This is a genomic window from Streptomyces sp. NPDC057486 (assembly GCF_042802415.1).
Lineage (GTDB): Bacteria > Actinomycetota > Actinomycetes > Streptomycetales > Streptomycetaceae > Streptomyces > Streptomyces yanii.
On the sequence record NZ_JBHVEE010000029.1, the window covers coordinates 1 to 56474 of the forward strand.

The following is a 56474-nucleotide window of genomic DNA, read 5'->3' on the forward strand; positions in this document are numbered from 1 at the left end:
ACCGAGGCGTTCCTGGGGTAGGCGACCGCGGCGCCGTACCTCGGCGGTTCCGGCCGGCTCGGGCGTCGGTGACGGCTCGGCGGATCCTCGGGGAGAGGGTCCGTCGACTGCTCGGGAGTGAGGCTGCTCAGCGGCAGGGCAGGAGGGACCATGTCCTTGACCTCGCCCCTCCCTGCCCTGCTCGGGACTGGAGCTGCGGATGTTCGGCTGAACATGCGTAGCTCCCGAGCCCGGGCCGGCCGGATCATGGTCCGGGCCGGCGTCCCGTCGGCCGCGGACAGGCCGTAAAGCCGGTTCAGGCGGCGCCGGTTCGCACCACGGAGACCGCCACCGTCGCGTAACGCATCGTGAAGCTGCCGCCCATCGAGTCGATGGCCGCCCCGACACCCTCCAGCACCTCCGCCAGCCTGTCCGATGGGAGCCGGGTGAAGGCACCCTGGGTAGGCATCTGATCCAGCCATGTGTCCCGGGTGTAGGACCACTCCCAGTCGAATCGCCACTGCTCCGGTTCGCTGAACCCGCACACCTCGCGGATCCCGTCTGCGGCCTTGGTGAACAGCACCTGGTACCCGTCCAGGGCCGGCCTCGTCATCTCCTGGAAGTTGAACGGCGAGTCGGGCATCACCCGGCGGCAGACCGCGGCAACGGCTCCCGCCACGACGGGCGGAAGCTGAAAGACGTTCCACAATGCCGCCAGCCGTCCGCCGGGGCGCAGCACCTGCGCGGCCTTGGCCGCCCCGGCGAGGGGGTCGATCCAGTGCCAGGCCTGGCCGGCGACGACCGCATCGAATGACCGGCCGACCGGGTCCCAGGCTTCGAACGTCGCCACGTCAACCTCGACCCCGAGACGCCGCGCCAGGTCGGCCATCCGCGCGTCGGGCTCGACCCCGAGCACCCTGCAGCCGGCTGCCTGGAACTGCCGGGCGGCGATTCCGGTACCACAGCCGACGTCGAGGACGTCGGGGCCTGGGCTGCCGGCGACGATCCGGTCCACCATGGCGTCGGGATAGCGGGGCCGGGCCCGGTCGTACCGTTCGGCGTCCGTGCCGAACGACTCCGCTGCCTGCCGGTACTGATGAGGCTCGCTCCCGGAAGGGCACGCTCGAGCCGGCGGTATAGTGGGCATGCGCCCATTACTAGTGGGCACATGCCCACCCGTCAACCGGGCAGGCCCAGCGAGCGAAAGCAGAGACGCACGGTGCCGACAGGGGTAGCCATCCGCAACGCGCGCGAGCAACTGTTCGACGCCGCCGAGCGTGTCCTGCTCCGGGACGGGCCGAACGCGCTGACCAGCCGGGCGGTCACCACGGAGGCAGGCTGCGCCAAGGGGGTCCTGCACCGGCACTTCGCCGACTTCGACGCCTTCCTCGCCGAGCTTGTGCTGGACCGGATCGCCCGGATCGACAACCAGGCCTCTGCCTTGCGCAACTCCGCCGGGGCCGACACCGTGGCCGGCAACCTCACCGGCGCGCTGACAACCCTGTTCGAGTCGGTCGCCGTGGCGATCGTCGGCCTCATCATCTCGCGGGACGACCTGCGAGCCCGGCTGCGCCAGGCCACTCCGACCGGCGTGCCGATGCTGGCGGAAGCTACGGCCATGATCGCCTCCTACCTCACCATCGAGCGTGAACGGGGACGCATCGCCCCCGACGCCGACGTCCACACACTCGCCCCCACGCTGATCGGCGCCGGGCACCTGCTCTTCGCCGACCGCGAAGGCACCCCGCCGGAGGCCGGAGCCGTCCACAAGGTCGTGAGCACGGTCATCGCCGGCGTCGTGCGAGAACCGCTGCCGCCAACGGCCCAGCAGCAAGGGGTCGACCACGACGTGGCCGTCGTCGCCGATGCCGACGAGGTCCCATAGGTCCAGCCAGGAGGCCGTCACGGGCGAGGGTGAGCCGTCTTTCACCTGTTCGTGAACACGCCAAAACCTTTGACCCGTGATCCCCGTCGGCGAACGCGGCCCGCAGGAGCCTCCGCCGGGGCTCCCGCACGAGTGAAAGCCCGACACGTCCGGCGGAGGGCACTCGACCCGCCTTCCTGCCCGACGCCGCGGAGCGGGCGCGGCACGGCGGCATCGGCTCGCGCGCTGATCAGCGCGATACCGGCCGTCGATCGCCTGTCGGCAATCACTACGGATGGTCACCGTCGTTCGACTCCCTGGGTTCCCCGGAGTCCGATTCTCCGCGCCCGGCGCGTGCGGCCCCGTTTGACGCGATCTGACGGCAGGACCGAGAGATCCTTGAATCAGCAGTGGACTCGAAGGCGGGACGGACAGCCATGGATACATCGGCGAGCATGCCTCGTGACTCCCTCACCTCCGCCTCGGCTCTTGCCATGGCGGCTCCGGATGGGACGCTGACCAGCTGGAGCGCCGGTGCGGAACAGTTGCTCGGATACTCCGCCGATGAGGCCGTCGGCCGACGAGCGGCAGCGCTGCTTGCATCGCCCCTCCCCACCGGCGTTCGTGAGCGTTGGAATCGGCAGGAGGACTGGACCGGGCAGGTGGTACTCCGCCACCGGGACGGCAGCGCGGTCGAGTGCCGGTTGCGGGCGCGTCCGCTGCCCACGGGTGACGGGCGAGCCAGTTGGCTGCTGGAGGGCGTCCCGGTGGCGGAGGAGGTGGACCGCGCCACGGACTCTCTGCTCTGCTGGTCGTTCTACCAGTCCCCGTTCGCCCTGGCGATCTACGACACCGAGGGCCGACTCCTGCGGGCCAACAAACCCATGACCAAGCAGCTCGCCGCCTCGGAGCAGGATCTTCGCGGGCTCCGGATCACCGAGCACATGTCCGATCCTGGCTTCCGGGCCCCGGAACGGGCCCTCGATCGCGTGTTGCGGACCGGTGAGTCCGAGCACATCGAGAACTACGTGAAGGTGCCAGGAGAGGCACAAGCTCACCCCTGGATCATCCACTTCACCCCGCTCAAGGACTCCCTCGGGCTGGTGCACGGCGTGCAGTTGGCCGCCCTCGACTTCTCCGAACAGTTCGCGGCCCGCGAGCGTCTGGCGCTGCTCGATGACGCCAGCAGGCGTATCGGCAGCAGCCTGGACGTGGCCCGCACCGCCCAGGAACTGGCCGACGTGGCCGTGCCCGCCCTCTCGGACTTCGTCTCGGTCGATCTCCTCGACGCCGTGCTGCACGGCGAGGAGCCTCCGGCGGTCCCTCTCCACGGTCCCTTGCTGCTGCGGCGCGCAGCTGTCCGCCCCGATGTGAAGGCCGTCGTCACGGTCGGCGCGTCGTCCCGCTACCCGGAGTTCTCTCCGGTTGCTCGCTGCCTGACCACCGGTCGCGGCACCGTGCACCAGATCGGCGAGCCCGAGATCACCCGCTGGCTGGCCCACGACCCGGACCGAACCGCCTGGGTGAGTCAGCACGGCGCGCACTCGCTGATGACGGTGCCGCTGCGCGGCCGCGGCACCAACCTCGGCGTTGTGCTCTTCGTCCGTCTGGATCCGTCCGCCGGGCCGTACGGGCAGGAGGACCTGCAGATCGCCGAGGAGCTTGTGGCGCGCGCCGCAGTCTGCCTCGACAACGCCCGCCGCTACACGCGCGAACACACCACGACTCTGGCCCTCCAGCACAGCCTTCTGCCGCAGGAGATTCCCGAGCAGTCCGCTGTCGACGTGGCCAGCCGCTACTTGCCCGCAGACTCGAAGGTCGGTGTCGGCGGTGACTGGTTCGACGTGATCCCGCTCTCCGGCGCCCGCGTCGCCCTCGTTGTCGGCGATGTGGTCGGTCACGGGATCCACGCCTCCGCCGCCATGGGGCGCCTTCGCACCGCCGTACGCGCCCTCGCCGACGTCGATCTGGCCCCGGACGAGCTGCTTGCGCATCTGGACGACCTCGTCGTCCGGCTCGGATCCGGGCCCGAGTCCGGAGCCGGGGCGCCCTTCGGAGAACTCGGAGCCACCTGCCTGTACGCGGTCTACGACCCCACCTCCCGCAAGTGCTCACTCGCCAGCGCCGGCCACCTCTGGCCCGCTCTGGTGACCCCTGACGGCAAGGTGGAGATCCTCGAACTGCCCACCGGCCCGCCGCTCGGCCTGGGCGGGCTGCCCTTCGAATCCGTTGAACGCGAACTGCCCGAAGGCAGTCTCCTGTCCCTCTATACCGACGGCCTTGTCCTGGCACGCCATCGCGATGTCGACGCCGGCCTACACGCTCTGCGCACGGCCCTCGCGGACACGGCTCCGTCCTTGGAGACCACCTGCGACCACGTGCTCGATGCTCTGCTCGCCGAACGGCCCGCCGATGATGTCGCGCTGCTCGTCGCCCGTACCCGTGCCCTGGACAGCGGGCACATCGCCGTCTGGGACCTTCCCGCCGATCCGGCCTTTGTGGCCGAAGCCCGCTCTCGGACGACCGCCCAACTGCACGCCTGGGGGCTGGACGACCTGTCCTACGTCACCGAACTCGTGGTCAGCGAGCTTGTGACCAACGCGATCCGCTACGCTGCCGCGCCCATTCAGCTGCGGCTGATCAAGGAACGGACACTGATCTGCGAGGTCTCCGACGCCAGCAGCACCGCACCGCACCTGCGCCGTGCCCGCATCTTTGACGAGGGCGGACGAGGCCTCATGCTGGTCGCCCAGCTGACCGAGCGCTGGGGAATGCGGCATACCGGCACGGGCAAGACCATCTGGGCCGAGCAACCCCTTCCCGTGTAGGTGCGCGGTACCGGTGAGGGGGCGCGTCGGTCGCCCCGGAGGCGCGGGCCTCGCACAGCGACCGGCCGCGGGGAGAACGGTCTCCCCCGCCCGTCGGAGGTCGTTGGAAGTTTGCCCGGATATGCTGCGTTTTGTGATCACGCTCCAACGGCTGCGACGCCGTCCTCCTCGCTACGGCGGCCCGTGGGAATCTGCGCTGCTGTCACCAGTGATCCTGACTGCCTTCATCGCCGGCCTGGCGTTCGCCACACCGAGAGAGGTCGCCTTCAGCCGCCTCCTGCCCGCCGCCCCCGCTCTCGCCGCCTCCTTCTGGCCCGTGCTCCCCACTGCCCTGTTGGGGGCACTCTGCCTCGTGATCATGATCGGTCTCGGCCTCATCTACGCCGACCTGGGGACGGCGTACACAGGGGCTGCGATCGTCGCGGTCACGGCAGCGGCCGCATACTCAAGCCACATCAGAATCCAGCGGGAGGAGGCGCTCTTCCACATCCGCATCGTCGCCGACACAGCGCAGAAGGTGTTGCTGCGCCCCCTGCCACGCAGCATCGGAGGAGTCGAGATCGAGTCGCTCTATCTGGCGGCCCAGGCGCAGGCAAGGATCGGCGGCGACTTCTACGAGGCGGCCGACACACTGTACGGGGTCCGGCTTCTCATCGGCGACGTACGCGGCAAGGGCCTGTCCGCGGTAGGGGCAGCCTCGGCGGTGGTCAACTGCTTCAGGGAAGCCGCATACGACGAGCCCGACCTGAGAGGCATCATCCACCGCCTGGAGACCAGCACTGCCCGCCACAGCGCCGCGCACCCCTCCCAGGACCTGCCGGAGCGCTTCGCCACCGCCCTGCTCGCCGAGATCCCGCACGGCGCCGACCACGTCAGGCTCCTCAACTGCGGGCACCCCCCGCCGTTGCTCATGCACCACGGGGAGATCCACGTCCTGGACCCCTCCACCCCCTCGCCGCCCCTCAACCTCGCGGCGCTTCTCGGAGACGACTACAGCATCGAAACCGTCGACTTCGCCCCGGGCGACCAACTGCTGCTCTACACCGACGGTGTCACGGAGACCCGGGACCGTACCGGCGAGTTCTTCCCGCTGCCTGACTGGATGCGGCGGCAAAGCCCTGACACGCCCCGCGAGTTGATCGACCGGCTTCACGGGGATCTCCTCCGGCACAGCAACGGAAACCTCAACGACGACATCTCGGCCCTCGCCGTACGCCGCCCGAAAACCCCCGCCACCGAAGACATCGGTCACCCCGCTTAGAGCGGCACCTGCCGCAGTGGCGGCCCCGTGGGTGGGGACGGCCCCGGGGTCATGGGCGGACCTGGGCGGGGGTGGAGCGGACGCGACGGAGCTCGGCCCACACTCGTGCTGCGGTCCGGTCGGCACACGAAGCTGCCGACAGATAGGGGTGGTCTCGGTCGAGAACCCGTCCACCGGGAGCTTCGTCATGTTGTGCAGAGATTCCATTCGCCTGCACAGAACCTCGGCCGGCAGAGGCTCAGTGATCGAATTCCGTCCAACCAGGAGATGCCTGATCCGGTTGCCGTCTGTCGTCAGGACAGCGCCTCACGACCTCGGGCGCGGCCGTCACGTCCAGGCGTTCGATGGCGACCATGGCCGCATCGTCGCTCAGGTGACCGCCTGCATGACGCTGAAGATCGACCTTCAGGTGCGCCAGCAGGGATTCCGGATTCCTGGAGAGGCAGGCGGAGACCGCTTGCGGCAAGGAGTAGAAGACTCCTGAAGGGTCACGGGCTTCGATGACACCATCGGTGTACAGGAGCAGGACGTCACCGACATCGAACGTGAACGTGTCGGTCGTGGAGCTCGCAGCCAGCAGATTTCCGAGTCCCAGAGGCGGCGAAGGCTCTCGTGCCTCCAGCGGGATCACCAGGTCGCCACGGAGCAGAAGAGGCGGCGGATGTCCGCAACTGATCAGGTGGATCTCGCGAGATGCGTCAGGGACTTCGATCACCACTGCGGTGACAAACGTCTCCGACCCGTCAGCGGTCTCTGCTCGCTCCTGGTGTGTGTCAGCCGTATTGGCTGCGACACCCGTGTCCAGGAGAGCCGCCAGTTCGGACAACTCGGTGTCCTTGTGGGCCAGTGCACGAAAAGCACCGAGCACATCGGCAGCCTCGCCGATGGCATCGAGGCCCCTGCCTCGCACATCTCCGACGATCATCCGGGTTCCGTCGCCGGCGCGTGCCTGCGCATACAGGTCGCCGCCCAGCTGCGCCTCGTCCTCTGCAGCCAGATAGACCGAGGCAATGTGCAAGGGACCGCTCCGTACGGGCAGGGGGCGCATCACCACGTGCTGGGCCGCCTCGGCGACCGAGCGCAGCTGATTGAGCCGCTGATCGCTTCGCTCCCTCAGACCGGCGAGGAAGGCGGCGAACGCAGAGATCAGGAAGAGCGCGATGATCTGGTACGTGTGATTGAGGTCGGTGAAGTCGGTGCGCATGACAGCTACCAGCGCCTGTGCAAGTACGGCAACCGCACCGACGAAAGCAGTCATGCGGAGACCGGCGAAGGAGGCCGTCACGGCCGGCGCCGCGACGAGGGACGGACCGACGTGGACCTCAGGCGGTACCAGGACGTCGACGGCGGTCACCAGGCCAACCAGACCGAACGGCACGGCCAGCAGTGCCTTCGAATACGGTCCGTGCTGGTGCAGTGACAAGCGACCGCTCCAGGAATCCACACTCCAGGCATACCGCATCCCTTCGCGGTCCGCCCGCGACGAACGCAGCACCCACGACGCCCATGTGAAGGACCGCAGATCAGCTCGTCCGACGGAAATGGCAGCGAAGGCTCCGGCCCCACTCCGAGGGCGCGGCACGCTCTTCTGACGCACTGACTCCCTGCGCGTTCGCGCTCACCCAGGGTGCCGCCCAAACTCTGCACCGCGCGGGTCGTACAACTGCCTGCGCAGCGCCACCACGACGGCGGCGCAGACGGCGCCGATCGCGATACCGCCGCCACAGGCCGGCGGACAACACATGGCGGTGCGGTACTCGCCGCGCGCGGCATCAGCCGGCTCTTCGTCGCCGGCGCGCAGACCGACGAGTGCATCCGCTCGACGCTCCACGGCGCGATCACCCGCGGCTACGACGCGACGCTGGTCGGCGACGCCCACACCACGGAGGACTTGTCCCAGTACGGAGCGCCGACACCCGACAAGGTCATCGCCCACACGAACCTGTACTGGAAATACCACACGGCTCCCGGCCGGACCGCGGGCACGGTCAACACCGCAGACGTCGATTTCGCTGTGAAGGCCGGCGCCTGAGACGAGGCGCCTGCCTTCACCGCTACCGGCCTCAAGGCCCGAGTGCCACTGGTGCACGCGGGGCCGAACCTGGCGATCATCGACTTCGTCCGCGGGATCGAACCGCAGGCCCTGGAGACTCTGGAGAACGTGTCGGACCGGGAGCCACAGGGCATCGTCGCGGTCTGCGACGACTTGGACCCGAGTCGCGGCCGCTTACATGCGCGACTGCCGGGCCGGTCGCCCGAGTTCGCACGGGAAGGGCCAAGACACCGCCCGACCCGGAATGCCCGTTCCCGCAACGATGTTGTCGTACCCGTGGGTGATTCGCGCCTGCCGTGGACGATGGAGGGACCCTGTGCCGCCGATCTCCGAGCCCCTGCGGAAGTTGGGGTTCCTGACCATCGGGTTGTTCGACGCCGCTGAGCCCCGCCGCGGGCACGAGTCGACGCTGGAGATCATCGAGCTGGGTGAGCGGCTGGGCTTCGACAGTGCGTGGGTGCGGCACCGGCATCTGCAGTACGGCATCTCCTCCCCCGTCGCCCTGTTGGCAGCGGCCTCCCAGCGCACCAGTCGTATCCAGCTGGGCACCGCGGTCATTCCGCTGGGCTGGGAGAACCCCCTGCGTCTTGCCGAGGATCTTGCGACGGTCGACATCCTGTCCGGGGGCCGCCTCAATCCGGGGGTCAGCGTGGGCCCGCCGATGCACTTCGCCAAGGTGCGGGAGGCGCTCTACCCCGGCACCGCCGATGCCGAGGACTTCAGCTACGAGCGGGTCCGTCGGCTGCTGGACTTCGTGCGCGGCGCACCCGCGACCGACTTCAGCGGCGTCGAGGGCTTCGAGGTGTTCTCCGACCGCGTCCAGCCTCAGTCCGCCGGCCTGGGCAGCCGTATGTGGTACGGCGGCGCCAGCCTGCGATCGGCCGAGTGGGCGGGTGCGCATGGCATGAACTTCCTCACCAGCAGCGTCGTGAAGGCGGAGAAGTCCGAGGACTTCGGCGAGATCCAGCTCTCGCACATCCGGACGTTCCGCGCCCATCACCCCGACGGCGACCGCGCCCGGGTCTCGCAGGGGCTCGTCGTCGTTCCGACCGATTCCGCCTCGCCGGAGCAGCGCGCGAAGTACGAGGAGTACGCCCGCACGCGACTGCCGCGTACCGCTCAGCCGCAGGGACCGGCGCGCATGATGTTCGCGCCCGATCTCGTCGGGCCCTCCGCCGAGATCGCCGAAAGGCTCTACGCGGACGCCGCCTTCCGGGAGGTCGACGAGGTCGCGTTCGCTCTGCCGTTCACCTTCGACCACGACGACTACGTCCAGATCCTCACCGACATCTCCACCGTTCTCGGGCCGACCCTGGGCTGGCGGCCCGACTCCTGAGGCCCGGCACATACGGACCGACGGGTGTGCCGGGGCGTCCTGTCCATGCTGCACACGGACATTGCCGGCAAGCACCTGCCGCGGGACTCGGCTTGCCGAGGCTCGGTCACGACACAGAACGCGGTGGCCGCCCTGTGCCGAGCAGTGGCGCTGTCTCCCTGTAACGGCTCACGCCCCCATGACGGCGTACGTCCCCGGAGCACACGGTGCTCCGGGGACGTATGTGCCTGTGGCGCGCCGCCACTCGTCAGTGGTCTTGCGGCGCGGGGTAGGCCTTGGGCAGGCGCATGCCGCGTTCGGCCATGATCTCCCGCACGTGGTTGGGGTAGTTGGTGATGATGCCGTCGACGCCCATGTCCATCAGCGTCTCGACCGTGGCCTTGTCGTCACAGGTCCACGGGATGATCTTCAGGCCGCGGGCATGCGCCTCGGAGATCATCTTCTCGTCGGGGTAGAAGCGGAAGTTCGGGTCCGCGACGGTGCCGTTCTGCGGGAAGCCGTAATTGGGGGAGAGCGCGGTGACACCCGGGACAGCAGAGGCGGCCTTGACGAAGTCGCCGTCGTAGTCGTCGACGTCGATGCCTCCCAGCCACGGGGAGGCGCCGGGCTTGCCGACCTGAAGGAAGTCGTAGTTGGTCAGCGCCACCAGCGGGTAGGACGGCGCGAGCTTGTGCATCTCCTTCAGCGCGCCCCAGTCGAAGGACTGGATGGTGACCTGCCGCTCGATCCCCGAGCGGTGGATCTCCTCGTGGACGCGGCGGACGAACAGCTCGCGCGGCGCCGTCTGCTCCGGCGCGCCCGCCTCGACCTTGGTCTCGATGTTGAGCTTGACCTGCTTGGCGTTGTAACTCTTCACGAGATCGAGGACGTCCTTGAGCTCCACCATCCGGAAGCCCTTGACCTGCTCCTGCTCGGGAAAGCCGGGCAACTGCTGGTAGCCGCAGTCCATGGTCCTGATCTGGGCCAGCGTCAGGTCCTTGATGTACTTCCCGACGTACGGGTACATCGGGTCGCCCGGCGTCACCGGCCCGGTGTCCTTGCACTTCTGGGCGCTGATCTGCCGGTCGTGGTTGACGACGACCTTCTGGTCCTTGGTGATCTGGGTGTCCAGCTCCAAGGTGGTCACTCCGAGGCGCAGGGCCTTGGCGAAGCCCTCCAGGGACTCCTCGGTGGTCATGCCGATGCCGCCGCGGTGGGCCTGGAGGTCGAAGTGGGTCTGCTGGGGCGGGACGTGGCCGTTGTGAGTCGTGGCCGCGTGGGCCGTCGTGGGGAGCACGAGCGCGGGTACGACGGCCAGCGCGGCAACTGCATGCCGGAGGGACATGTGAACCTCATGTGCATCGGACGAACGGGACCCTGTGACGCTAAGCCGCAGTTCCAGCCCGTACGAAGCCCAGACGTGAGGGCACCGTGAATGCCCGGGGAACTGTTGTTCAGCGGGCACCGCAGCGAACCGTCCCGCCGCACGGGAGTCCGCCCACGCCGTCGAGGTCACCGTCCGAGCGGCGGCTGACCCGCGTCCCCTTCGACAAGGCATCGCTTTCCCACCAGCCGCCAAGCCTGATCGGGCCTTGGGAACTTCCTGGCCGGGCGCTGGGTCATGAGCGTGATCGTGCCTCAGGTGAGGTGGGCCTTGCCGTGCTGGGCCGGCCTCATCGCGGGGTCATGAGTCAGCGGGGCCCCAGGGTGAACAGCGCGACTATCAGCAGGACCAGCAAGGCCCAGCCGAGCACCCCGATTCTCCGGCGCTGCGGGTTGCGCCCCTGGCGCCATGCGTTGACCTCGTGCGGAGCGTCTCCCATGGTCAAACATCCTACGACCCGACGTCCACAGCGGGGTCGGCTCGTGTCCACCGTCCATGGGCGGGGTCCTCGTGGCCCCCTTGGGGACCAGGAGCCCCTCTCGGCGGTCGGGCAGTGTTCGCCTTCCGGGTGCGGTTCCTCATGGGCGGCAACGGGAACGGTCGGGACCCGCCGGTGATCGCAGAGCGACAACGCCGGTGGCGGCCCCCTGCGCGAAGCGGCCCTTCCCGCCCAGGCGGCGGCAGCGGCTCAACCCGACAGCAGCCGACGGGGAAGGGCCGCAACGCGCCCTGAGTGGCCTCATACGCGCAGATGGGTGATTTCGACTACCCTCGAAAGGTGTGCAGAGAGCCGCCTGAGCTCGAACTCTGGACAGCGAGGTCAGGACATGACCAAGATGCCGAAGCCATCCCAGCCCCCACACGACGAGGGGCCGAGCCGGCACAAGGGGGCGGCGGAGCGCGATCTGCGCGCCCACGGGCAACGGCACGACGACCTCGATCCGAAGTCGCCGGCCTCGACTGCCCGTCAGCAGTACACGCAGGACCGGAGCAGCGTGCAGGAGCACGTCGGGGACCGTCCGGAAGAGGCGGTGGACGAGGCACGCCTGCTGGTGTGTCGACACCTCGATGGTTGAGGAAGCGGCCACGGGCCCGGCCCGGCCGGGCGCTGCCGGATCCGGCCGTTGGGGACCTGCCCGAAGCCCTGTCCGTCGGCTGACCGTCCGGCAGCATCACCGCACACAGGGAAGGTGTTCCACCATGGAGCGAGGAAGCAACCAGGTCAGTCCGCACAAGGACGATGCGAGGAAGCACGAACTGCAGGGCTATCTCAGGTCCGGCCACTCCACCCATGCCGAGGAGACCTACGATCCCGAGCCGGCAGCCGACGACGACGTGCGAGTGGACGCGGGTGGCCCCGTGCCCCCGCCCGGCGAGGCAAGGGACCGGATGCGTGCCGAGAAGGCGGCTGAGGCCCTGAGGTCCGATCTGGCGCGCCACCTCAATCGCACGGCCTTCCCGGGCAACCGTGCGTCACTCGTGCAGACCTTGTCGAAGGAGCATGCTCCGGACACTCTGGTCGATGCGGTGCGCGAACTGCCCAGGGACGAGCGCTACAAAAACGCGGGGCAGATCGTCCGGGCGCTGGGCCACCGGCCCCACGCCTGACGACGCGGAATCGTCGCATCGTCGACCCCGTCCACGCATGGAGGTGCCGTCTCCGTCCCCGCAGTGGAAGGCCTGACTCGCCCGGGCGGCGCACAATGGCGGCCGGCGGCCAGGAGCGGCCTCAGGCAGCCAGTCGGGGGAAGGAACTGCGGGAGTGCCTGAGGGCCAGAAGATCGCGTGCGGTCATCGTGTCCGCAATCCTCATGTGGGGAGCCGCCTCGGAGCAGCGATGCCGGCGCTCGAGGACGCGGGCGAGAGCGAGGTGGGCAGAGGCGTGGGCGGGCTCGTCACGCAGGACGTGACGCAGCTCCGCCTCGGCCAGGGAGAGCTGCGCCGTGTAGTAGTACGAACGGGCGAGGAGCATCCGCAGGTCGAGGTTGCGGGGTGCCGCGGCAACGAGGTCGGTGAGAACTCGGGAGGCCGCACGGTAACGCTGGGACTCGAAGAGGCGGCTCGCATATTGCCGCCGCTCGCTCCAGCTCACTCCCTGTATACCGGCCATCACGTTCTCCGTTCACTGCGCGAGCATTCGTTCAGCGGTTCAGACGCCTGGCGCCCGAGGTATTCCGAGACGCGGGGAGTCGATGAGTTCCGCGCCCCCTGTTCGAACTTCGTTGAAGCTTGAATCATTCCCGCGCGGGTTCCGCCCTCGGGAAGGAAACGCAGAAGGGACGTCGTCGAGCGACTCGTCCCTCCGCGGGCCTACGGAGGCTGGGACGGGCGCGGGGAACGACAGCCTCGGCGCGGCAAGGGCTGGAGGTGCATCGGCTCACGGGGTGAAGCCGTGGGTGCGGCCGATGCCCGTCGAAACAGCCGGCTCCTGCACTCGGCGCCTGGCCTGCACGTACCGTCCGGCCCTACCCCGACCCCTCAGCGGCCGCTCGGCCGGCCACGTCGAGGCGCCACTCGATTGCGCGCTCTCCCGTCATCGCTCAGCAAATCGTTCCAGTGCGCGCCGCACCTGCTCGCTCATCGCGGGGCTGCCCTGGTGTCCGGCGTCGTCGAGGACCAGCAGTTCCGAGCCCGGCCAGGCCCGGCTGAAGTCCCAGGCGGCGTCGAGCGGACAGCTCAGATCATGTCGGCCATGGATGATCACGCCGGGGATTCCGGCCAGGCGCCCGGCGCCGCGCAGCAGTGCGCCATTCTCCAACCAGCCGTCATTGGCAGCGTAGTGGGCACATATCCGCGCGAACGCCACCAGTGCGTCCGACGCGCGGCCACTGTAAGGAGTCGGCCTGCCGTTGGGCTCCAGGGAGAGGACCGTGTCCTCCCAGGCGGCCCAGCCGAGGGCCGCCTGCGTTCGCACGCCCGGGTCGGGGTGCTCCAGAAGCTTTCCATGGGCGGAGACCAGATCACCGCCGCGCTCGCCCTCGGGCACGCCGTGCCCGAACCGCTCCCACTGCTCGGGGAAGAGTCGCGCGACCCCGCCGCGGTACAGCCAGTCGACCTCCGACCGGCCCATCGTCCAGAACGCGGGCAGCACCATCTCCGACACCCGTTCCGGATGACGTTGGGCGTAGGCGACCGACAGCTCCGACCCCCACGACCCGCCGAAAACCAACCACCGCTCCACTCCCAGGTACGCGCGCAAGCGCTCCATGTCGCGCAGCAGGTGCTCCGTGGTGTTGAGATCCATGTCTGTGGCGGGATCGCTCGCATGCGGAGTGCTGCGTCCGCAGCCCCGCTGATCGAACAGGATGATCCGGTAGCGCTCCGGATCGAACGCCTTGGGAGTTCCGGACGGGCTCCCGCTGCCTGGGCCACCGTGCACGATGAGTGCCGGCTTGCCATCCGGGTTCCCGCGCTCCTCCCAGTACACAAGGTTGCCGTCGCCGACGTCCAGCATTCCGTGGTCACGGGCCGCGGTCGAGGAGAAGGTGGCAGGCATGCAGTGATCTCCTATGACGGCAACACGGTCGGCCTCGACCGTACAGGGCCCCCCTGGTTGCCGACGCGACTCAGCTGACGGGCCGTCGCTCGGCCGGCCTTCATGTCGTCAGGCCGTGCCCGCCAGCCAGTGACCCTCGAGGAACGATCTCGTACACGACCTCCGTGTCCGGGCAATGCGCCGCGACGCGGGCGAGGGCCGGCGAAAGCTGTCGGACGCGTCCGCCGCTCCTCTCTCGCCGTACCTGACCGGGTACATCCGGCGCTTCCACGAGCGCTCCCCCGTGATCCGACGGCTACGGCCGGGCTGCCTGACCCCGTCGAGGACCCCGTCGAGCAGGTCGAGTTCGAGCACTGTCGGCCAGTGCGGCCGGTGCCCGTCACGCCTGTCGCCATGCCCGAGAAGATCGCCCTCGGGCGACTCGTCGAGGGCTGTCCCTGGCCGTGGGCCGTGGGCCGTGGGCCGTGGGGCCGACGGCGAACATCCGGCGAACGGCCGGCGTGGCGTGTCGCCGTTGGGACATGTCGCAGGTGCGACACGTGAGGTCAGTGACACGTGCGGCTTCATCAGCCGATTCTTTCGGACAGGTTGTGACCCCCAGCTGCACGAAAGGTCTTTCGCTGATGAGATGGATCCGCTTGACGGCGGCTGTATCGACAGGATTGATGGTGGTTGCCGGAGGCCTGCCGGCCGGCGCCGCGACGCGGACGGCTGACACCGGGACCGCCACTCGAGCCGCCGTGCCGGGAGCTCGGGCCGCGACCGTACGGCTGGTGACCGGTGACCGGGTGACCGTGACATCGCTGCCCGGCGGACGGCGCACCGCGTCGGTCCAGCCCGGACCCGGGCGCGAGCACATCCCCTTCCGGACGCTGGAGGGGGACGACAAGGCGCTGACCGTGCTGCCGTTCGACGCCGAGGCGTTGGTGTCCGCCGGCACACTGGACCGTCGGCTCTTCAACGTGACGGCCCTGATCGCCGATGGCTTCGACGAGGCCCACGCCTCCACGCTTCCGCTGATCGTCTCCTCGGAGCCGTCACGGGTCGGGGCCAGGGTCAGCTCGCAGGCGGCGAAGGCCGCCTCGGCCACTGCCGACCGGCTGGTGGCGTTCAAGGCGGCCGCGACGCCCGCCCGTAGGCTGGAGAGCCTCGACGCGCGGTCGCTGCGGGTCGCCGACGACGACCTGGGCCGCTTCTGGAAGACGCTGAACCCCGGCGGAAAGTCGGACGCCGCCCGTGCCGCGGTGGCTCCGCGAGTCTCGCTGGACGGCAAGGTGAAGGCCGTGCTGGACCGCAGCACCGCGCAGATAAACGCGCCCACCGCTTGGAAGGCCGGCTACGAGGGCCAGGGCGTGAAGGTGGCCGTGCTGGACACCGGTGTCGACGCGGGCCACCCCGACCTGGCCGGTCGCATCGCGGAGGCGAAAGACTTCTCCGGCAGCCCGAGCACGGACGATCACTTCGGCCACGGCACGCACGTCGCCTCAACCGTCGGCGGCACGGGCGCCGCGTCGTCGGGCACCCGGCGCGGTGTCGCGCCCCGCGCCGACCTGCTGATAGGCAAGGTGCTGGGCGATGACGGCTACGGCTCGGAGTCTTCCGTCATCGACGGCATGGAGTGGGCTGCCGCCGAGCACGCCAAGGTCGTCAACATGAGCCTCGGTTCGGACGCCGAAACCGACGGCACCGACCCGATGAGCCAGGCCGTCAACGCCTTGACCGCGTCCACCGACACGCTCTTCGTGGTCGCCGCGGGCAACGCGGGCCCGGGCCCCTCCACCGTCGGTTCTCCGGGAGCGGCCGACGCCGCGCTGACCGTCGGGGCCGTCGACCGTGACGACTCCCTCGCCCCCTTCTCCAGCCGCGGCCCGCGGCAGGGGGACAAGGCGGTCAAGCCCGACGTGACCGCACCCGGGGTCGGCATCGTCGCCGCCCGCGCGTCCGGCACCGCCATGGGCACCCCGGTCGATGCCAACTACACCTCCGCATCGGGCACTTCGATGGCGACCCCGCATGTCGCCGGTGCCGCCGCGCTGCTGGCCCAGCAGCACCCCGACTGGGGCGCCCAGCAGCTCAAGGACGCCCTCATCAGCACCTCCCACACGGTGCCCGGCACCAAGGTGACCGAGCAGGGCGGCGGCCGCATCGACCTGGCCACGGCCATGGGCCCTGTCACGGCCACCGGCAGCGTCACCCTCGCGCCCCTTGAGGCCGGCGGCGCAGGGGGCCAGACGGCCACCGTCCGCTACACCAACACCGGCGGCAAGCCGGTGACGCTCTCCCTGGCCGCCACCCTGGCCACCAACACCGGGCGCGCCCTCGCCGACGGCGCGGTCACCCTCGGCTCCCGCACCGTGCAGCTGGCCCCCGGCGCCACGGCCGATGTACCGCTGCACACCGACGCGGCGAACGCCGTCCGCGGCACGTACTACGGCTACGTCACCGCCACATCTGCCGACGGCACCGTGCTCGCCCACACCACTGTGGCTCTGAACGTGCACGCCCCGGTGCACAAGCTCACCGTGGTCGCCCGCGACCGCGACGGCAAGGTCATCGAGGGCGCCACTCCGGTGATCTGGGGTGCCGACGGCTTCGTGAACTACACGAGCATGGAGCCGGCCGTCGCCGAAGTGGAGGAGGGCACCTACCAGCTCAGCTTCGGCACGCTGGACACGGCGGCCGACGGCCAGGAGTTGCGCGAGGTGGTCAACCCGGAGGTGAAGGTCACCAGGGACATGTCAGTGACGCTCAACGCCGCCGACACCACCCCGGTGCAGATCCGCACGCCCCGCCCTGCCGAGCAGCGCGGTGTGCTCAGCTACCAGACGTACCGGAAGATCGACGGCAACGGCCTGATCCAGGGCGTGATGTTCTTCGACATCGCCAAGCGGATCTACGTCAGCCCCACTGCTGCGGTCACCGACGGCGACTTCGAGTTCTCCTCGCGCTGGCAGATGGTGGCCCCGCAGCTGCGGGCGAAGGTCTCCGGTACGTCGCTGGGCTTCAGCCCGTATTACGTGAATACCTCCCCGCCCTTCAGCGACAAGGGAGCACGACTGACCGCCGTGGACGCCGGCAAGGGCACGAGCGCCGAGCTTCGCGCCGCACACGTACGCGGCAAGCTGGCCGTCGTCCGCTGGGACTTCTCCGACGACCGGGCGCTCGCGCAGGCCGCGGCGGACGCCGGGGCCGAGGCACTGATGCTGGTCATGGAGGACGGCTCCTACCCCTGGACGCGGTGGAGCCTAACCGGCGACCGGATGGCGCTGCCCACCATGCGCGCCGGCACGGCGGAAGGCACCGCGGTGCTCAAGCGCGCCGGCGAGCGGACCACGACGGTGGAGTTCTCCGGCACGGTCCGCAGCCCGTACCTGTACGACGTGATGCAGGTGTCCAAGGGCTCCGTACCCAAGCGGCTGGTGTACACCGTCTCCGAGCGCGAGAGCGCGGTGGTCCGCAGCACGTACACCCGCACCGGTGCCTCGTCCTGGGCGAGCGAACAGCGTTTCGGGTGGCGGCCGTACCAGGACACCGCGTGGAACCAGTACACACGCCACGTTCCGGCGGGACAGGAACGCGTCGAGTACGTGACCGGCGGTGACACGCTGTGGAAGCATGTCGTGCACCACAATGTCATCGACTTCCCCGACTTCCCGTTGCAGGCCGGCATGCACGACGACCCGCGCACCTACCGGCCGGGCGAGCGCGCCACGGAGCGTTGGTTCGGAGCGGTGGTCCGCCCGTCGATCCCGCGTGGTGGGCACCTGCCGTCGGTGCGCAACGGCGACACCCTGTCCGTGTACGTTCCGGAGTTCAACGACTCCGGCGCCGGCCACTGGTCGTTCGCGGAGGTCGACCCCTTCGGTGGCGGCGTCGGCACCGGCGTCACGGCGTCCGCGGAGAGCGACACGGCCGCGGCGACGCTGTACCGGAACGGGAAGCCGATCGCCGAGTCCGACCAAGGCGCGTGGGGCAACTTCGAGGTGCCCGCGGGCAAGGCCGACTACCGGCTGGACCTGACGACCGTTCGTACCTCGGCCGACTGGCACTTCGGTACCGGCACGCACACGTCGTGGACGTTCCGCTCGGACACCGCGGCCGGCCCGGCACTGCTGCCACTGCTCCAAGTCGACTACGCCGTACCTGTCGACGCCCGGAACGCGGTGGGCTCGCAGCGCAGGCACACTCTCGGCCTGAACGTCCGGATGCAGGACGGCATGGCGGCGCCGCGCGGCGTGACGCTGAAGGTCGAGACGTCCTACGACGACGGACGCACCTGGACCACTGCCACCACGGCCCGCAAGGGCAGCGGGTTCACCGCCACCGTGGAGCGACCGGCTCAGGTGCACGGCGACGCGTACGTGACGCTGCGCGTGACCGCGAAGGACGAGGCCGGCAACACCGTCCGGCAGACGGTGGACCGCGCCTACCTGCAGCGCGGCACCGCATGAGTCGCCGGGAACGGTAGGGCGGATCGACCGGGCTGAACCGCGGCGGGTGCCAGGGAGTGTGAACCCTGGCACCCGCCGTGCCTCGTCCCGGCACTCACGCCCGACGCCCCGCCCGGGCACCTCACGCCCCGCCGGCCGGCCGCCGGCACCCGCGGGCCGGTAGAGGGAGTCCGATCCCTGTTCACCCATTCCGCGTTGAGGCGCTGACGGTACGAGCCCGCATGGGACAGTTCTCCGGACACATTGAGATGTCTCATTCGGGTGAGTCTCCGGAGCCCTCCCGAAGCCGATTCAAGCGATCGTCCGTTGGGGGTGGCTGTCGGGCTCCTCCACATGGCTGGAGTACGCCCGGGTTCCAGGGCGGCCACTACAAGCGTGACCGGGGCAAGCCGGCAGGCAAGGCCCGTCCCGTGTTCGAGGCGTCCCACGGGAGCGTGAGATTCCCGCAACCACTCGCCAATTCCTGCAGTTCTGCCCGTAATCTGCGGCTTTATGGGGGAATCCGAAACTCGCTCCCGGCCCTCGGCACGTGACGCCGTCGGTCTTGCGGGGGTCTTCTCCCTCCACACCTACCGATCGAGCCGGTCGGGACAGAGGGATGAGCGGCATGACTGAGGCAACCGGCAGGGTGGCACTGGTGACAGGGGCCAGCAGCGGAATCGGTGCGGCCACCGCGCGTCTTCTGGCCGCGCGAGGGATGCGGGTGGTGGTCAACTACCTCCGCAGCAGCAAGGCAGCCGAGGACGTCGTCGCCGACATCGAGGCCGCAGGCGGCCAGGCCATGGCCGTGCAGGCCGACGTGCGCGAGGCAGCGGCGATCGAGAGCCTGCTCGAGCAGGTCCAGGCAACATGGGGCGGCATCGACGTGCTCGTGCACAACGCGCTCATCCCGTATGCGGTCAAGTCGTTTCAGGACATGACGTGGGAGGAACTGGGCGGCAAGCTCGACGCCGAGATGCGCGCGGCGTTCGCGGTCACCAAGGCCGTCCTGCCCGGCATGACCGAACAGGGCTGGGGACGCATCATCTACCTCGGTACAGGCCTCAGCCGTCGGCCCCGGGAGGGCATGATCGCACTGGGCACGGCCAAGGCCGCACTGGAGCAGTTCGCCCGGTACGTCGCCCAGGAAGTGGGCCCGCGGGGCATCACGGTCAACGTTGTCGCGCCCGGTCCGGTGGAGGACACCCGCATGGCGGATGTGCTCGACGATGCGCACAAGAGGCGGCAGGTGGCCGCTACTCCCCTGGGCCGCCTGGCACACCCGGCCGACGTCGCCCAAGCGGTCGCCTTCTACACCGGCGAGGACAACGCCTTCATGACAGGCACCACGGCCGCAGTCAACGGCGGGATGTCCATGTACTGACCCCCTCTGTCCTCCGCCCACGGGGCCGCACCGCCCCGGTCCCGCCGACGGCCGGACCGCGTCCGGCACACCGTCACCTCAGCACCATGGGCCGCAGCGCCCGCGGACGCACGGGCGCATGACGGTGACACGATCAGGGAAGAACGTTCATGCACACGATCGATCTCGCCTACGTCGGGCGGGGCCTGCACGAGGAACTGGTCGCCCACATCGCCGACCAGCAGGACTACTACGCCGACGAGGGCGTCCACGTCGCGCTGCGCGACGGCTGCACCTGGGACGAGGAGCGGCTGCGCCGCGGCGCCACCATCGGGCTCGGCCGGGCACTGCTGTCCCGGCTGACCAGTGGCATCCCCTGGGCCGCACTCCATGTCAACACCCACCGCCCGCTGTTCTGGTTCCTCGCCCGCCCCGGCCTGACCTCCCTGGCCGACCTGGCCGGCCGACGGCTGGCGGTGCACGCCCCCCACACCGCGCCCGGGTGCTTCACCCGGATCGTGCTGCGCCGGGCGGGCCTCGACCCGGACCGCGACATCCGTACCGTCGTCCGCTCGCCGGGCGACTACGGCATGGACCTGCGCCGACTGCACGACGGCAGAATCGACGCCGCCCTGGTCGGCAGCACCATGGCACCGGAGGCGATGGCCGGCGAGCACGGCTGGCGGTGCTGGCCTGGGTCGGCGACCACTTCCAGATCCCCACCGTAGGCGTGGCCGTCGACCCCACCTACATCCACCCGGACGACCCCGCGGTCCAGGCCGTCGTACGAGCCCACCGGCGAGCCCTGCAGGTGATCCACAACGAACCCGACACCACGGTTCGGCACATCCGGACGTTCCTCGGCCGACACACCGCAGATGAAGCCCGAGCCCACTACGAGAGGTTCATCGCCCCGTATTTCACCACCGACGGCCGAGCCGACCTCGCCGTCGGCGCCGCCGCAATCATGGCGGTCGCCGCCGAACTCGGCGTCCCCGCCAGTGTCACCGCAGCCGAGTTCTACCGCACCGCAAGCACCACACCCTAAAAGGAGAGGCGGCCAGGGCGGAGGTGTCTCGGTGCGCCGGTGGTCGACGTGTCTTCCTGCAGAGTGAGCGAACCCGGCGCCGGGCCCGGGCAAGAAGGGATTGCGGGACACCCCTCAGCCTGATGAGTGGTCGAGATCAGTGACCAGTCCGCTTCCGGATCTTGTCGGCTGTCTTGTGGCTGAGCTCCTGTGCCTTCCCTCGCAGCTGCTCGCCCAGACCATGCCTCTGCATGGATTTGTCGCCGATCGCCTTGCCAAGGGTCTCCTTCATCTTGCCCTTGACCTGTTTCGCCTTGCCCTTGGTCATCAGAATCCCTGTCCTTCCGAGAGTCGGCAGGGGTGAGGTACGCGCGGCTGTCCTCCCACCCTGCCTCCGCCACCGAAGTGCTGCAAACCGGCTTGTTCGGGGCGGGCACGTCGTCCGGCGCACACGGTCCTCATGAGCCGACCCGATGCTCACCCTGACCCTTCTCCTGGTCGGTGAAAACGCCTACCTCAGCCAGGTCCGTCCGCTGCAGACGACGCCGTGGGCCGACGATGACGGCGGGACGGCCCGACCTCGCACAGCTGCATGCCGTCGCGCTCTCCGCCACAGGACTGTTCGCGAGCGCCGACCCTCACGCCGACGCCCATAATCCAGGTCCGTTGAGTGGTTCCCGTCGCCGGGGCAGCTGACGGACCATGTAAGGGGACGGACTCCGATCGGCGGCCGTGCCTCGTGTTCCGTCTGCGGGTGATCGCAATGAAGGGTTCGATCCGGATCGGGAGTGTGCGGGGGCTGGAGCTGCGTGCGCATTGGAGTGTGCCTCTGATCATGCTGCTCTTCGCGTACGGTCTGGGCAGCCGTACCCTGCCTGCGTATGTGCCGGGCCTGGCTCCGGTGGTGTACGCGGTGGCTGGAGTCATCGGTGCTCTGCTGTTGCTGGTGAGTCTGGTGGCACATGAGGTGGCGCACGCGCTCACGGCCCGCAGGTCCGCGATCCCCGTGCGGGACATTACGTTGTGGGCGCTGGGCGGAATGACCCGGATGCAGCGGCCTGAGACGGCACGGGCGGCGCTCGCGGTCGCCGTGAGCGGGCCGCTGACCAGCCTGGTGCTCGGTGGGGCCGCGCTGGGGGCCGCGGCCGGGGTGGGGGCAGGGGGCTGGCGGATACCGGCTGTTGTTCTGGCTTGGCTGGGCGGCACGAACCTGCTGCTGGGCGTCTTCAATCTGCTGCCTGCCGCACCCTTGGACGGAGGCCGAGTCCTGCAGGCCGCGCTGTGGTGGTGCACGGGTGACGAGGACCGGGCCCGGCGGGTGGCCGGGCGCAGCGGACAGGTCATCGGCACGGGCCTCGCCGTGGTCGGATGGCTGGCATTTGTGCGGGGGGTGCCCGGTGGATTGTGGCTGATGGTCATCGGCTGGTTCGTGGCACTCACCGCCGCGGCCGAACGACGGTGGGCCGAACTCCGCGCGGCCCTGCGGGGCATACGCGTGAGGGAAGCGATGACCAGTCCGGCCGCCACCGGTCCCGACTGGCTGACGGTGGACCGCTTCCTGTCCGACGTGGCCCCACAGTCGAGTCATACGGTCCTGCCATTGGTGGACTTCGAAGGCCGTCCCAGCGGCGTCATACGGCTGCGCCACCTCGGTGCTCTGCCGTCCCAGCAGCGGGAGACGCTGCGCATACGGGAAGTGGCGACCCCGCTGTCGCAGTGCACGCTCGCAACACCGGACGAACTTCTCACCGAGGTCCTGGACCGCCTCGGCGCGGGCGGCGGACTGCCCATCCTGGTCACGGACAGCGGCCGACTCGACGGGATCGTCACCGCCCACGACATCCACGAAGTCGCCCAGCGGCACAGAACGGGCCCTGATGACGCCACTCCGACTCACGACGAACGACTTCCGGCACGGCCTGCCGTATCCGGACCCGCGAAGAAGCGGATACGTTCGCGCACTGAACGGTGGTGGGCGCGCGTCCGCTCCGGGGCACCGACGTCCCGGAGCGGACAACAACGCTGATGCGCCTGTGTCAGGCCTTGGCAGCGGGCTCGGCGGTAACGGCGTTCTCCGCCTCGCCGTCCTGTGCAGCGGCGGAGCGGGCAACGCCCGGGATGGTCGCGGCCACCGCGGCCGCCAGGAGCGCGACGCCGCCACCGATCAGCAGGCCGGTGCGGAAACCGTCCTCGGAGGCGAAGGTGAAGCCGCCCATGGTGACCGTCATCTGCGAGAGGACGACACCGATCACCGCGGCGCCGATCGAGGTGCCGAGCGAGCGCATCAGCGTGTTGAAGCCGTTTGCGGCGGCCGTCTCGGACACCGGGACCGCACTCATGATCAGGGCGGGCATCGCACCGTAGGCGAGACCGACGCCACCGCTGATCACAACGGTGACGATCAGCAGGCCCCAGGTCGAGCCCATCAGCGCCATCGACAGGGCATAGCCGGCCGCGATGACGAGGGAACCGGAGACGAGGGTGAACTTCGGGCCGCGCGCGTTGGTCAGCTTCCCGCCGAACGGCGAGACGACCATCATGACGAGGCCGGCGGGTGCCATCCACAGGCCCATCGCCAGCATCGACTGGCCGAGGCCGTAGCCGGTCGCCTTGGGGAACTGCAGCAGCTGCGGCACGATCAGCATCTGCGCGTACATGCCGACGCCGATCAGGACCGAGGCGGCGTTGGTGAGCAGCACCCGGGGGCGGGCGGTGGTGCGCAGATCGATCAGCGGGTCACGTGTGCGCAGCTCCCAGAAACCCCAGGACAGCAGGACCACGACCGCGGCGGTGAAAAGGCCGAGCGTGCTGCCCGAACCCCAGCCCCAGTCCCCACCCTTGGAGATCGCGAGCAGCAGACAGACCAGGCCCACTCCGAGGCCGAGCGCGCCGGCCAGGTCGAAGCGCTGCCCCTTCGCCGCAGCCGGTACGTCGGGAATGAAGGACCAGATCATCACGGCGATCAGCGCGGCGAGGACGGCCGAACCCCAGAACAGTGCCCGCCAGCTCGCGTACTCCGCGACCGCGGCGGCGATCGGCAGGCCGAGGCCGCCGCCGATGCCCATGGAGGCGCTGACCAGAGCGATGGAGGAGCTGAGCTTCTCGGGCGGCAGCAGGTCACGCAGCAGGCTGATGCCGAGCGGCACCACACCCATGCCCATGCCCTGCAACCCGCGTCCGACGATCATCATGCCGACGGACGAGGTCAGGGCGCACACCACCGAGCCCGCGAGCAACGGCACGCAGGAGGCGAGCAGCATCTTGCGCTTACCCAACAGGTCGCCGAGGCGGCCGGCCACCGGGACGCAGACCGCGGCCGACAGCAGCGTGACGGTGATCACCCACGTGGCATTGGAGGACGTGGTGTGCAGGATCTGCGGCAGGTCCGCGATCAGCGGTGTCACCAGGGTCTGCATGACCGCGGCGACGGTACCGGCCAGCGCGAGCGTGGCGACGACGCCGCCCGATCGGGAGGTGGGCTGGGGGCCGTCCATGAAGGACTCCTCTACTTCGACATTCGAGGCTGGGATGGAATATGCATCATACACATCTCATGTATCGACCACGTTGCATGCATCATGCATGGTGCAGGATCATTGCGATATCGCATGCACCGTCCGGCATGCACAGGACCGTCGAGGAGATCCGATGAGCAGGGCCACGCGCCAGGTGGAGTACGAGCAGATGCTGCAGAGCCGCTACCTTCACCTGCACAAGTCGAAGGGGCGGCGCCAGGGAAGCACCCTGGAGCGCAGCGCGTACATCCTGCTCAGCCGCATCCGGGTGCAGGGCCCGATGTCCATCGGCCAGCTCGGTGACGCCTTCGGCCTGGACGCGTCCACTCTGAACCGGCAGACCGCGGCCGCCATGCGCGCCGGGCTCGTCGAGCGCATCCCGGACCCGGACGGCGGCATGGCACGCAAATTCCGTATCACCGCGGAAGGCGAGCGGCGACTCGACGAGGAGCGCGAGGGAACCATCCACACCCTGGACCGGATCATGGCCGACTGGTCCGACGAGGACATCGCCGCCTTCGCCGACTACCTCAAGCGCTTCAACACCGACATCGAGCGCCTGGACGGTAGGCCCTGGCCGCGCCCGTGAGATGACAGCGCCCTTGTTCTCGTCGCGGGCTTCGGCTCCGGTTGGGGGTCCCCGTCCGGCTCCGGCTTTCCACCGGTGAGCGGGACCGTCGGTACGTCGATCCGGGGACCATGCCGTACAGCACACCGTGCCCCGTCTCCTCGCCGAAGGACGGCCGGCCGCACGCCGCGTACGCGAGTACCGAGCCCACCGCGAGCACGTCGGTGGCGCCGCTCAACCGCCTTGAGCCCGAGTCCCGTTCGGACACCATGCAGGCGGGCGTGCCCACGGTGATCCGGACGTCCTGATCGTGGTGGACACCGCATACGACGTGCCCCGCCCGGCCTCCCTGCTGAAGGATCTGCCGGTGCAGGTCCTGGGCCCGATGTGCTCGGAACGCGTCCTGCGCCGGGCGGCACCGCCACGGGAGCCTGTCGTCCGGTGCCGCCGCCGCCCGGGCCTGGAACCGGCTCCACCCGGGACCGACCCACCGCTCGACCTGGACCGCCCAGCCGGTCGCCCCGGCTGTGACGTACGTCCTGTTGCCGCGCAGGCTGCCGTCCTACGGTTACCTGCCACGCGCGCCCCGGGCTCGCGAGTGCTCGCGACCGGATCTCGCACAGGCAACACAACCATGGCGGGCACGTGTGAAGGACGGTTCACCATGCCCAGTGATCTCTCGCCAGTCATAGCTGCCGCCGCTCGCTGGCTGCTGTCGGCATTCCCGCCGGCACCTGGCCCGCTGAACGATGCCCTGGCCGAGGCCCAGGCATGGCAGGCGGCCACGATCGCCGCCGCCCTCCGCTACCCCACCGAGCTGGACGCCGAACTGCTGAACCTGCTCGGCCCGGGTGGCTCCGACCGACTGGACGCGGTCACCGGCACCGATGCCCACCCGCCGGAAGGCGCCGAACACCCCTGGCGCACCTGGGTGGACGAAACCGTTGTCAGCTGGGCGGCCTGCCTGCTGGCCGATGCCGATCTCGCGACCGTGGCAGCGGCCTGCCTGGCCGCAACCCACCACGGCGCGGGCAGTGTGGGCGATGCGCGTCGGCTGACGGTTCCCAGCGCTCGCGATCACCGTGCGGCGCCGCTGTTGCGCCACCCGGACCTTGTCAGCCCGATCGCAGACCTCCACCGCGAGACACTGCTTGGCCTCCTCGAGATCGCCCCGAGCAGAAGCTCACGCGAGCCAAGGTAGCCACGAAGCCTGCGTACCGGGCGTCCACCCGGTGCGCGGCCGCGCACCCCCCGGCTTCCGCGACGCCGACCCGATGCGCACCGCGAATCGAATGCCGGAAACCCTGGCCCGATTCCGGCGGGCCAGGGTCTCCATGCTGTGCGGGCCTTGCTGTTACCACTTGTCGTTGCGGAAGTCCCTGATCACTCGGAAGCTGCCCACGACACCGTTCTTGACCCACACACCGCCGCGGACGAAACGCGGGGTGACACCGTTGCTGGTGCTCCAGGGGCCGACTGTGGCAACAGGAGAGCCGTTGTCACAGGTTGCGCCGCGGAAGACCTCAACGGTCCGGCGGCTGTCGTTGCGGACGTTGAGAGTCCTGGAGCCCAGACCGCTCACCACGGTGATGCAGCCGTCGGAGTGGGCGGAGTAGGACCGCTCGTTGAAGAAGATCCTTCCCTTGTCGTAGTCGCCGCCGCCGTAGCCGCCACCACCGCCGCCGTAGCCACCGCCACCGCCGCCACCGTAGCCACCGCCACCGCCGCCACCCTTGCCGCCGTAGCCACCGCCACCGCCGCCGCCGTAGCCGCCACCACCGCCACCGCCGTAGCCGCCGCCACCGCCACCGCCGTAGCCGCCGCCATTGCCGTTGCCGCCGTAGCCGCCACCGTTGTCGCCGCCACGGTTGCCGCCGTAGCCGCCACCGTTGCCGTTGCCGCCGTAGCCGCCACCGTTGCCGTTGCCGATGCCGTTACCGCCACCTCCGTTGCTCTTGCCCTTCTCCCCAGCGCCGCCGCCGTCCTGCGAAGGCACGCCGGGAGCGGCGGCCTGTTGCTGGACAACGGGCGCGGCTGCGGGGGTATCCGCGGCCGTGGCGTAGTTGATTCCGGTTGCCGCCAGGGCCGCGGCGCCTACGGCGGCCGCGGTCACGACGACAGTACGCGTGGTCATATCGCTTCTCCTGTCTCAGAGACATCGGCTGTAGCCGATGCGTGGCAAACGTACTGAATAGTGTTTTTATCTGTCATATCGGACGCATCTAAAGTGTGACATCGGCGGCCGATCGGGTGAATTTGCTCCATTTACAGATAGATCAGCGTCTATTTGAAAAATAGTCACGTCCGTCGCTATCTGAATGGCTGTCACTTGCCTTGTGGCCCAGCGCTCTGAGTGTCGATCAGTGTCCGATCCACCGAGGCAGAGGGCGACGGCGGAGGCCAGGGCCGGATCTGCTCGAAGCGCGGATCGGGCCTCGTTCCGACAGACAGCCTGCTGGTGGGGCTCGCGCCGGTTCCTCTCACGGTGGCGCCACGGGCCGTACGCCGCAGATGGTCGGCATCACCGCCCAAGGGCTGTCCCGGCTCCAGGTCAGGAGCAGGGGACCCAGGACCCGCTCCATGGAGGAGTGCATCCGGGTACGAGAAGCGCGCGCATCCGGTTCTTGATGCGGGTCACCTACCGGACACGTCGTCGCAGCAAGCCTTGCCCTGCCCGGCATCGCGACCCAACAGGCAGTGGCACCGACAAGTCGGAGGCTCTACCGCGAAGGCTCCTCTGGAAGCCGATCGAGGAGTGACTCGACTCCGTCCAGCATCCGCGCGAGCCCGAATTCGAAGAGGGTGCCGAGGTCGAGTTCGAACCCGTCGAGGTCGAAGAGCGTGGACAGGATCGGATACGACTGAGTCGTCTGGATTGCCGCCATCCGAGGCTCATTGGATGTCATCCACTCCTCGGCTGTCATTCCGGTGTCCTGACGCGCCTGGGATTCCAGCTCAACGGCCATCGCGACGCCTTGGGCGTATCCGAGAAGCGTGAGATGGACATGGAGCATCTGATCCGGGGTGAGGCCGAGCCCGCTCAAGGCACTCAGGGACCGCTCGGTGTACTGCATCGCGTGGGGCGAAGCCATCGGCCGAGTGAGGGCGGCCACGGCTCTCGCCAGCCAGGGATGTTGCTCGTACCGACCCCACAACCACCGTGCCTCCCGCTCCAGCCGCGGACGCCAACCCGCCGGTGGCGGGCCGGACGGTCCGCCGCTGAACACCGCTTCCGACATCAGCCGTACGAGCTCTCCCTTGTTCGGGACATGGCGGTAGAGCGCCATGGTTGAGGTGCCGAACTCGGTTGCGACTCGCCTCATGGAGAGCGCGGCGAGACCCTCCGCGTCGACGAGCGCGATCGCGGCACGGATGATGCGCTCGCGGGTGAGACGCTGACCGGGGGCCGCGTTGCGCTCTCGCCCTGTCTCCGCAACTACCGTGCCGACACCGGGCACAGGCCGCACCAGTCCCTCCTGGTTCAGCGTGGTGAGCGCCTTTGTCGCGGTCGCCATCGCGACGCCCCATTCCTGCGTGATACGCCGGGTGGAGGGGACTCGGTCGCCAGGAGCAAGCTCGCCCGAGGCGATGCGGCGGCGAAGATCCCCGGCGATGCGGAGGTAGGGCGGTTCGGTGGCCATGCCCTCACCGTACTAGTGCACTGATTGCCTCCCTGCCCTTGTGACAGGGGGTACAGCAGAGTGCACTAGGCCTCTGTTTGCGGCGTACGTGATGACCCGATTCCGTACCACCATGGAGAACGAACCCGGCCCCCGCGCGGGCCGCAAGGAATGGGTCGCCCTCGGCGTCCTGATGCTGCCATTGCTCCTCGTCTCGATGGACGTCTCGATCCTGTACTTCGCGATCCCGTACATCAGCCAGGACCTGGAGCCCAGCGCCACACAGCAGTTGTGGATTCTCGACATGTACGGCTTCGTACTTGCCGGGCTGCTCATCACGATGGGCGCGCTCGGCGACCGGATCGGGCGGCGCACGCTGGTCCTCACAGGAGCCGCCGTCTTCGGCGCCGCCTCGGTGGCCGCCGCGTACGCGCACTCGGCAGACCTGCTCATCACCGTGCGCGCGTTGCTCGGACTCGGCGGCGCCGCCCTGATGCCCTCGACCCTCGCCCTGATCCGCAACCTCTTCCGTGACGAGAAGCAGCGCAGGAAGGCGGTGACCATCTGGACGGCCGTCATGACCACCGGCGTCTCACTGGGACCGGTGGTCAGTGGTCTGCTGCTGGAACACTACTGGTGGGGCTCGGTGTTCCTGATCAACCTGCCTGCCATGGTGCTGCTGCTCGCGCTGGTGCCCTTCCTGGTACCGGAGTCCACACCGGAGGTCCGAGGCCGCCTCGACCCGCTGAGTGCGGCGCTCTCACTCGGCGCTTTGCTCCCGGTCATCTACGGGGTCAAGGAGTGGGCCCGGCACGGCTACGAACCCCTGCCCGCTCTCGGCATCGCCGTGGGACTCGTGCTCGGCTTCGCATTCGTACGCCGCCAGAGGCACCTCGCTCACCCCATGATCGACCTCGGCCTCCTGGGCCGGCGCGCCTTCGGCGGCCCGGTGCTCGCCAATCTGCTCGCCATGTTCGCCACGGTGGGCATGGCGGTCTTCCTCACCCAGTATCTGCAGTCCGTGCTCGGCCTGAGCCCGTTCACAGCCGCGCTGTGGAGCCTGGTGCCGGCCGCTGGCGTGGCCGGCATGGCCCCGATCGCGGCGGCGCTCGCACAGCGGATCGACCGTGCGTACGTCATGGGCGGCGGCTTCCTCGTCTCCGCCTGCGGTTTCCTCTGGCTGACCCGGATACGTACCGACTCGGCCCTTTGGTTCACCCTCGTCGGCGCCTCCGTCTATGCCGGCGGGCTGGTCGCCGCCATGACCCTCGCCAACGAACTCGCCCTGGGCGCGGCCCCACCGCAGCGCGCGGGCTCGGCCGCGGCCGTACTCGAGTCGGGTCAGGAACTGGGCGGAGCCCTGGGCATGGCCGTCCTCGGCTCCATCGGAGCCGCGGTCTACAGCCGGGACATGTCCGAGGCGCTGCCGTCCGACATGCCACACGCCGAAGCAGTACGCGAAACCTTGGGCAGCGCGACAGCAGCCAAGCTCCCGGCCGCCGTGGCAGACGCCGTACTGGCGGCTGCACGTGACGCTTTCACCCACGGAATGGGCGTCGCATCAGTCGGCGCGGCGGTCGTCATGGCCGGAGCGGGTCTCTTCTCGCTCGGCCTCCTGCGAGGCGTGGGGAAGGCGAAAGGCTCGGCGCCATCGTCCACCGACCCGGGACAGCCCTCGGGGCTGTGCCCGGAAGCGATCACCGGGTTGATGCCGGGGATTCCTGGTTCGGTCGGATGTGACGACACGTTCGGCCGGCGTGGGGAGGCGTGATGGCACATCCGGTCAGGGTTCGCAGACCGACCGAGCAGAGGCGATTTCTCACGGATCACCACGTCGGTCAGGAACGGGCGGTGATCTGATGGCTCCATGCGCCTTGAGCACTGCGTGACCAGGAACCACATCGAGGTATGGAATGCACGTGTGCTGCCGCCCGGGACGGTACGGATCACGTTCTGGAAGGTTCTGCGCGGCTCTCTCCTGCCGATCCTGGTCTGGGTGGGCGTCGCGTGCTTCGTCCACTTCGTCTACGACCCGGTGGCAGCAGTAGTCCTTGGTGGGCTTTTCACGCTCTTCTTCGTCGTGGGGGTCGCCCTCCGCCGCAAGGCAGGGCACTCCGTCCGGTGCTGCATCTACGGTGCGGTGGGAGGAATGCTCGACAAGTCGATGGCGGGGTTCTGAGGCGTTGCGGCTGTGGGCGGGCCGTCGTGTTCCGGGTGTGTCGACCGACGCTCCACCGGGCCGCCAGGTGATCGACGCGATCGCCCGGAAGCAACCGGACAGGATCTCCGTGGATGGGCCTGCCTGCGGAGTTCGGCTCAGGGAAGGGCGCCCACGGTCGTCTTGGGAACCGGGCGATCGACGACACCTGGGACCGAGTGTTCACCGCTCTGCCGGCACCGGGGACAACGGGACAGCAGAGGGTCGATGCCTCCCGGCTCGTTGAGGGCACTCGCCGAGCCCGGGGAGCATGGCATCCCGCCGCGGAAGTTGGGCAGCCTCGGCAGGCCGACCTGAGAATTACGCTCTGGTCTGCTTCGCGGCGGCGGATGCAACCGGCCCTCGGGCCTACGGGCCGCGGTATGGCGGCGAGGCCGTGACCGCGCGAGGCTGGCCCACGGTGGAGTGGCAGAAGAGGGGGACCTTCGCGTGACCAACGATCGCTACCGTTTGATGGCAGATGCTGTCCGGTTCCAGTTCCGCTCGCACGGACGTGCCCCGTCCGTCCGCAGAGTCGGCGGTTCCGACCCTGCGCCGGGACAACTCGAGGGCGCGGGCGACCACCTGGAAGAGGGCGAGTCACTCGATCAGGCAGCACGCGTGGAGTCCGGGATCGATGCCGACCCGCATCGTCGGGAGTTCTGCGGCCCGGTGCATGACGACCCCGTCGGCGAGGACCGGATCACCCCGGCGTTCGTGGCGCAATCCTGGAGCGACGAGCCTCACCGTGCTGAGCCCGGCGGGCACGATGGGCTGTTCCGGGCTGCCCTGGACAAGCCGTCGCAGGTCTGCCGGCCCTGCACCGTGGCGATCTGCCGCTTGCTCGTCGAGGGACGCACGTACCTGGCCCCGCACCGGCCTGTCCCCACCTGGGGAGGCGCATCGTGAAGCGGTATCTGCGCCGGGTGCGAATGGTTGAGCCGACCGTCTCCGCGGCCGAGCACGAGCTGTTCGGCGGGCCCCTGCGCTACGACATGGGCTGGGCCGAACATGAACGTGCGCGGCTCGACTTGAACATGCTCTCGGCCATTCGTGCCATGCCCCGGCTGGTCGGCGGAACCCTGCGCAGGGCCTGGTCCGCCGACCGGCCCGCACTGCTGGCAGTCGCGGTCAGTGAGATCGGCCAGGGCATCGCGGCAGCCGTCAGCCTGCTCGCGGTCAACGCCGTGATGCATGCCCTGCTCGGCAGCGGCACGCCTGTCGACCGCCTGTACGGCGCCCTTCCCGCGTTGATCGCCGGCGCGGTCGTCGCGGTGGTGAACGCCGGCCTCGCCGGCTGGTCCACTTCACGGGCCGGGCGCCTGGAGCCCCTGGTGGAACGGATCGCGACCACCGAGTACCTGGCCGCAGCCACCGCGGTCGAGCTGGAGGCCATCGAGGACCCGGAGTTCCGGCGCCTGATCGATGTCGCGCAGTACGGTGCCGCCTCGGCCCGACGCATGATCAGCGCCTGCGTCGCCGCATTGAACGGAACGATCTCTCTGATCGCCACAGCAAGTGTCCTGACCGTCTTGCACCCCGCGCTGCTGCCCATGCTGCTGCTGATCGCGGCACCGCGCGGCTGGGGAGCCATGCGGGTGGCGCAGGAGCGCTATGTGTCGGTGATGACTTGGGTCGAGCATGTGCGCGCCAGCCGCCTGATCGGCAACCTCCTCACCGAGCGCAGCGCGGCCCAGGAAGTGCGGATCCACTCGGTCGGCCCGTTCTTGTTGGACAAGTACAAGGGGATGGCCGAGAGCGCCGAGGCCGAGCAGAAGCGGCTCGCCGATGGCAAGGCCCTGACCGAGCTGGTGGCCGCCGCCCTGTCCGGCCTGGCCATGGCCGGCACGTACGGGGTGATGTTCTGGCTGATCACGGCCGGGCACATGAGTCTTGCCGTGGCCGGCACCGCCGTGATCGCCGTACGCTCCGGCTCCGCGAGCCTCGGCGCGCTGGTCATGAACGTCAACCAGCTGCACGAGGAGAGTCTTTACGTCCAGGACCACGACAGGTTCCTGGCCGAGGCCGCAGGACGAGCCATCCCCTCGGGCGGGGAACCCGTGCCGCACCGGGTCGAACAGGTCGTCCTCGACAAGGTCACCTACCGCTACCCGGACCGCGACGCTCCGGCACTGGACGGGGTTTCGATCACTCTCCCCATGGGGTCGGTGACCGCAGTGGTGGGTGAAAACGGTTCGGGCAAGAGCACCCTGATGAAGGTTCTGGCGGGCCTGCTGCTGCCGCAGAGCGGCACGGTGCGCTGGGGCGAATCCGAACTGACCGGCCTGGACCGCTCACAGGTGTTCGACCGCGTCGCACTGCTGACGCAGGATTTCCAGCGCTGGCCGGTGACAGCCGCCCTGAACATCCGCATCGGTCGCCCCGACCATGATGCCGAGCACGAGGAACTGGAGCCCTCCGTCGACTACGCCGGCGCCTCCCCGGTCATCGCGAAACTGCCCCATGGTCTACGGAGCCTGCTGGCCCGGATGTTCCGCGGCGCCTCGGAGCTCTCCGGAGGCGAGTGGCAGAAAATCGGGCTCGCCCGTACACACTGGCGCAGCTCCACGTGCCCGGCGGACAGCGTCCTGATCGTCGACGAACCCACCTCCGCGCTCGACCCCGAAGCGGAGATCGCCGCCTTCGACCGCATCCGCCAACTCGCCGGGCCACACCGGGCCGTGGTCCTGGTCACTCACCGCATGTCCGGTGTCCGCCACGCCGACACCATCTACGTCCTCACCCAGGGACGTCTGAGCGAACACGGCACCCACGATGAACTGATCGCCGCAGACGGACGGTACGCAGCCATGTTCCACACCCAGGCCGCCCAGTACGCACCGGATTCCCGCGCCCGGATTCCGAACCCCAGCACCCCGCCCGTCCCGGACCACTCCTGACCCGGCGGACCTAAAGGACTGTCGTGCCTCCGAGCTCCCCCACCCCGCCACATACGCTCGGGCCGGGGCTCCCTCCGTGGTGCGGAACCGGCTGACCGCCCAGCTCGTCGGCGCCGACCGGATCCGCACCCCGCTGCCGCGCCCTCATCGGTGTCGTCCGGACCCGCTTCGGTGGCCGGGCGGCGGACGTGTTGAGGGGCCCTCGGCCGGAGGCGAGGACCGGGCCGGGCCGGGCCGGGCCGGGCCGGGCCAGGTCAGGCCAGGCCAGGAGCAGGGGGTCATCGCATGGACGCGGTGGGTGGACGCTCGCGTACCGCGCCGTAGGCGATGAAGTACGCCGGCACTCGCTTGAGCCACCGCGAGGTGGTCAACAGCTCGGTCATCCGCTGTGACCGCTTGGCATTGCCGAAGGGCGGGCGTCCCTCCAGTACGGGTGCGATGACCCGCGCGTGGGCGATGCGCTGCAGCGCCTGCGTCGCGACTGTGGTCGGCCACCGGCGGCGCTGTACGGCGCGTACGTCCCCCAGGCCGACCGTACCCCTGCGCAGCGGCTCGACGAGATACCGGGCGGTGGCGACGGCGTCTTCGACAGCAAGGTTGATGCCGATACCGAAGACCGGCGACATCGCGTGCGCCGCGTCACCGATGCACAGCAGCCCCGGGCGGTGCCAGCGCCGGAGGCGGTCGAGCCGTACGTCGAGCATCTTCACCTCGTCCCACGACCGCAGCCCGTGCACCCGGTCCCCGAGCCAGGGGACGGCGGCCGAGAAGTCGGCCATGAACCGCTCAAGACCGGCGGCACGGCGCTCGGCATCGGTCCCCTTGGGGATCAGCGCCGCGCACTGCCAGTAGTCCCCACGGTCGATCATGGCGGTGAGGAACCGGTCGCCGACGCCTCCCACGAGCCCGTGCGGATCGCCCTCGCGCCGTGGCAGTCGGAACCACCAGGCGTCCATCGGGCAGGTGAATCTCCGCAGGCCCAGTTCCGGCCGAGAGCGGGCCAGCGAGCCCCGGCCGTCGCAGGCCACCGTGAGGGTGGCCCGCAGTTCGCCGGAACGGCCGTCGGGGGTGCGGTACCGCACCCCCGTGACCCGTCCGCGCTCCACCAGGAAGGAAGTCGCCTCGGTGCTCATCCGCACGGAGAACGACGGCTCTCCGGTGGCCTCGTCCGCGAGGAGGTCGAGCAGATCCCACTGCGGCACCATCGCCACGTAGTTGTAGGGGCCCCGCAGCGCGCCGATGTCTCCGACGGTCACCAGAGAGCGGTCAGGGCCGAGCGGCAACTGGACCGTCGTCACCCGCCGCTGCGGCAGACGGGCGAACCGCTCAGCCAGGCCGAGGTCGTCCAGCAGCGCCAGGGTGGACGGATGCACCGTGTCGCCGCGGAAGTCGCGCAGGAAGTCGCCGTGCTTCTCCAGGACCGTGACCGCCACTCCGGCCCGGGCCAGCAACAGGCCGAGGACCATTCCGGCGGGGCCGCCGCCCACAACACAGCACGTGGTCCGTTCCATCGCAGCCCCTGCCCTCGGTGAAATACCGGAATCCATCACGCTGGGACATATACCATCAAAACCTGCAAATCTGCCGTGAAGATTCGCGGATCCTTCTGGGAGGCATGATGAGCCAGCAGCCGGTCCTTCTGCCCTACGCCGACCCGGCCTTCGTGGCAGACCCCTACCCGCTCTACCGACAGCTGCGCGAGGACGGCCCGGTACGGCGCGCCGTCATCGCCGGCGGCCTGGAAGCCTGGCTCGTCACGCGCTACGAGGACGGCATCGCGGCACTCTCCGACCCCCGGTTGAGCAGCGATGTCCGTGACGCGTCGGATCCGAGCCTCCTGCAGCGGCTGCCCGCGACCGAACGCGAGTCCGTACTGCGCAACATGCTCCGCTCCGACCCGCCCGACCACACCCGCCTGCGCCGCCTTGTCTCCAATGCGTTCACAGCGCGCAGGGTGGCCGAGCTGCGGCCTCGTGTCCAGGCCATCACCGACCGACTGCTCGACGCGATCGTGCCGGTCGGCCACGCCGACCTCGTCGAGGACTTCGCGCTGCCGCTTCCGGTCACGGTGATCAGCGAATTGCTCGGGGTGCCCGTGGCCGACCGCCACGACTTCCAGCGGTGGACCGACGACATGATCCTGCAAGGGGCGGAGCCGCCGGACCCGGCCCGGATGGATGCGACATGGCGGCAGATGCACTCGTACCTGATCGGGCTCCTGGAGGCCAAACGAGCCCGGCCGGGGGACGACCTGCTCAGTGCGCTGATCGCCACCCGGGACGAGGAGAACCGGCTGGACGAGGACGAGCTGATCGCCATGGCCTTCCTGCTGCTGGTGGCCGGATACATCACGACCGTCAACCTGATCGGCAGCGGCATCGCCGCGCTGCTCGCCCACCCCGACCAGCTTCAGATGCTGCGGAAGGATCCGGCGCTTCTGCCTGGCGCGATCGAGGAGTTCCTTCGCTACGACGGACCGGTCAGCCCCGGGATCGCCCGGTTCGCGCGCGAGGACGTCTCCATCGCGGGCGTGGCCATCCCGCGCGGCGCGACCGTGCTGATCGCCTCCGCCATCGCCGACCGCGACCCGGCACGGTTCTCCGAACCCGATCGCCTGGACATCACCCGACAGGACAATGCTCACCTCGCGTTCGGGCACGGCATCCACTACTGCCTGGGGGCGCCGCTGGCCCGGCTCGAGGGCCAGATCGCCATCGGAACCGCCCTGCGCCGCCTTCCCCACCTCACCCTGGCCGTGCCGCCCGGCGAGCTGCGGTGGCGGCCGGGCGGGCTGCGCGGACCCGAGCGACTGCCCGTCACCTTCACGTCGGGCAACCCGAACTGAGCAGGCGAAGCGGCCGCCGACGGCACCCCGCTCTACAAGCTCTCGTACAAGGCCGCCAGGGAGGTGCTGAACAAGCTTCAGGCTGAGCCCGTCGACATGCTGCCCGCGCAGATCAGCGAGCGGACCGTGCCCGGCGGCCCGACCGGCCCCCGGATACGCCCCGTATGAGGACGCTCCTCCGCCTTCCGGTGCACCCCATCCGACGCCACGCGCCGATTCACCGGGGATGACGGGACAGCGCTGAGGCAGGACGGCTGCGAGACGATCTGCGCCAAGGGGCGGGCGCGCGCCATCAGCGTGTCCGACGTCCGGCCCGCTCACCTGTAACGCAGGCTGGAGCACAGCGACAGCGTCCCCGACAACCTCAACAAACAGATGCGCGAGAGCCGCTCGACGCTGCCCCGCCACCGCCCCGGGCAGATGTGTTCACCCGTCGCGCTCGTCGGCCCCTGCCATCGAACACCTCGCACCTGCCGACGACGACGGGCTGTGTTCGCACCGACCACGTGTACAGGAGAAACCGTGCTCATCGACCTCACCGGCAAGACCGCACTCGTCACCGGATCCACGCAAGGAATCGGTTTTGCCGTTGCCGCGGGACTGGCCCGTGCCGGCGCTCACGTGGCGGTCAACGGACGCCGCCGACAATCCGTGGAGGAAGCCGTGGAGAAACTGCGGCAGGAGACGGACCGTGACTCCTTCATCGCCGCGCCCGGCGACATCACCACCGACGACGGCGCCCGGCATGTCACCGAGGCGGCCCCGGACGTCGACGTCCTTGTGAACAATCTGGGCATCTTCGGAGCGACCCCTGCCCTGGAGATCAGCGACGAGGCATGGCGCCGGTACTTCGACGTGAATGTCCTGTCCGCCGTCAGGATGATCCGCGCCTACCTCCCCGCCATGAAGGACCGTTCCTGGGGACGGGTCCTCAACATCGCGAGCGACTCGGCCGTGGTCACCCCGGTGGAGATGATCCACTACGGCGTTTCGAAGACTGCTCTGCTCGCTGTCACGCGGGGCTTCGCCAAGGATGCCGCCGGCACCGGGGTCACCGTCAACTCGATCATCGCCGGGCCGACTCACACCGGCGGCGTCGAGGATTTCGTGTACGAACTCGTCGACCGCAGCCTTCCCTGGGACGAAGCGCAGCGGGAGTTCATGGTCAAGCACCGGCCCCAGTCACTGTTGCAGAGGCTGATCGAGCCGGAAGAGATTGCGAACATGGCCGTGTATCTCAGCTCGCACCTCGCCTCCGCCACGACCGGCGGGGCCGTGCGCGCGGACGGTGGATACGTCAACTCCATCCTCCCCTGACAGGTCACGGACGCGAGGAGAACCACAGCTGTACGGCCCCCTCGGCGTGGTGGTGTGCGTCAACATGGCTGAGGCGTCGCTGTGCGGGCCGCGGGGAGGAGAGCTGCCCCGCGGCCGGAGGCGTGGGCAATCACTTCTGGCCAAGCTTGATGCGTTCGGTCAGGTCACCGACCTCGCTGCCGAGTTTCTGCACAGGGGCGGCGAGGGAGGCCAGTGCGGACTCGACATCGACTGCGGCGGCCGTGTACTTGTCCATGCTGGCTGCGTGCTCCAGCCGTGCCCACACGGCGGCTTCGGCCACCAGGGCGTCACGCTGGGGGCTGGCGATCGGGTGCTGGGATGCCTTGGTGAGCAATTCGCGGGCCTGCTGGCCCGGGGCGCTGTCCGTCATGGCCGGAATCCTTTCAGCGGGCCCGGGGCAAAGGGCGGATTTCGGACGGGAAGACTTGGCCGCCGGAGGTCGGCGCCCGTCCGACGAAGCGCGGGCCACCACGGCTCTGCCCGAGGGCCGTCCCGCTATTCCTGGCGGGCGCGCGACGACAGCCACCGCACGCTGCGCGGTCCTGGCGATGACGGGAAAGGCACTGGGATCAGCCCGTGACGATGCCGGCGACGAGGTTGATCGTGGTGGCCAGGATGCTGACGCCGAAGATGTAGGAGAGCAGGCAGTGTCGTAGGACCACCGCACGAATCGTGGAGCTGGAGACATCGGTGTCGGAGACCTGATAGGTCATTCCGAGGTTGTAACTGAAGTAGAGGAAATCGCTGTACGTCGGCGGATCCTTGGAGTTGAAGTCGATCCCTCCGTCGGAGGTCCGGTAATAGAGGTCTGCGTAGCGGGTGGCGTACATCAGGTGCAGGGCCGCCCAGGCCATGAAGACACCGGCGAGCGCGGTCGCGGCTGCGGCGTGGCCGGTGCCGGAGTGACCGAGCAGAAGCAGCATCACGATACCGAGCAGTCCGCACAGAGCGGTCGAGACGACGACGAGTTCCTCGGTGACGGGCCGGAAGTCCTCGCGTCGGACGTTGCGGTGCGTGGCGGCGGCGTCCATGGGCCAGAGCACGACCCAGCCCGCCACGACGAAGACCGTCTCCGCCACGGCGATGGCGGCGAGAATGCCCAGCGGCGGCACCTTCGTCAGCACACCGACGACCAGGCCGACGGCCCCTCCGACGACCGTGGAACCCGTGAGTCGGGGAACCGCAGACTGCGGCAACCAGCGGTTCATGGGAGGTCCGAGGCTTCCTGGACGATCACGGCCCGATCCGTATACGTCAGGTACGTCAGCGTCTCGTGGTCGTACACCCCGACGCTGTGCGCGTCGTGAGCCGTGGCACGCGCGGCGCCCTGCACGGGTTGCCGGTCGACGTCGTGCGAGCCGCGCTCGACGTCGTCCACGACGGTGCTGCCGGCAGTGAACGGCACGCGCAGCTCGACGAGCGGTTTCGCCTCACGCAGCCGCGCCGCAGCGCCAGGGGTGGGTGGAGCGATCTCGGAGACGTGTCCGGTGCCGACGGCAGCGAGCCCTGGTCCGGCCGGGTCGGAGACGTCGAGGACGCAACGGTCCGCCATGCGGCGCCGGAAGGCGTGGCGGGCCCCCTCTTCGATCCGGGCCCGGGCCGCCGACGTGATCAGCGCGATGTGGCGGTGCAGGTCGGTCGTTGCGGCAGGGGTCTTCATGGCGTTCACGCTCCTTTCAGGCTGCCGATGCCCGGGGAGCCGCCGATCCGGGCGGGCCTCGGTGGGCGAGCGGGAAGGCCGCCGAGGAAGTCGGCACTCGGCACGAAGAACAGACAGCCGGTCACGGCCATGGAGAAGCATGCGATTCCCACAGGGCAATGGCGCGCAACACGGGCAAAGAGTACGGAGTGAGGCTATCCGCCCGAGGATCGGTGTGCAGTCCGGGCGCGACGCGCGTGTGATGCCCGCGGACGGGCGGCGAGATTCGGCTTCGGCCGACACAGAGCGTCTGCACGCAGGGAAGCTCCAGAGATCGACAACAGCACGGCCCAATGAGCCGATCCATCACGGAGGGCGGGTGATATACACCGCTTATGCCCCGTTCGCACCCTCCTCTGCCACCCGTGACCGGGCGCGGTTGGCGGCGTTCGGTGGCCGGTGTGACGCGCGTACTCTCCCCGCGCGGGGCACTCGCCCTGCACAGGGTGGACGGGGCTCTGTCCTTCGCCCTGCGCGCGGCGCTTGCCATGGCCGTGCCGGCCGTGCCGATGGCACTGGCCGGACGGTCCGAGCAGGCCGTCTACGCCATGCTCGGCTCCTTCACCACGACGTTCGGCCGCAATCTGCCGTACCCGCACCGTGCTCGTGTTCTCGCGCTCGTCGCGGTGGCCATGACGGCGTGTGTGGGCTGTGGTTCGGCCCTCGCCGCGTGGGCCCATCCACGAGCGGGGGGAGCCGGTGCCGCCCTGGTGGTCGCGGCCATGGCCGCTGTGGCCGGGGTGGCGAAATACGCCTGTGACGCGGCACGTCTGAGCGGGCTGGGCGCGGTGCTGCTGCTCTTCTCGTTCGCCGTGGCGGCCAACGGGTCGCCCGCACCTGACGACGTCCTTCCCCAGACCGCCCTGGCCGCGGCGGGCGCGACCCTGGCCTGGGCCCTGGCCGTATCCGGCTGGTTCGTGCACCCGGACCGGCCGCAACGCCTCGCCGTGGCAGCGGCCCTGCGCGACCTCGCGGAGCTGTTGGAAGCGCTGGGCGAAGGGAACGGAAGCGGGCTCACCCGGCACCGGGCGACCGCCGCCACCCTGCAGGCCTACCGGTCCCTGGGGATCATGCCTCCGACGGCCGCCGAGCGTGGTGAACGAGGCGGGGTGTACGTACGCCTGACCGATCTCTCCTGGTCGCTGCTGATCGGCTCCGCGCGCCGGTCGCCGGACGACCCGGCCGGACTGGCGCACCACCTGCGCCGCCAGGTCCGTCTCCTCGTCAGCCGGCGCCGCCGGGTCCCACCCCTCCTGCCCGAACTGTCCCTCGCGTCCCTGATCGCCCAGGCCAGTACGGTCCCCGGCACAGCGGGAACCAATCAGGATGCGGGCTACCCCACCACCCGGCGCGCCACCGAACTGCGCGCCGCCGAACTGGTGACGGGACAGCGCCCCGGCGGCGCCGGCCACGTGTCGGTGCTGCTCGTTCCCGCCCTGCGGATCGTCCTCGGCACCGGGCTCGCGGGCGGGCTGGCCCTTCTTCTGGGCCTGGGCCACGGCTACTGGGCGGCGATCTCCGCCGCCGCGGTGCTGCACTCGATCAACGTCCGCACGGCCGCCCAGCGTGCCGTCCAGCGCACCCTGGGCACGGTCGCCGGGCTGTTCATCGCCCTCGGGGTGCTCGCCGTGCGCCCCGATCCCGTGGTTCTCGTCCTCGTGATCGTGCTCCTGGAATTCCTGCTGGAGTACGTCGTCGCGCGCAACTACGGTCTGGGCGTCGTCTTCCTCACGCCGCTGGCGCTGCTCATGACCGACCTGGCCGCGCCGGCACCTGCCGGCACACTCGTGCAGGACCGGGCGCTGAGCAGTCTTCTGGGGATCGTCGTCGGACTGGCCTGCGGGCTTCTGGTGGTCCACGGTCATGCCGCGGTCCGGGCGGAACGTGCCCTCGGCGCGTGCACTGAGGCCGCCGAGCACGCGGAGCGTGCGCTGGCAGAACGCGCGGAGCCGTCCTTCCCGGTCGTCCAGACGCATCTGGCGGCAGCCGTGGTGGAGTTGCGCGAGGCCGACGACGCCGCGGCGGGTGAGCTGTGGCAGGCGGAGATCGATCCCACCGAGCTCGCCGCCGCGGAACAGCGTGCCTACCTGCTCCTGGAGCGGCTCCTCCGGTGGCGGTGACGCCACCGGACGCATCAGCCGGATCTCCGCCGGCCCGCGTTCCCTCGCTCAGGTGGCGGGGGTGATGGTGACCTTGACGTGCTTCATGATCGGCTGGTCGCTCTGGGTGCTGTAGTCGCACACCGCGACCAGGACGTTCATCTCGGGCATGTATCCGGCCGCGCAGCCGCGGGGGATGTCGTACGGGATCGCCAGGAAGCCGTTGAGGTAGCGGTTGCTGCCGTCCTTGGCGGTACTGGTGATGTCGACGGGTTCGAACTCCGAAATCCCGCGTTCGCGCATGTCGTCCTGGTTCATGAAGACGAGCGTGCGCAGGTTCTTGATGCCGCGGTAGCGGTCGTTGTCGGAGTAGATGGTGGTGTTCCACTGGTCGTGTGAGCGCATGGTGCCCAGCGCCAGGGTGCCGGGGGCCGGGACCACGTCGGGCAGGACGGCGGTGGAGAACTCCGCGCGTCCGGACGGGGTGAGGAAGACCAGTTCGCGGGCGGGCTGCTTGATGCGGAAGCCGAGCGGCAGGCGCACGCGGCGGTTGAAGTCCTCGAAGCCGTCGAGTACCTGGGCCATGGTGTCGCGGATGCGGTCGTAGTCCTCGATGTACGACTCCCAGGGGGTGGTGCTGTCCGGCAGGGCGGCGCGGGCCATGCCGGCGACGATGGCGGGCTCGGAGAGCAGGTGCGGAGAGGCAGGGCGCTTCATGCCGACGGACAGGTGCACCATGCTCATCGAGTCCTCGACGGACGTGCTCTGGATGCCCTTGCGCTGTTGGTCCTTCTCGGTGCGTCCGAGGCACGGCAGGATCAGGGCCCGGCGGCCGTGGACGAGGTGGCTGCGGTTCAGCTTGGTGCTCACCTGGACGGTGAGGTCGCAGTTGCGCAGTGCCTCGTATGTGTACGGGGTGTCGGGCGCCGCGAGAGCGAAGTTGCCGCCCATGCCGACAAATACCTTCACGTCGCCACGGTGCATCGCCTTGATGGTGCCGACGGTGTCCAGACCGTGCTCACGGGGCGGCTGAATGTCGCAGGCCTCTGCGAGCCGGTCCAGGAACTCGTCGGTGGGGCGGTGGTCGATACCGCAGGTGCGGTTGCCCTGGACGTTGCTGTGCCCGCGGACGGGCGAGGGTCCGGCTCCTTCGCGTCCCAGATTGCCACGCAGCAGAAGCAGGTTGACGATCTCCCGGACGGTGTCGACACCGTGCTCATGCTGGCTGACGCCCAGGCACCAGCTGACGATGCTGCGGTCGGCGTCGCGGTACACGCGCGCCACCTTGAGAATGTCGTCGCGGCCGAGCCCGGACTGCCTCTCGATCTCCTCCCACGGCGTGGCCTCGCACAGGGCCCGGTACTCGTCGAAGCCGGAGGTGTGGCGGTCGATGAACTCCCGGTCCAGGGCCTTTGGGTCGGTGGCGGACTGCTCCAGGATCGCCTTGGCCATGCCGCGCATGAGCGCCATGTCGCCGCCGATGCGCGGCTGCAGGTTCAGGGTGCTGGTCCGGGTCGAGCGGAAGGTGGCCATGTCCGTGAAGTCGTGCGGGATGATGGTGCGTGTGGCGGCCGCCTCGACCAGCGGGTTGATGTGCACGACCTGGGCGCCGCGGTGGTACGCCTCGGCGAGGGCGGTGAGCATCCGGGGCGCGTTGGAGGCCGCGTTGACTCCCAGAATGAACAGCGCGTCGGTGGCCTCCCAGTCCTTGAGGTCGACGGTCCCCTTACCGGTTCCCAGCGATGCCTGAAGGGCGCGGCCGCTTGCCTCGTGGCACATGTTGGAACAGTCCGGCAGATTGTTCGTGCCCAGCTCACGGGCCATCAACTGGTAGAGGAAGGTGGCCTCGTTGCCCAGCCGGCCGGAGGTGTAGTACGCGGCCTGGTGAGGGGAGTCCAGCTCTCGCAAGGTGCGGCCGACCAGCTCGAACGCGTCCTTCCAGCTGATCGGGACGTAGTGGTCCGTCTCGGGGTCATAGACCATCGGCTCGGTCAACCGGCCCTGGTTCTCCAGGTCGTAGTCCCTCCACCCGGACAGTTCGGTCACCGAGTGGGCGGCGAAGAACTCGCGGCCGACCCGCCTGCGCGTCATCTCCCACGTGACGTGCTTGATCCCGTTCTCGCAGATGTCGAGATGCAGACCCTTGGTGTCGTCCGGCCAGGCACATCCAGGGCAGTCGAAGCCGGTGTTCTCGTGGTTCATCCGCATGATCGCCCGCGGGCCGTCCATCAGTGCGCCCTCACGCATCAAGAATCGGGACACGCTCTTGGCGGCACCCCAGCCGGCAGCGGGGTGGTGATAGGGGTGAAAGTGCGGATCGCCCTCGGGAACGGGACCGACTCGGGGCTCAGTCGACTCCTGTTCGTTCTGCGAGGTGCTCAAGGCTCTCACCAGACTTTCTACAGACGGACGCGATCAGATCCTTCGGCATCTTCAGCAACGCTAGGCCCGCTGATCGCACCCCGCCAATTCTGGCCGTGCACGGAATGAAGAAGGGCCCGACCGAGCCCGCCGCCACCGCCGGGAGGCCTTTCGAGGTTTCCGGCGATCCGTAGAAAATTCACCTATTGGGGAGCCGTGGCTGCTATGAAGATGAACACCGGCGAACAACCAAGGGCATGAGGCACCCCCGGTGCACTCGCCATCTTCGTATTCATCGCCTCACTCGGAGTCCTTGCGCCGCTGGCCGTCTACTTGTTCATGGGAGAGCGCGCCAGAAGCATTCTCGCCGCCTGGCGAAACTGGGCCGCCCAGCACAATGCCGCTGTCATGGCCGCCCTCTTCTTCGTCCTCGGCCTCAAGCTGCTCGGTGACGGCATCAGCGCCCTTGCCACCTGAGTGCGGCCCTTCTCCGTCCGCTCCTTCCGGTGCGTTCCAGCCCGCACCCGCGCCGGAAACCGGGACGAAGCCCGTCTGCTCTTCGACAAGTTGCTCACCTCCACGCGCCGTCTCGGCCTGCACGCCGGGAAGACCAGCCACAACGCAGAACAACCAGGGCGTGTGTCGGAAGTCCCGCCTGCGTCTCACCACCGTCAGGCGCGACCTCGACTGGGCCATGGGCTGACGGCCGGCCCGACAGTTCCCCTGAGCGGTCGCCGTGCAAGCGTGCAGTGCTCGGCTCATGCTGGAAGAAAGGGAGTGTGGCGACAGAGGAAGTGGTGGGGATGCGAATCGTTGTGGACCTCACACGCTGCCAGGGCTACGCACAGTGCGTGTTCCTCGCACCCAAGGTGTTCGAGCTGCACGGCTCGGAAGGTTTGCTGTATGCCACAGCCGTCCCGGACGACCAGGCCGAGCGCGTGGTCCAGGCTGCGGCGGCTTGTCCTGTCCAGGCCATCCTCGTCGGTGAGGAGGTGAACCCAGATGGCCGCCAGTGATCTTCGGGGCGGCCGCATCGTCATCGTCGGCGCGTCGCTGGCTGGGCTGAGGGCCGCGGAGACGCTGCGCGAGGAGGGTTTCACCGGCTCCATCACGGTGGTCGGGGACGAGCCCCATGTTCCCTACGACCGGCCGCCGCTGTCCAAGCAGGTACTGCTCGGCCAGGCGACGGCGGACACCACCGAGCTGCCGATGCGCCGGGACCCGGACGCCGACTGGCGGCTGGGAGTGGCCGCCACCGGTCTTGACCCTACGGAGAAGAGGGTGCTGCTGGCCGACGGGGAGTCGCTGCCGTACGACCGGCTACTGATCACCACCGGGACCCGGGCGCGGCCCTGGCCCAACCCGGCAGAGAACGCCCTGGACGGGGTGTTCACCCTGCGTACGAGTGAGGACGCCGCAGGGCTGGCCGAGCGACTGGACGCCGGGCCGGGGCGGGTGATGGTGATCGGCGCCGGCTTCACCGGCTCGGAGATCGCCTCGGCCTGCCGCGAACGCGGACTGGACGTCACCGTCGCCGAACGCGGCCCCGCACCCCTGGTGGGCGCGCTCGGCGGCACCCTGTCGAAGCTTGCGGCCGTCATGCAGCGCAACCACGGCGTCGATCTGCGCTGCGGGGTCACCGTCACCGCCCTGCGCGGGAACGGCAGCTTCACGGGCGCGGACCTGTCCGACGGCACGCGTGTCGACGCGGACGTGTGCGTCGTGGCACTGGGGGGCGTCCGCAACGTCGAGTGGCTGGCGGAGTCCGGGCTGGCGGCGGGCCCTCGCGGTATCGCCTGTGACGCCGGGTGCCGCGCCTTCAACATGTACGGCATCGTCACCGACGACATCTTCGTGGCCGGCGATGTCTCCCGCTTCCCCCACCCGCTCTTCGGCTATCAGATGCTCTCCCTGGAGCACTGGGGCAACGCGGTCGAACAAGCCGATGTGGCAGCCCACAACATGATCAATCCGGGGCCCAAGCAGCGCCCGCACCTGGCCATCCCGGTGTTCTGGTCGACCCAGTTCGGGCTCAACATCAAGTCCGTGGGCGTGCCGACCTACTCCGACCACGTGGTCATCGCCCAAGGATCTCTGGAGGCGCGCCGCCTGGCGATGGTCTACGGCTACCAGGGGCGGGTCACCGCCGCGGTCACCGTCGACATGGCCAAGTCGCTCGACTACTACCGACACCTGATCGAGACCGCGGCCCCGTTCCCGCCCCCGCCCGGCGCGCTGGACCGTGCCATCGCGGCCGACGTCCCGATTCCGTCCGACGTACCGGATCCGAAGGGGCTGTCCCACGGCCCCACCGTGGCGCTCACCGGATACCTGCCCGACCGCCGACTGACCGTGGTGCAGCCCACGCGCTGACCCACGCCCCGTCCCACGACGAGGAGCCACTATGGACTCCGAGACCCTGCTGGCACGGATCACCGACTACGCCAGCCGCCCCGACCCCTACCCGCTGTACGCGGAACTCCGCGCGACCGGTCCCGTGGTCCGGCAGGCGGACGACAGCTACCTGATCGGCGCTTACCACGAGATCGCCGCACTGCTGCACGACCCACGGATGAGTGTCGACCCCCGCACCCGTGGCGACGTGGACCACAAGCCGCCGTTCCTCCGGCTCGACGACCCGGAGCACGACAGGCTGCGCACCCTGGCCATGCGGCCCTTCGGACCACCGCACACCCCGGGCCGGGTCGACGCCATGCGCGGCGAGATCGAACAGATCATCAAGGAACTGCTGGCATCCTTCGAGGCCGGCCGGCAGATCGACATCGTCGACGACTTCGCCTACCCGCTGCCCGTCACGGTGATCTGCCGTCTGCTCGGCGTCCCCCGCGAGGACGAACCGCTGTTCGCGGCCTGGTCCGACGCTCTGGTCATAGCCGCCGACGTCCGGCCCGGCCAGGACACCACCGATGCGGACAAGGCCGGCGACCAGGCACGGATCGAGATGGGCGGATACCTGGTCAAGCTCGCCGAACAGCGTCGTGGCCACCCGACCGACGACATGCTCTCCGCCTTCGTCAACGAGCCGGACCCGGCCCTGCGGCTCACCCAGGAGGAACTCGCAGTAACCGCCGTACTGCTCTTCATCGCCGGCCATGAGACCACCGTCAACCTGATCACCAACGGGGTGCTCACCCTGCTGCGTCAGCCCGAGCACCTGGACCATCTGCGCAACGACCCCGACCTGCTGCCGCGAGCAGTGGAGGAACTCCTGCGCTACGAACCCCCCCTCCAGATGCGCGAGCGCATCCCCAACGCCGACATCGACGTCGCAGGCATCACGATCCCCGAAGGCGCATCCGTCGTCCTCGCGCTGGCCTCGGGCAACCGCGACCCCATGCGGTTCCACGAGCCCGACCGGTTCGACCCCACCCGCCCGGACAACCAGCACCTCGGCTTCGGCAGCGGTATTCACCTGTGCTACGGCGGTCCCCTGGCCCGTCGAGAGGCCCAGGCCGCGCTCGGCGCGCTGATCCCCCACCTGGGCACGGCGCGCCTGGTCGAGGACCCGCCCCCCTACCGGCAGAGCGCCATGCTCCGCGGTCCCCGCCACCTTCCCGTTCAGCTCTGAGTCCGGCCCATGCCCTTCGCGCGCATCCGCAGGGGCCGGACCCGAGGTCGGGTGCCGCCCCGGTAGCGGTACAGGTCGACGCCGGGCTGAGGACCACCCGGCAAGATGCCCGCAAGAAGCGGCCCGATGCCGGGTGTTCGACCGCGCTCTGCGACTCGCCGAGGCGAAAGGACGGCCGTCCGCGGCCGGACGCCGGCACACCCAACGGGACGCCGTCTACAGCAGGGCGACCGCCGACGTGACGAACACGACAGCGACGAGGGTGACGAGCGCCAGCCGGCGCAGTGTGGTGTGCGCGCCGTCGGGGACGGTCAGCGGGACAGGGACGAGGTAGGCACACCGAGCCATGCCCCAGGCCGCGATGGCCGACGGGACCCCGCCTGCCGTCGAGACCCGGGCCCTTGCTCCGGAGGGGCGTGTCAGCAGCCACGCGGTGGCGAGCGTGGCCGACGCCGCCGCAATCACGGAGACGAGACCGACGCCGTGGGCGAGCCCGTGCCACACATGTCAGCGGCGAGGAGACGGCGAAGCCCGCTCGGTGGAGGCGCCGGCCGGCCGCCGGACGGGCTTGCGGGTTTCGCCCGGACACGTCGCGACACGTGACGATCACCTTCGCAAGGTCAATACTGTGAAGGGCAAGGCCGCGTCATCGCGAGGAGCAGGTCCCCCGCCGCCGTCGCACGAGTTGCACCTGACGACTCGTCAGCAAAGTCGGCAAGAGGTCGGCTTCAGTCCCGCCGGACCCCGCTTCCAACCGCCGAGATCGACCCCCTGCACTCACTCCCACTTGCGAGGACGGGGGCCGGAGAACTGCTTGCCGAACCGACCAGGAGATGCCCATGAGGATGCTGATCAACGTCCCCGAGACCGTCGTGGCGGACGCCCTGCGCGGCATCGCCGCCGCCCATCCCGAGCTGACCGTGGATGTGGACAACCGTGTCGTCGTACGGCGCGACGCACCCGTCGCCGGAAAGGTGGGGCTCGTCTCCGGGGGCGGGTCCGGGCACGAGCCGTTGCACGCCGGGTTCGTCGGGCCCGGGATGCTGTCCGCCGCCTGTCCCGGGGAGGTGTTCACGTCGCCCGTTCCGGACCAGATGGTGCGCGCCGCAGCCGCCGTCGACAGTGGCGCGGGGGTGCTGTTCGTCGTCAAGAACTACACCGGCGATGTGCTGAACTTCGAGATGGCCGCCGAGCTCGCCGAGGACGAGGGTGTGCAGATCGCGAAGGTGCTCGTCAACGACGACGTGGCCGTGACGGACAGTCTGTTCACGGCCGGGCGGCGTGGCACGGGGGCGACCCTGTTCGTCGAGAAGATCGCCGGGGCGGCGGCCGAGGAGGGTGCGCCGCTGGAGCGGGTGGAGGCCATCGGCCGACGGGTGAACGAGGAGTCGCGGAGTTTCGGGGTGGCGCTGAGCTCCGTCACCACCCCGGCCAAGGGCTCCCCCACTTTCGATCTGCCGCCGGGCGAGCTCGAACTGGGCATCGGCATCCACGGCGAGCCGGGGCGTGAGCGGCGTCCGATGATGACGTCGGGGGAGATCGCGGACTTCGCAGTGGACGCGATTCTGGAGGATCTGCAGCCGGACAATCCGGTGCTCCTGCTGGTCAACGGTATGGGGGCGACGCCGTTGCTGGAGCTGTACGGGTTCAATGCCGAGGTGCAGCGGGTGCTGTCCGAGCGGCATGTCGTCGTGGCTCGTACGCTCGTGGGGAACTATGTGACCTCGCTCGACATGGCGGGCTGTTCGGTGACGCTCTGCCAGGTGGACGAGGAGCTGCTGCGGCTCTGGGACGCGCCGGTCGAGACGCCCGCGCTCCGCTGGGGCCGTTGAGCAGCGGCCGTGCGCCCATGACGTTGTTCCAGGGACAAGGAGATCCATGTGCTCGACGTTGACTTCTTCCGCCGGTGGATGGCCGCCGCCGCGGCCGCTGTGGACCGTGAGGCGGACCGCCTCACCGAGCTCGACTCCGCGATCGGGGACGCCGATCACGGCAGCAATATGCAGCGTGGATTCGCCGCGGTGACCGCGGTGCTGGAGAAGGAGGATCCGCGAACCCCGGGGGCCGTACTGATGCTTGCGGGGCGACAGTTGATCTCGACGGTCGGCGGGGCGTCGGGGCCGTTGTACGGGACGCTGCTGCGGCGTACGGGGAAGGCGCTGGGCGATGCGCCCGCCGTGACGGATCAGCAGCTGGCCGAGGCGTTCGCCGCGGGTGTCGCCGCCGTGGGACAGCTGGGCGGTGCGCAGGCCGGGGACAAGACGATGCTCGACGCGCTGCTGCCGGGCGTGGAAGCGCTCGGTACGTCGTACGCCGCTGCCCGGGAGGCGGCCGAGGCGGGTGCGACCGCGACCGTGCCGATGCAGGCGCGCAAGGGCAGGGCCAGCTATCTGGGTGAGCGGAGCATCGGGCATCAGGATCCGGGTGCGACGTCGTCCGCGCTGCTGATCGCCACGCTGGCGGAGTCGTACGAACGCGGTGGAGGCGGCTCGTGAGCGAGCAGAAGCAGGTGGGAATCGTGCTGGTGTCGCACAGCGGACCGGTGGCCGAGGCGGTGGCCGAGTTGGCCAAGGGGCTGGCAGCCGGTGGTGCGACGGCACCCGTGGCCGCGGCCGGCGGTACGTCGTCGGGTGGGCTGGGCACCAGTGCGGAGCTCATCGCCGAGGCGGCCAGGAAGGTCGACGGCGGCGTGGGCATCGCGGTGCTGGTCGACCTGGGCAGTGCGGTGCTCACGGTCAAGGCGATGCTGGCCGAGGGAGACGAACTTCCGGACGGGGCACGGCTGGTGGACGCGCCGTTCGTCGAGGGCGCGGTCGCGGCACTGGTCACGGCGTCGGCGGGCGGTGGTCTTGCCGCGGTCGAGGCCGCGGCGACCGAGGCGTACGGCTACCGCAAGTTGTGAGGGACCGGAAGTACGGGATCCCGCACCCGGTCGTGGAACCGGGTGCGGGACCGCCGCGCGGTGCGCGTGTTGCGTCAGGCTGCCGAGGCGGTGGAGGCCGCGGCGACCCGGATCCGGGTCACCTGCGTCGTGCCGTTGACCGTCACCGCGAGCGTGATCGTGCCCGGCCGAAGCGCCGTGAGGGTGCCGGTGGACGGGTCGAAGACCGCTGTGTGCCGGTGGCGGGCGCCGCCCCGGTCGCCGATGTGGACGTCCGGTGACCCGGTCCAGTCGGCGGCCATCGGGAACGCGACCGGGACACTGCGGGCGCCCTGGGTGACGGACGCCGTGATCTTGGCGGTGTGTCCCGCGCCGAGCACGGACGGGGCGTCCAAGGTCAGCGCGTCGACATGCGCCCGGGTCTGTACCGAGATCCAGTCGGGCTCGCCCTGCCACGGCTTCTCCCGCGCGGCGGCCTGTTCGCCGGGCGAGACGTGGTCCGCGCCGACGAGGGACCAGCCGGTGAAGCCTCCCTCGTCCGCCGGTCCGGCCGGTGCCTTCCCTGAGTTGCCGTTGATCAGGTACGGCACGCCGTCGACGTGCGAGGCGTGGAAGACCCCGACGTGGCTGCCGATGAATGCGGCGCCCTTGCCCGTCGTACGGCGGAAGTCGGCGAGCCACTGTTCCACCAGGGCCGCCTCCTTGCGGTCCCCGAGCTGGCTGCCCTTCTGAACCGTCGGGTCGCGCGGCGGAACGTGCTCGATCAGCATCACCGATTGGACGTCAGGGTCCTTCGCAGCCGCATCGAGCTGGGCACGCACCTCCTTGATCTGGGCGAAGCCCCCGCCGCGCAGGGTGAGGCTGGAGGTGTCGAGCGTGATGATGCGGGTGCCCTTGTGGTCGAACGTCCGCTGGGCGGGACCGAATTGGGTGATGAAGTTGGCGATCTTCCCGCCCATCACTTCGTGGTTGCCGGGCACGTAGTACCAGGGAAGGGAGTCGCCGAGTTCCTCGGTCAGGATCTGGCGTGCGAAGGCGAGGTCCGCCGGTGATCCCTCGTCGACGAGGTCGCCGTTGATGACCAGGAAGTCGGGCCGTGCCGCTTTGATCTCGCGCAAGGTCCGCCGCGCCTGGGTGACGATGGCGCTGTCGGGGTCGCGGGCGACGAACTGGGCGTCCGACATCACCGCGAACTGCCAGTCCCGGGCTTCGGTGACCGCGGCCGGATCGATCAACGGATCAATGGTCACGGCCTGTTCGGGCAGGTCGACGGTGGGCGGCACCTGGGCGGTGAGGTCGTCGATGACGATCTCACCCGTGTACTGCTGGGCGGCCGCCGTCTCGGCGAGGTAGAAGCGGTACACGCTGAGCGGCATGGCCGCGCCCGTCGGCACGGCGAAGGTGACCTGCCGCCAGCCGGTCCAGGTGACGTACGGTCCGCGGAGCAACTGGTCGGAACCCGCGGCGTCCTTGAGGTGCAGCGTCGGCCAGGCGCCCTTGCCGTCGCCCTTGATCCAGAGCTTGAACGACTGGGGCTGTCCCGGCACGGTGACCGGCTGGGGCGGGGCGGCGTACGCGGCGCGCGTCGCGGTCGACTGGGTGAAGTCGTACGTGAGTCGAAGTCCCGTGCCGGTGTGGCCGTCGGGGGTGGCGGAGAGGGATCCGCTCGCCCGGGCCTGGCTGAACTTCCAGGACCCTGCGTCGTCGAAGTCGGAGACCGCCTGCTCGGCGAGGCCGACGCTGACGGCGAGGACAGTGGTGGCGCCCGCGACGGTCGCCCTGATCTGTCCGGCGCCGGCGCCGGTGCGTGAGGTGACGGTGAAGTTGCCCTTGCCGTCATCACGGACGTCGAAGAGCGCGTGGTCGTATTCGAGGGTGACGTCGCGGGGTTCGACGGGGGCGCTGGTGCCGTGCGCGTCGAGTCCGACGATGCCGAACGTACCGGTCGCTTCGGCGTTCGCGAGCCCCACACGCTGTGTGGTCGGCTGGATCCGGGTCAGCTTGTCGAGGACGGTCAGCACGGTGCTGCCGCGGGCGGATCCCAGTTCGGCGCGCGCCTGTGTGGTGCCGCTCCGGCGTGCCGTGAAGAGCCCGTTGCCGTCGACCGTACCGACGTTGTTGCGGGCGGTGTGCCAGTGCGGGATGCCGGTGGCCGGGCCGTACGTCTCGTCATATCCGGTCGCGGTGAGGCTACGGGTGAGTCCGGGGAAGACCCGCTCGGGGTGGCCGCCCTTGACGGGGTCGACGCCCGGTGCGGTACCGGCCGGGGTGCGGGGCGCCACCCAGAAGCCCTTGAGGCGCCCGCTGCCGTCGGGGGCGGTGAGGGCGAGGCCGTTGGGGACGGTGCGCTCGGTGCCGTCGGACGGGCTGTTCTCCACCTGCAGCGCGTCGCTGCCGGGCACACGCGCGACGAGGGTCGAGGAACCGCCGCCGTCCAGGTTGAGTGCGCTGTACGAGCCTGCTCGTCGCATCATCCGGCCGAGTTCGGTGAGTGTGACGCCACCGCTGTCGGCCTGCCGGCCGTCGATGGTGAGGATCTGCATCGTGCTGCCGTCCTGGGAGAAGCCGACGGCGGTGCGCGGGGCGGCGGTGTTGTTGCCCTCTCCGTCGTGGTTCTGCGCGACCCCGTCGACGACGAGGAGCTCCCGACCGCCGACGGCGGTGCGGGGTACCTCTCCGCTGTCGGTGCGTGCCCGGTAGGTCAGCGACACGGGGTCGCCCGGCCGGAGCGACGTGAGTGCGGCGGCTCCGGCCTCGCGTCCGACGAGGACCGTGGTGTCGTCGGGGACGGCGCCGGAGCCGGTGGTGTCCGACACGGAGACGACCTTGCCGTCGCGTACGACCGCTTCGGCGACGGGTGTCGCCTTGTCGACAGTGAGTGCACGGTCGGCGGTTCCCCAGGCCGGGGTGTAGGCACCCACTCCCCCACTCGGCACATTGGCGGCGTTGTAGGCGTTGAGCGGCCGCTGTCCGGAGGGCAGGGTGAGTGTGCCCTCGAAGTACAGGTTCAGGATGCGGCCCGCGCTTCCGGGACCGATGCCGACCGCCCGGTTGACTCCGGGGGCGGGTGACTGGACGGGCACGCCGTCCTTGATTCCGACGCCTTCGGGCGCACCGGTCTGGTTGATGTCGAAGAAGTCGGCGTTGATCGCCGCGACGGTCCGGCGGCCGGGGCCCGCGTCGTGTCCGGCGGCGAGCTGCGAGACCGTGCGCCGGTCGGAGACCTTGCCGGTGGAGAGGTAGTCGGCCTGTACGCCACTGCCGTCGAGGTCGACGGAGAGGGCGTCCACACGCAGCCACTTGTCGGACTCGAGCCGGTCGTACGAGCTGAGGCGGACTCCGGGGGCGATCGGGCGCGAGGCGCGGGCCGTCTCGATGCCGTCGCCGTCCACGACGGACCGGGAGTCGCCTGCCGCACGGCTCGCTGCCGGCGGGGCGACGGGTCTGAGGACTTCGGCGGAGTTACGGGGACGGGGGTCGGGGGTCGAATCGGCGACGGCAGGGGCAATGGCTCCCACCGTCATCGCGGACACCGTCGCGAGGAGCACGAGCGGACGCGTTGCTTTGCCGACTATGCCAGGGCCCACAAATCCTCCTGGAATGGCGATGGTTGCACGGGCAGTAAGCGCTGTCGGCGGACAGCATGGCCGCGCACACCGCCACGCACCAGGGGGCCTCGGGAACCTCGGGGGAAACAGGGTGCGGCAAGTCGATGACACCCGTGATCATTGGGAAGACTTGACGACATGTCGTCTCAGAAGCACAGTGCGGGTCTTCTCCTGTTCCGGTCGACGGACGGGGGCGCCGGGTTCGAGGTGTTCCTCGGGCACATGGGCGGCCCCTTCTGGGCGCGCCGCGAGGCTGCCTCGTGGTCCGTCCCCAAGGGTGAGTACGGGCCCGGAGAGGAACCCGAGGCCGCTGCCCGCCGTGAGTTCGAGGAGGAGTTCGGCCATCCGGCGCCGGACGGGGAGTGGGTGCCGCTCGGCGAGTCCCGCCAGGCCGGAGGCAAGACGGTGGTGGTGTGGGCTCTCGAGGGTGATGCCGATCCGGCCCGGGCCGAGCCCGGGACGTTCACCATGGAGTGGCCCCGGGGGTCGGGCGTGCAGCGGGAGTTCCCGGAGATCGACCGGTTCGCCTGGTGCACACCGCAGGAGGCGGCGGAACGTCTCGTCACGGGCCAACGAGTCTTCATCGACCGGCTGCGGGACCATGTGCGTGGCGGGCAGGCGCCGGACGGGCCCTGAGCCGCTGCGCATGGGCCGCCCCGGTCGCGGAACGGCGATACGGAAACACCGGCGCCGAAAGGGCGTTGGGCCTCGCAGGTCACTTCCGTCGATCACCGGCCGCGGAGGCGGGCAGTGCACGCCTCGCGCTCTGTCCCATGTCGGCGATCGAGGATCCGCCGTTCAACGGGGGAAGGTCCCGGCTGCGGCCCGGCACAGCCCTCGACCGAAGTGGCGAGAAAGCACAGCCGCACACCACCTCACACCCTCACAGAACAACGTGTTGACCTGCAGAAATCGGGTGTGCGTCGCACAAGTCCCCCCTACGCTCCTCGATATGTCTGAATCCGCCGCCAACGGCCCTTCATCGGAAGGGTCACGCCCGCTGTGGCGTGACCGCAACTTCGGCATCTTCTGGGCGGCGCAGACCCTCTCGGTCGTCGGGGACTCCTTCGCCCTGATTGCACTACCGCTGTTGGTGCTGCACGCGACGGGATCCGTGGCGCAGATGGGCCTGCTCACCGCCGTGGCCGGCGCGGCCTCGCTCCTCGCAGGGGTTTTCGCCGGGGTCGTGGTGGACCGGATGGACCGCAGGAAGCTGCTGATCGCCTGCGATGTCGTCCGCATGGCGCTGTACGCGCTGATTCCGCTGGTATGGACGTTGGGCCCGCAGACCTGGCTGCTCTACGTACTGCTGCCTCTGGGTGAGGCTGTCGGGATGTTGTTCTCCGTCACGTACGTCACCGTCGTCCGGAGCCTGGTGGGTGGCCGGAGGATCACGGAGGCCAACGGAAGGCTCAATGCGACGGCCGCGGCGGCCGGGGTGATCGGCCCGCTGTGCGCAGGCGTGGTGGCGGGCTGGTTCGGCCCGGCGGCGGCTGTCGGCGTGGATGCGGCGAGCTTTGGTGTGTCGGCAGCATGCGTGAGCTTCGTACGGTTCCCGGGCGGCACGCGCGCGGCTCGGACCAGCGCGGCGCCGGAGGCAGGAGCGGCTCGGCCGAGGCTGTGGGACGACCTGCTGGCCGGGGTGACCTTCCTGCGCCGACACCCCGTGCTGCGAGCCCTGACCCTCCTGCTGACCTTCTTCAGTTTCCTGACTCTCGGCCTGAACGACCTGCTCATCTACCACCTCGAGCACGACCTCGGCCAGAGCGACAGCGCGGTCGGAACCGTCTTCGCAGCCGGAGCGATGGGCACGATCACCGGAGCCCTCCTCGTGGCCCCGGTCCGCCGCAGGCTCGGCTTCGGCGCAACATGGATCGGCACCGTTGCAGTCTGCGGACTCGCCGTGGCGGGAATCGGCCGGGCCGACAGCGTGGCAGGTACTGCCGTCTTGACCGCAACGTTCCTGGGCTGCACCAGCATGGCGGGCACGTGCTCGATGTCCCTACGCCAGGAAGTGACGCCTGAGCACTTGCTGGGGCGGGTGACCTCGGCGTTCTGGACCGTCCATTATTCGGCAGCCCCGGTCGGCGCGGCCGTTCTCACCTGGGCCGCACAGCGCCATGGAACGGCACCGGTGGGTCTGGCCGCCGGTGTCTGCTGCCTGCTCATCGCGGCAGTGGCTCTGCTTTCCCCGGTCCGCCGACCCCGTCCGGAGGGTTCGCCCGGCCACCCCTGACCGGCATCGCGCATGGCC

General features: G+C 69.7%; 47 protein-coding genes and 3 pseudogenes. 33 read left to right on the top strand and 17 right to left on the bottom strand.

Annotation, left to right across the window (positions count from 1 at the left end):
- Window positions 1–295: 295 nt before the first annotated feature.
- On the bottom strand, window positions 296–1126 hold the full coding sequence (locus ACFU6I_RS16170; protein WP_384366374.1) for a class I SAM-dependent methyltransferase: 831 nt from the start codon (window positions 1124–1126) through the stop codon (window positions 296–298).
- A gap of 72 nt (window positions 1127–1198) precedes the next feature.
- On the opposite strand from ACFU6I_RS16170, the gene ACFU6I_RS16175 reads away from it, so the two are divergent.
- From ACFU6I_RS16175 to ACFU6I_RS16185, 3 genes are all read left to right on the top strand, one after another.
- The gene (locus ACFU6I_RS16175) at window positions 1199–1864 is read left to right on the top strand and encodes a TetR/AcrR family transcriptional regulator (protein WP_384366377.1); all 666 of its coding nucleotides are present in this window, start codon (window positions 1199–1201) and stop codon (window positions 1862–1864) included.
- A 434-nt stretch (window positions 1865–2298) separates the two neighbouring features.
- Window positions 2299–4671, top strand: a complete 2373-nt coding sequence (locus tag ACFU6I_RS16180; RefSeq protein ID WP_384366380.1) for a SpoIIE family protein phosphatase — start codon at window positions 2299–2301, stop codon at window positions 4669–4671.
- Window positions 4672–4879: 208 nt separating this feature from the next.
- A complete protein-coding gene (locus tag ACFU6I_RS16185; protein WP_384366559.1) occupies window positions 4880–5932 on the top strand; it encodes a PP2C family protein-serine/threonine phosphatase in 1053 nt (350 codons plus the stop codon).
- Window positions 5933–6170: 238 nt separating this feature from the next.
- Here ACFU6I_RS16185 and ACFU6I_RS16190 read toward each other — a convergent pair whose 3' ends face one another.
- The gene (locus ACFU6I_RS16190) at window positions 6171–7355 is read right to left on the bottom strand and encodes a PP2C family protein-serine/threonine phosphatase (RefSeq protein ID WP_384366383.1); all 1185 of its coding nucleotides are present in this window, start codon (window positions 7353–7355) and stop codon (window positions 6171–6173) included.
- Window positions 7356–7685: 330 nt separating this feature from the next.
- On the opposite strand from ACFU6I_RS16190, the pseudogene ACFU6I_RS16195 reads away from it, so the two are divergent.
- The 3 genes and pseudogenes from ACFU6I_RS16195 to ACFU6I_RS16205 all read left to right on the top strand — a co-directional run.
- Window positions 7686–7964: pseudogene (locus ACFU6I_RS16195) on the top strand (isochorismatase family protein); the annotation flags it as partial.
- A 15-nt stretch (window positions 7965–7979) separates the two neighbouring features.
- A pseudogene (locus ACFU6I_RS16200) lies at window positions 7980–8153 on the top strand (AraC family transcriptional regulator); the annotation flags it as partial.
- A 148-nt stretch (window positions 8154–8301) separates the two neighbouring features.
- Entirely contained in the window at window positions 8302–9321 is a 1020-nt protein-coding gene (locus ACFU6I_RS16205) for an LLM class flavin-dependent oxidoreductase (RefSeq protein ID WP_384366386.1), read from the top strand.
- Window positions 9322–9568: 247 nt separating this feature from the next.
- Here the strand turns inward: ACFU6I_RS16205 and ACFU6I_RS16210 are convergent, their stop codons facing one another.
- Together ACFU6I_RS16210 and ACFU6I_RS16215 are read right to left on the bottom strand one after the other, a co-directional pair.
- The gene (locus tag ACFU6I_RS16210; RefSeq protein ID WP_384366389.1) at window positions 9569–10645 is read right to left on the bottom strand and encodes a glycerophosphodiester phosphodiesterase family protein; all 1077 of its coding nucleotides are present in this window, start codon (window positions 10643–10645) and stop codon (window positions 9569–9571) included.
- Between the two features lie 346 nt (window positions 10646–10991).
- Window positions 10992–11123: a hypothetical protein gene (locus ACFU6I_RS16215; RefSeq protein ID WP_384366392.1), complete on the bottom strand. Its 132-nt coding sequence runs from the start codon at window positions 11121–11123 to the stop codon at window positions 10992–10994.
- A gap of 388 nt (window positions 11124–11511) precedes the next feature.
- Here ACFU6I_RS16215 and ACFU6I_RS16220 point away from each other — a divergent pair, with 388 nt between their 5' ends.
- Both ACFU6I_RS16220 and ACFU6I_RS16225 read left to right on the top strand, forming a co-directional pair.
- Complete coding sequence (locus tag ACFU6I_RS16220) at window positions 11512–11760, top strand: hypothetical protein (protein WP_384366395.1); 249 nt, start codon at window positions 11512–11514, stop codon at window positions 11758–11760.
- Between the two features lie 124 nt (window positions 11761–11884).
- The gene (locus ACFU6I_RS16225; RefSeq protein ID WP_384366398.1) at window positions 11885–12292 is read left to right on the top strand and encodes a DUF2795 domain-containing protein; all 408 of its coding nucleotides are present in this window, start codon (window positions 11885–11887) and stop codon (window positions 12290–12292) included.
- 121 nt (window positions 12293–12413) lie between these two features.
- On the opposite strand, the gene ACFU6I_RS16230 is transcribed toward ACFU6I_RS16225, so the two are convergent.
- Complete coding sequence (locus ACFU6I_RS16230) at window positions 12414–12794, bottom strand: tetratricopeptide repeat protein (RefSeq protein ID WP_384366401.1); 381 nt, start codon at window positions 12792–12794, stop codon at window positions 12414–12416.
- Between the two features lie 423 nt (window positions 12795–13217).
- Entirely contained in the window at window positions 13218–14180 is a 963-nt protein-coding gene (pip, locus tag ACFU6I_RS16235) for a prolyl aminopeptidase (protein ID WP_384366404.1), read from the bottom strand.
- A gap of 623 nt (window positions 14181–14803) precedes the next feature.
- Here pip and ACFU6I_RS16240 point away from each other — a divergent pair.
- The 4 genes from ACFU6I_RS16240 to ACFU6I_RS16255 all read left to right on the top strand — a co-directional run bounded on the left by ACFU6I_RS16240 (window position 14804) and on the right by ACFU6I_RS16255 (window position 21021).
- Window positions 14804–18631, top strand: coding sequence for a S8 family serine peptidase (locus tag ACFU6I_RS16240; RefSeq protein WP_384366407.1), 3828 nt, complete (start codon window positions 14804–14806; stop codon window positions 18629–18631).
- A gap of 607 nt (window positions 18632–19238) precedes the next feature.
- On the top strand, window positions 19239–19994 hold the full coding sequence (locus ACFU6I_RS16245) for an SDR family NAD(P)-dependent oxidoreductase (RefSeq protein ID WP_384366410.1): 756 nt from the start codon (window positions 19239–19241) through the stop codon (window positions 19992–19994).
- Between the two features lie 149 nt (window positions 19995–20143).
- Entirely contained in the window at window positions 20144–20701 is a 558-nt protein-coding gene (locus ACFU6I_RS16250; RefSeq protein ID WP_384366413.1) for an ABC transporter substrate-binding protein, read from the top strand.
- 2 nt (window positions 20702–20703) lie between these two features.
- Complete coding sequence (locus ACFU6I_RS16255) at window positions 20704–21021, top strand: hypothetical protein (protein ID WP_384366416.1); 318 nt, start codon at window positions 20704–20706, stop codon at window positions 21019–21021.
- 136 nt (window positions 21022–21157) lie between these two features.
- Here the strand turns inward: ACFU6I_RS16255 and ACFU6I_RS16260 are convergent, their stop codons facing one another.
- Window positions 21158–21328, bottom strand: a complete 171-nt coding sequence (locus ACFU6I_RS16260) for a CsbD family protein (RefSeq protein ID WP_384366419.1) — start codon at window positions 21326–21328, stop codon at window positions 21158–21160.
- 435 nt (window positions 21329–21763) lie between these two features.
- Here ACFU6I_RS16260 and ACFU6I_RS16265 point away from each other — a divergent pair, with 435 nt between their 5' ends.
- Window positions 21764–23026 carry a site-2 protease family protein gene (locus ACFU6I_RS16265; protein ID WP_384366562.1) on the top strand — a complete coding sequence of 421 codons (1263 nt, stop codon included), beginning with the start codon at window positions 21764–21766 and terminating at the stop codon, window positions 23024–23026.
- A gap of 10 nt (window positions 23027–23036) precedes the next feature.
- Here the strand turns inward: ACFU6I_RS16265 and ACFU6I_RS16270 are convergent, their stop codons facing one another.
- Complete coding sequence (locus ACFU6I_RS16270) at window positions 23037–24494, bottom strand: MFS transporter (protein ID WP_384366422.1); 1458 nt, start codon at window positions 24492–24494, stop codon at window positions 23037–23039.
- A 154-nt stretch (window positions 24495–24648) separates the two neighbouring features.
- Between ACFU6I_RS16270 and ACFU6I_RS16275 the strand changes: the two genes are divergently transcribed.
- The 4 genes and pseudogenes from ACFU6I_RS16275 (at window position 24649) to ACFU6I_RS16290 (ending at window position 26284) form a co-directional block, all read left to right on the top strand.
- The gene (locus ACFU6I_RS16275) at window positions 24649–25104 is read left to right on the top strand and encodes a MarR family winged helix-turn-helix transcriptional regulator (protein WP_384366425.1); all 456 of its coding nucleotides are present in this window, start codon (window positions 24649–24651) and stop codon (window positions 25102–25104) included.
- Window positions 25105–25214: 110 nt separating this feature from the next.
- Window positions 25215–25391 carry a hypothetical protein gene (locus ACFU6I_RS16280; RefSeq protein ID WP_384366428.1) on the top strand — a complete coding sequence of 59 codons (177 nt, stop codon included), beginning with the start codon at window positions 25215–25217 and terminating at the stop codon, window positions 25389–25391.
- Window positions 25355–25592: pseudogene (locus tag ACFU6I_RS16285) on the top strand (transposase); the annotation flags it as partial. The gene ACFU6I_RS16280 and the pseudogene ACFU6I_RS16285, both read left to right, overlap by 37 nt.
- Before the next feature lie 155 nt (window positions 25593–25747).
- Window positions 25748–26284 carry a hypothetical protein gene (locus tag ACFU6I_RS16290; protein ID WP_384366431.1) on the top strand — a complete coding sequence of 179 codons (537 nt, stop codon included), beginning with the start codon at window positions 25748–25750 and terminating at the stop codon, window positions 26282–26284.
- 153 nt (window positions 26285–26437) lie between these two features.
- Here ACFU6I_RS16290 and ACFU6I_RS16295 read toward each other — a convergent pair whose 3' ends face one another.
- Window positions 26438–27217, bottom strand: a complete 780-nt coding sequence (locus tag ACFU6I_RS16295) for a hypothetical protein (protein WP_384366434.1) — start codon at window positions 27215–27217, stop codon at window positions 26438–26440.
- A 586-nt stretch (window positions 27218–27803) separates the two neighbouring features.
- A complete protein-coding gene (locus ACFU6I_RS16300; RefSeq protein WP_384366437.1) occupies window positions 27804–28724 on the bottom strand; it encodes a TetR/AcrR family transcriptional regulator C-terminal domain-containing protein in 921 nt (306 codons plus the stop codon).
- A gap of 112 nt (window positions 28725–28836) precedes the next feature.
- Here ACFU6I_RS16300 and ACFU6I_RS16305 point away from each other — a divergent pair, with 112 nt between their 5' ends.
- The 4 genes from ACFU6I_RS16305 (at window position 28837) to ACFU6I_RS16320 (ending at window position 33800) form a co-directional block, all read left to right on the top strand.
- Window positions 28837–30474 carry an MFS transporter gene (locus ACFU6I_RS16305; protein WP_384366440.1) on the top strand — a complete coding sequence of 546 codons (1638 nt, stop codon included), beginning with the start codon at window positions 28837–28839 and terminating at the stop codon, window positions 30472–30474.
- Window positions 30475–30570: 96 nt separating this feature from the next.
- The gene (locus ACFU6I_RS16310; RefSeq protein ID WP_384366443.1) at window positions 30571–30882 is read left to right on the top strand and encodes a hypothetical protein; all 312 of its coding nucleotides are present in this window, start codon (window positions 30571–30573) and stop codon (window positions 30880–30882) included.
- A 492-nt stretch (window positions 30883–31374) separates the two neighbouring features.
- Entirely contained in the window at window positions 31375–31809 is a 435-nt protein-coding gene (locus ACFU6I_RS16315) for an NUDIX hydrolase (protein WP_384366446.1), read from the top strand.
- Window positions 31810–31832: 23 nt separating this feature from the next.
- A complete protein-coding gene (locus ACFU6I_RS16320; RefSeq protein WP_384366565.1) occupies window positions 31833–33800 on the top strand; it encodes an ATP-binding cassette domain-containing protein in 1968 nt (655 codons plus the stop codon).
- A 278-nt stretch (window positions 33801–34078) separates the two neighbouring features.
- On the opposite strand, the gene ACFU6I_RS16325 is transcribed toward ACFU6I_RS16320, so the two are convergent.
- Window positions 34079–35311 carry an FAD-dependent oxidoreductase gene (locus ACFU6I_RS16325; RefSeq protein WP_384366449.1) on the bottom strand — a complete coding sequence of 411 codons (1233 nt, stop codon included), beginning with the start codon at window positions 35309–35311 and terminating at the stop codon, window positions 34079–34081.
- A gap of 107 nt (window positions 35312–35418) precedes the next feature.
- Here ACFU6I_RS16325 and ACFU6I_RS16330 point away from each other — a divergent pair, with 107 nt between their 5' ends.
- Window positions 35419–36645 (top strand): cytochrome P450, encoded by a 1227-nt coding sequence (locus ACFU6I_RS16330; protein WP_384366568.1) that lies wholly within the window; start codon window positions 35419–35421, stop codon window positions 36643–36645.
- A gap of 522 nt (window positions 36646–37167) precedes the next feature.
- A complete protein-coding gene (locus ACFU6I_RS16335; protein ID WP_384366452.1) occupies window positions 37168–37962 on the top strand; it encodes an SDR family NAD(P)-dependent oxidoreductase in 795 nt (264 codons plus the stop codon).
- Between the two features lie 130 nt (window positions 37963–38092).
- On the opposite strand, the gene ACFU6I_RS16340 is transcribed toward ACFU6I_RS16335, so the two are convergent.
- From ACFU6I_RS16340 to ACFU6I_RS16350, 3 genes are all read right to left on the bottom strand, one after another.
- A complete protein-coding gene (locus ACFU6I_RS16340) occupies window positions 38093–38353 on the bottom strand; it encodes a hypothetical protein (RefSeq protein WP_384366455.1) in 261 nt (86 codons plus the stop codon).
- 199 nt (window positions 38354–38552) lie between these two features.
- On the bottom strand, window positions 38553–39191 hold the full coding sequence (locus ACFU6I_RS16345; RefSeq protein WP_384366458.1) for a DUF1345 domain-containing protein: 639 nt from the start codon (window positions 39189–39191) through the stop codon (window positions 38553–38555).
- Window positions 39188–39643 (bottom strand): encapsulin, encoded by a 456-nt coding sequence (locus ACFU6I_RS16350; RefSeq protein WP_384366461.1) that lies wholly within the window; start codon window positions 39641–39643, stop codon window positions 39188–39190. Before ACFU6I_RS16350 ends, ACFU6I_RS16345 begins: the two co-directional genes overlap by 4 nt.
- A 374-nt stretch (window positions 39644–40017) precedes the next feature.
- On the opposite strand from ACFU6I_RS16350, the gene ACFU6I_RS16355 reads away from it, so the two are divergent.
- Entirely contained in the window at window positions 40018–41802 is a 1785-nt protein-coding gene (locus ACFU6I_RS16355) for an FUSC family protein (RefSeq protein ID WP_384366464.1), read from the top strand.
- A 48-nt stretch (window positions 41803–41850) separates the two neighbouring features.
- Here ACFU6I_RS16355 and ACFU6I_RS16360 read toward each other — a convergent pair whose 3' ends face one another.
- Complete coding sequence (locus ACFU6I_RS16360) at window positions 41851–44163, bottom strand: FdhF/YdeP family oxidoreductase (protein WP_384366467.1); 2313 nt, start codon at window positions 44161–44163, stop codon at window positions 41851–41853.
- 300 nt (window positions 44164–44463) lie between these two features.
- On the opposite strand from ACFU6I_RS16360, the gene ACFU6I_RS16365 reads away from it, so the two are divergent.
- From ACFU6I_RS16365 to ACFU6I_RS16380, 4 genes are all read left to right on the top strand, one after another.
- Window positions 44464–44619 carry a GAP family protein gene (locus ACFU6I_RS16365; RefSeq protein WP_384366571.1) on the top strand — a complete coding sequence of 52 codons (156 nt, stop codon included), beginning with the start codon at window positions 44464–44466 and terminating at the stop codon, window positions 44617–44619.
- A 326-nt stretch (window positions 44620–44945) separates the two neighbouring features.
- Window positions 44946–45158 carry a ferredoxin gene (locus tag ACFU6I_RS16370; protein ID WP_345511008.1) on the top strand — a complete coding sequence of 71 codons (213 nt, stop codon included), beginning with the start codon at window positions 44946–44948 and terminating at the stop codon, window positions 45156–45158.
- Window positions 45145–46515 (top strand): NAD(P)/FAD-dependent oxidoreductase, encoded by a 1371-nt coding sequence (locus tag ACFU6I_RS16375; RefSeq protein ID WP_384366470.1) that lies wholly within the window; start codon window positions 45145–45147, stop codon window positions 46513–46515. The genes ACFU6I_RS16370 and ACFU6I_RS16375 overlap by 14 nt, the downstream gene beginning before the upstream one ends.
- Window positions 46516–46546: 31 nt before the next feature.
- Window positions 46547–47731, top strand: coding sequence for a cytochrome P450 (locus ACFU6I_RS16380; RefSeq protein ID WP_384366473.1), 1185 nt, complete (start codon window positions 46547–46549; stop codon window positions 47729–47731).
- A gap of 216 nt (window positions 47732–47947) precedes the next feature.
- On the opposite strand, the gene ACFU6I_RS16385 is transcribed toward ACFU6I_RS16380, so the two are convergent.
- Window positions 47948–48235, bottom strand: a complete 288-nt coding sequence (locus tag ACFU6I_RS16385; RefSeq protein WP_384366476.1) for a hypothetical protein — start codon at window positions 48233–48235, stop codon at window positions 47948–47950.
- A 335-nt stretch (window positions 48236–48570) separates the two neighbouring features.
- Here ACFU6I_RS16385 and dhaK point away from each other — a divergent pair, with 335 nt between their 5' ends.
- Genes dhaK through ACFU6I_RS16400 form a run of 3 tightly spaced genes read left to right on the top strand, consistent with a single transcriptional unit; the run spans window position 48571 to window position 50633 of the window.
- On the top strand, window positions 48571–49563 hold the full coding sequence (gene dhaK, locus ACFU6I_RS16390; RefSeq protein WP_384052254.1) for a dihydroxyacetone kinase subunit DhaK: 993 nt from the start codon (window positions 48571–48573) through the stop codon (window positions 49561–49563).
- Between the two features lie 48 nt (window positions 49564–49611).
- Window positions 49612–50226: a dihydroxyacetone kinase subunit DhaL gene (dhaL, locus tag ACFU6I_RS16395; RefSeq protein WP_345510911.1), complete on the top strand. Its 615-nt coding sequence runs from the start codon at window positions 49612–49614 to the stop codon at window positions 50224–50226.
- Entirely contained in the window at window positions 50223–50633 is a 411-nt protein-coding gene (locus ACFU6I_RS16400; protein ID WP_384366480.1) for a PTS-dependent dihydroxyacetone kinase phosphotransferase subunit DhaM, read from the top strand. The genes dhaL and ACFU6I_RS16400 overlap by 4 nt, the downstream gene beginning before the upstream one ends.
- Window positions 50634–50707: 74 nt before the next feature.
- On the opposite strand, the gene ACFU6I_RS16405 is transcribed toward ACFU6I_RS16400, so the two are convergent.
- A complete protein-coding gene (locus tag ACFU6I_RS16405; protein ID WP_384366574.1) occupies window positions 50708–54136 on the bottom strand; it encodes a phosphodiester glycosidase family protein in 3429 nt (1142 codons plus the stop codon).
- 222 nt (window positions 54137–54358) lie between these two features.
- On the opposite strand from ACFU6I_RS16405, the gene ACFU6I_RS16410 reads away from it, so the two are divergent.
- Together ACFU6I_RS16410 and ACFU6I_RS16415 are read left to right on the top strand one after the other, a co-directional pair.
- Complete coding sequence (locus ACFU6I_RS16410) at window positions 54359–54856, top strand: NUDIX domain-containing protein (RefSeq protein WP_384366483.1); 498 nt, start codon at window positions 54359–54361, stop codon at window positions 54854–54856.
- A 316-nt stretch (window positions 54857–55172) separates the two neighbouring features.
- On the top strand, window positions 55173–56456 hold the full coding sequence (locus ACFU6I_RS16415; protein ID WP_384366486.1) for an MFS transporter: 1284 nt from the start codon (window positions 55173–55175) through the stop codon (window positions 56454–56456).
- Window positions 56457–56474: the final 18 nt, after the last annotated feature.

What these genes read in the sequence shown, in the direction of transcription:
- ACFU6I_RS16230 (WP_384366401.1), bottom strand. Translation starts at nt 12,794, where the DNA reads ATGGCCGGTATACAGGGAGTGAGCTGGAGCGAGCGGCGGCAATATGCG.
- ACFU6I_RS16315 (WP_384366446.1), top strand. Translation starts at nt 31,375, where the DNA reads ATGGCAGATGCTGTCCGGTTCCAGTTCCGCTCGCACGGACGTGCCCCG.
- dhaK (WP_384052254.1), top strand. Translation starts at nt 48,571, where the DNA reads ATGAGGATGCTGATCAACGTCCCCGAGACCGTCGTGGCGGACGCCCTG.
- ACFU6I_RS16305 (WP_384366440.1), top strand. Translation starts at nt 28,837, where the DNA reads ATGGAGAACGAACCCGGCCCCCGCGCGGGCCGCAAGGAATGGGTCGCC.
- ACFU6I_RS16370 (WP_345511008.1), top strand. Translation starts at nt 44,946, where the DNA reads ATGCGAATCGTTGTGGACCTCACACGCTGCCAGGGCTACGCACAGTGC.
- ACFU6I_RS16210 (WP_384366389.1), bottom strand. Translation starts at nt 10,645, where the DNA reads ATGTCCCTCCGGCATGCAGTTGCCGCGCTGGCCGTCGTACCCGCGCTC.
- ACFU6I_RS16280 (WP_384366428.1), top strand. Translation starts at nt 25,215, where the DNA reads ATGCCGTACAGCACACCGTGCCCCGTCTCCTCGCCGAAGGACGGCCGG.
- ACFU6I_RS16220 (WP_384366395.1), top strand. Translation starts at nt 11,512, where the DNA reads ATGACCAAGATGCCGAAGCCATCCCAGCCCCCACACGACGAGGGGCCG.
- pip (WP_384366404.1), bottom strand. Translation starts at nt 14,180, where the DNA reads ATGCCTGCCACCTTCTCCTCGACCGCGGCCCGTGACCACGGAATGCTG.
- ACFU6I_RS16250 (WP_384366413.1), top strand. Translation starts at nt 20,144, where the DNA reads ATGCACACGATCGATCTCGCCTACGTCGGGCGGGGCCTGCACGAGGAA.
- ACFU6I_RS16290 (WP_384366431.1), top strand. Translation starts at nt 25,748, where the DNA reads ATGCCCAGTGATCTCTCGCCAGTCATAGCTGCCGCCGCTCGCTGGCTG.
- ACFU6I_RS16260 (WP_384366419.1), bottom strand. Translation starts at nt 21,328, where the DNA reads ATGACCAAGGGCAAGGCGAAACAGGTCAAGGGCAAGATGAAGGAGACC.
- ACFU6I_RS16170 (WP_384366374.1), bottom strand. Translation starts at nt 1,126, where the DNA reads ATGCCCACTATACCGCCGGCTCGAGCGTGCCCTTCCGGGAGCGAGCCT.
- ACFU6I_RS16295 (WP_384366434.1), bottom strand. Translation starts at nt 27,217, where the DNA reads ATGACCACGCGTACTGTCGTCGTGACCGCGGCCGCCGTAGGCGCCGCG.
- ACFU6I_RS16405 (WP_384366574.1), bottom strand. Translation starts at nt 54,136, where the DNA reads ATGACGGTGGGAGCCATTGCCCCTGCCGTCGCCGATTCGACCCCCGAC.
- ACFU6I_RS16240 (WP_384366407.1), top strand. Translation starts at nt 14,804, where the DNA reads ATGAGATGGATCCGCTTGACGGCGGCTGTATCGACAGGATTGATGGTG.
- ACFU6I_RS16225 (WP_384366398.1), top strand. Translation starts at nt 11,885, where the DNA reads ATGGAGCGAGGAAGCAACCAGGTCAGTCCGCACAAGGACGATGCGAGG.
- ACFU6I_RS16415 (WP_384366486.1), top strand. Translation starts at nt 55,173, where the DNA reads ATGTCTGAATCCGCCGCCAACGGCCCTTCATCGGAAGGGTCACGCCCG.
- ACFU6I_RS16330 (WP_384366568.1), top strand. Translation starts at nt 35,419, where the DNA reads ATGAGCCAGCAGCCGGTCCTTCTGCCCTACGCCGACCCGGCCTTCGTG.
- ACFU6I_RS16300 (WP_384366437.1), bottom strand. Translation starts at nt 28,724, where the DNA reads ATGGCCACCGAACCGCCCTACCTCCGCATCGCCGGGGATCTTCGCCGC.
- ACFU6I_RS16310 (WP_384366443.1), top strand. Translation starts at nt 30,571, where the DNA reads ATGCGCCTTGAGCACTGCGTGACCAGGAACCACATCGAGGTATGGAAT.
- ACFU6I_RS16245 (WP_384366410.1), top strand. Translation starts at nt 19,239, where the DNA reads ATGACTGAGGCAACCGGCAGGGTGGCACTGGTGACAGGGGCCAGCAGC.
- ACFU6I_RS16375 (WP_384366470.1), top strand. Translation starts at nt 45,145, where the DNA reads ATGGCCGCCAGTGATCTTCGGGGCGGCCGCATCGTCATCGTCGGCGCG.
- ACFU6I_RS16325 (WP_384366449.1), bottom strand. Translation starts at nt 35,311, where the DNA reads ATGGAACGGACCACGTGCTGTGTTGTGGGCGGCGGCCCCGCCGGAATG.
- ACFU6I_RS16355 (WP_384366464.1), top strand. Translation starts at nt 40,018, where the DNA reads ATGCCCCGTTCGCACCCTCCTCTGCCACCCGTGACCGGGCGCGGTTGG.
- ACFU6I_RS16345 (WP_384366458.1), bottom strand. Translation starts at nt 39,191, where the DNA reads ATGAACCGCTGGTTGCCGCAGTCTGCGGTTCCCCGACTCACGGGTTCC.
- ACFU6I_RS16180 (WP_384366380.1), top strand. Translation starts at nt 2,299, where the DNA reads ATGCCTCGTGACTCCCTCACCTCCGCCTCGGCTCTTGCCATGGCGGCT.
- ACFU6I_RS16270 (WP_384366422.1), bottom strand. Translation starts at nt 24,494, where the DNA reads ATGGACGGCCCCCAGCCCACCTCCCGATCGGGCGGCGTCGTCGCCACG.
- ACFU6I_RS16340 (WP_384366455.1), bottom strand. Translation starts at nt 38,353, where the DNA reads ATGACGGACAGCGCCCCGGGCCAGCAGGCCCGCGAATTGCTCACCAAG.
- ACFU6I_RS16350 (WP_384366461.1), bottom strand. Translation starts at nt 39,643, where the DNA reads ATGAAGACCCCTGCCGCAACGACCGACCTGCACCGCCACATCGCGCTG.
- ACFU6I_RS16265 (WP_384366562.1), top strand. Translation starts at nt 21,764, where the DNA reads ATGAAGGGTTCGATCCGGATCGGGAGTGTGCGGGGGCTGGAGCTGCGT.
- ACFU6I_RS16215 (WP_384366392.1), bottom strand. Translation starts at nt 11,123, where the DNA reads ATGGGAGACGCTCCGCACGAGGTCAACGCATGGCGCCAGGGGCGCAAC.
- ACFU6I_RS16320 (WP_384366565.1), top strand. Translation starts at nt 31,833, where the DNA reads ATGGTTGAGCCGACCGTCTCCGCGGCCGAGCACGAGCTGTTCGGCGGG.
- ACFU6I_RS16410 (WP_384366483.1), top strand. Translation starts at nt 54,359, where the DNA reads ATGTCGTCTCAGAAGCACAGTGCGGGTCTTCTCCTGTTCCGGTCGACG.
- ACFU6I_RS16380 (WP_384366473.1), top strand. Translation starts at nt 46,547, where the DNA reads ATGGACTCCGAGACCCTGCTGGCACGGATCACCGACTACGCCAGCCGC.
- ACFU6I_RS16275 (WP_384366425.1), top strand. Translation starts at nt 24,649, where the DNA reads ATGAGCAGGGCCACGCGCCAGGTGGAGTACGAGCAGATGCTGCAGAGC.